Annotated in this window: 57 protein-coding genes and 1 pseudogene (1 of these 58 running past the window's edge); 50 read left to right on the top strand and 8 right to left on the bottom strand. The window is 49.9% G+C overall.

Going from position 1 to position 57,671, the window contains the following annotated elements:
- The 6 genes from BLT35_RS12965 to BLT35_RS12940 all read left to right on the top strand — a co-directional run.
- A protein-coding gene (locus BLT35_RS12965) for a Rieske 2Fe-2S domain-containing protein (RefSeq protein ID WP_074728294.1) crosses the window boundary here: on the top strand, positions 1–124 show its end. The gene continues 1,151 nt to the left of window position 1, outside the view; the window shows 124 of its 1,275 coding nt (coding positions 1,152–1,275); the start codon falls outside the window, past its left edge; it ends in the stop codon at positions 122–124.
- 30 nt (positions 125–154) lie between these two features.
- A complete protein-coding gene (locus BLT35_RS12960) occupies positions 155–844 on the top strand; it encodes a class II aldolase/adducin family protein (protein ID WP_074728292.1) in 690 nt (229 codons plus the stop codon).
- Positions 845–883: 39 nt separating this feature from the next.
- A complete protein-coding gene (locus BLT35_RS12955) occupies positions 884–1,096 on the top strand; it encodes a Rossmann-fold NAD(P)-binding domain-containing protein (protein ID WP_171005866.1) in 213 nt (70 codons plus the stop codon).
- A 22-nt stretch (positions 1,097–1,118) separates the two neighbouring features.
- Positions 1,119–2,378: an MFS transporter gene (locus BLT35_RS12950; protein WP_217634715.1), complete on the top strand. Its 1,260-nt coding sequence runs from the start codon at positions 1,119–1,121 to the stop codon at positions 2,376–2,378.
- A gap of 11 nt (positions 2,379–2,389) precedes the next feature.
- On the top strand, positions 2,390–3,382 hold the full coding sequence (locus BLT35_RS12945) for a PhnD/SsuA/transferrin family substrate-binding protein (RefSeq protein ID WP_074728288.1): 993 nt from the start codon (positions 2,390–2,392) through the stop codon (positions 3,380–3,382).
- Positions 3,383–3,476: 94 nt separating this feature from the next.
- Entirely contained in the window at positions 3,477–4,577 is a 1,101-nt protein-coding gene (locus BLT35_RS12940; RefSeq protein WP_074728286.1) for a zinc-dependent alcohol dehydrogenase, read from the top strand.
- 90 nt (positions 4,578–4,667) lie between these two features.
- Here BLT35_RS12940 and BLT35_RS12935 read toward each other — a convergent pair whose 3' ends face one another.
- Positions 4,668–5,423 (bottom strand): IclR family transcriptional regulator, encoded by a 756-nt coding sequence (locus BLT35_RS12935; protein WP_054817200.1) that lies wholly within the window; start codon positions 5,421–5,423, stop codon positions 4,668–4,670.
- Between the two features lie 195 nt (positions 5,424–5,618).
- On the bottom strand, positions 5,619–6,224 hold the full coding sequence (locus tag BLT35_RS12930; RefSeq protein ID WP_062408162.1) for a TetR/AcrR family transcriptional regulator: 606 nt from the start codon (positions 6,222–6,224) through the stop codon (positions 5,619–5,621).
- A 145-nt stretch (positions 6,225–6,369) separates the two neighbouring features.
- Between BLT35_RS12930 and cyoE the strand changes: the two genes are divergently transcribed.
- From cyoE to BLT35_RS12905, 5 genes are all read left to right on the top strand, one after another.
- Complete coding sequence (gene cyoE / locus BLT35_RS12925; protein ID WP_062408164.1) at positions 6,370–7,287, top strand: heme o synthase; 918 nt, start codon at positions 6,370–6,372, stop codon at positions 7,285–7,287.
- Between the two features lie 175 nt (positions 7,288–7,462).
- On the top strand, positions 7,463–7,555 hold the full coding sequence (locus tag BLT35_RS27910; protein ID WP_074728284.1) for a LacI family DNA-binding transcriptional regulator: 93 nt from the start codon (positions 7,463–7,465) through the stop codon (positions 7,553–7,555).
- A 131-nt stretch (positions 7,556–7,686) separates the two neighbouring features.
- Positions 7,687–8,697: a 2-hydroxyacid dehydrogenase gene (locus tag BLT35_RS12915; protein ID WP_074728281.1), complete on the top strand. Its 1,011-nt coding sequence runs from the start codon at positions 7,687–7,689 to the stop codon at positions 8,695–8,697.
- A gap of 172 nt (positions 8,698–8,869) precedes the next feature.
- Complete coding sequence (locus BLT35_RS12910; RefSeq protein ID WP_062410896.1) at positions 8,870–10,144, top strand: nickel pincer cofactor-dependent isomerase, group 22; 1,275 nt, start codon at positions 8,870–8,872, stop codon at positions 10,142–10,144.
- Between the two features lie 39 nt (positions 10,145–10,183).
- On the top strand, positions 10,184–11,143 hold the full coding sequence (locus BLT35_RS12905; RefSeq protein ID WP_054817201.1) for a D-2-hydroxyacid dehydrogenase family protein: 960 nt from the start codon (positions 10,184–10,186) through the stop codon (positions 11,141–11,143).
- A 208-nt stretch (positions 11,144–11,351) separates the two neighbouring features.
- Here the strand turns inward: BLT35_RS12905 and BLT35_RS26965 are convergent, their stop codons facing one another.
- Positions 11,352–11,552, bottom strand: a complete 201-nt coding sequence (locus tag BLT35_RS26965) for a hypothetical protein (protein WP_054817202.1) — start codon at positions 11,550–11,552, stop codon at positions 11,352–11,354.
- On the bottom strand, positions 11,545–12,021 hold the full coding sequence (gene ybaK / locus BLT35_RS12895) for a Cys-tRNA(Pro) deacylase (protein ID WP_062408169.1): 477 nt from the start codon (positions 12,019–12,021) through the stop codon (positions 11,545–11,547). Before ybaK ends, BLT35_RS26965 begins: the two co-directional genes overlap by 8 nt.
- Positions 12,022–12,530: 509 nt before the next feature.
- Between ybaK and BLT35_RS12890 the strand changes: the two genes are divergently transcribed.
- From BLT35_RS12890 to BLT35_RS12785, 22 genes are all read left to right on the top strand, one after another.
- Positions 12,531–14,756 carry a helix-turn-helix domain-containing protein gene (locus BLT35_RS12890; RefSeq protein WP_074728279.1) on the top strand — a complete coding sequence of 742 codons (2,226 nt, stop codon included), beginning with the start codon at positions 12,531–12,533 and terminating at the stop codon, positions 14,754–14,756.
- A 111-nt stretch (positions 14,757–14,867) separates the two neighbouring features.
- Positions 14,868–15,725 (top strand): 3-hydroxyacyl-CoA dehydrogenase family protein, encoded by an 858-nt coding sequence (locus BLT35_RS12885; protein ID WP_074728276.1) that lies wholly within the window; start codon positions 14,868–14,870, stop codon positions 15,723–15,725.
- A 19-nt stretch (positions 15,726–15,744) separates the two neighbouring features.
- Positions 15,745–16,524, top strand: coding sequence for an enoyl-CoA hydratase/isomerase family protein (locus BLT35_RS12880; protein WP_074728393.1), 780 nt, complete (start codon positions 15,745–15,747; stop codon positions 16,522–16,524).
- Positions 16,525–16,535: 11 nt separating this feature from the next.
- Complete coding sequence (locus BLT35_RS12875; RefSeq protein ID WP_062408173.1) at positions 16,536–17,717, top strand: acetyl-CoA C-acetyltransferase; 1,182 nt, start codon at positions 16,536–16,538, stop codon at positions 17,715–17,717.
- A gap of 49 nt (positions 17,718–17,766) precedes the next feature.
- The gene (locus BLT35_RS12870; protein ID WP_074728274.1) at positions 17,767–19,350 is read left to right on the top strand and encodes a long-chain-fatty-acid--CoA ligase; all 1,584 of its coding nucleotides are present in this window, start codon (positions 17,767–17,769) and stop codon (positions 19,348–19,350) included.
- Positions 19,347–20,540 (top strand): ABC transporter substrate-binding protein, encoded by a 1,194-nt coding sequence (locus BLT35_RS12865; protein ID WP_062408178.1) that lies wholly within the window; start codon positions 19,347–19,349, stop codon positions 20,538–20,540. The genes BLT35_RS12870 and BLT35_RS12865 overlap by 4 nt, the downstream gene beginning before the upstream one ends.
- Positions 20,541–20,633: 93 nt before the next feature.
- Positions 20,634–21,515 (top strand): branched-chain amino acid ABC transporter permease, encoded by an 882-nt coding sequence (locus BLT35_RS12860; protein WP_062408179.1) that lies wholly within the window; start codon positions 20,634–20,636, stop codon positions 21,513–21,515.
- 16 nt (positions 21,516–21,531) lie between these two features.
- The gene (locus tag BLT35_RS12855) at positions 21,532–22,560 is read left to right on the top strand and encodes a branched-chain amino acid ABC transporter permease (RefSeq protein ID WP_074728272.1); all 1,029 of its coding nucleotides are present in this window, start codon (positions 21,532–21,534) and stop codon (positions 22,558–22,560) included.
- Positions 22,535–23,305 (top strand): ABC transporter ATP-binding protein, encoded by a 771-nt coding sequence (locus tag BLT35_RS12850; RefSeq protein ID WP_074728270.1) that lies wholly within the window; start codon positions 22,535–22,537, stop codon positions 23,303–23,305. The genes BLT35_RS12855 and BLT35_RS12850 overlap by 26 nt, the downstream gene beginning before the upstream one ends.
- The gene (locus BLT35_RS12845; RefSeq protein WP_306274216.1) at positions 23,302–24,048 is read left to right on the top strand and encodes an ABC transporter ATP-binding protein; all 747 of its coding nucleotides are present in this window, start codon (positions 23,302–23,304) and stop codon (positions 24,046–24,048) included. Before BLT35_RS12850 ends, BLT35_RS12845 begins: the two co-directional genes overlap by 4 nt.
- Positions 24,045–25,208, top strand: coding sequence for an acyl-CoA dehydrogenase family protein (locus tag BLT35_RS12840; protein WP_269465278.1), 1,164 nt, complete (start codon positions 24,045–24,047; stop codon positions 25,206–25,208). Before BLT35_RS12845 ends, BLT35_RS12840 begins: the two co-directional genes overlap by 4 nt.
- A 38-nt stretch (positions 25,209–25,246) precedes the next feature.
- Positions 25,247–26,014, top strand: a complete 768-nt coding sequence (locus tag BLT35_RS12835; protein ID WP_054817211.1) for an electron transfer flavoprotein subunit beta/FixA family protein — start codon at positions 25,247–25,249, stop codon at positions 26,012–26,014.
- Between the two features lie 14 nt (positions 26,015–26,028).
- Positions 26,029–27,006: an electron transfer flavoprotein subunit alpha/FixB family protein gene (locus tag BLT35_RS12830; protein ID WP_074728268.1), complete on the top strand. Its 978-nt coding sequence runs from the start codon at positions 26,029–26,031 to the stop codon at positions 27,004–27,006.
- A 14-nt stretch (positions 27,007–27,020) separates the two neighbouring features.
- Positions 27,021–29,060, top strand: a complete 2,040-nt coding sequence (locus BLT35_RS12825; RefSeq protein WP_074728266.1) for a heterodisulfide reductase-related iron-sulfur binding cluster — start codon at positions 27,021–27,023, stop codon at positions 29,058–29,060.
- 134 nt (positions 29,061–29,194) lie between these two features.
- On the top strand, positions 29,195–29,644 hold the full coding sequence (locus BLT35_RS12820) for an acyl-CoA thioesterase (RefSeq protein WP_062408187.1): 450 nt from the start codon (positions 29,195–29,197) through the stop codon (positions 29,642–29,644).
- A gap of 10 nt (positions 29,645–29,654) precedes the next feature.
- Positions 29,655–30,839 carry a M24 family metallopeptidase gene (locus BLT35_RS12815; protein WP_367888792.1) on the top strand — a complete coding sequence of 395 codons (1,185 nt, stop codon included), beginning with the start codon at positions 29,655–29,657 and terminating at the stop codon, positions 30,837–30,839.
- A 204-nt stretch (positions 30,840–31,043) separates the two neighbouring features.
- The gene (locus BLT35_RS12810) at positions 31,044–31,940 is read left to right on the top strand and encodes a DMT family transporter (RefSeq protein ID WP_074728262.1); all 897 of its coding nucleotides are present in this window, start codon (positions 31,044–31,046) and stop codon (positions 31,938–31,940) included.
- Positions 31,941–32,153: 213 nt separating this feature from the next.
- Positions 32,154–33,368 carry a betaine/proline/choline family ABC transporter ATP-binding protein gene (locus BLT35_RS12805; RefSeq protein WP_074728260.1) on the top strand — a complete coding sequence of 405 codons (1,215 nt, stop codon included), beginning with the start codon at positions 32,154–32,156 and terminating at the stop codon, positions 33,366–33,368.
- Positions 33,365–34,030: an ABC transporter permease gene (locus BLT35_RS12800; RefSeq protein WP_062408195.1), complete on the top strand. Its 666-nt coding sequence runs from the start codon at positions 33,365–33,367 to the stop codon at positions 34,028–34,030. The genes BLT35_RS12805 and BLT35_RS12800 overlap by 4 nt, the downstream gene beginning before the upstream one ends.
- Complete coding sequence (locus BLT35_RS12795) at positions 34,027–34,929, top strand: glycine betaine ABC transporter substrate-binding protein (protein ID WP_074728258.1); 903 nt, start codon at positions 34,027–34,029, stop codon at positions 34,927–34,929. Before BLT35_RS12800 ends, BLT35_RS12795 begins: the two co-directional genes overlap by 4 nt.
- A 17-nt stretch (positions 34,930–34,946) precedes the next feature.
- Positions 34,947–35,600, top strand: a complete 654-nt coding sequence (locus BLT35_RS12790; RefSeq protein WP_062408199.1) for an ABC transporter permease — start codon at positions 34,947–34,949, stop codon at positions 35,598–35,600.
- A 162-nt stretch (positions 35,601–35,762) separates the two neighbouring features.
- Positions 35,763–37,085, top strand: a complete 1,323-nt coding sequence (locus tag BLT35_RS12785; RefSeq protein ID WP_074728256.1) for a glycosyltransferase family 2 protein — start codon at positions 35,763–35,765, stop codon at positions 37,083–37,085.
- 135 nt (positions 37,086–37,220) lie between these two features.
- On the opposite strand, the gene BLT35_RS12780 is transcribed toward BLT35_RS12785, so the two are convergent.
- The 3 genes from BLT35_RS12780 to BLT35_RS12770 form a co-directional block, all read right to left on the bottom strand.
- Entirely contained in the window at positions 37,221–37,862 is a 642-nt protein-coding gene (locus BLT35_RS12780) for a cell wall hydrolase (protein WP_074728254.1), read from the bottom strand.
- A gap of 194 nt (positions 37,863–38,056) precedes the next feature.
- Positions 38,057–39,070, bottom strand: coding sequence for a ParB/RepB/Spo0J family partition protein (locus tag BLT35_RS12775; protein WP_074728251.1), 1,014 nt, complete (start codon positions 39,068–39,070; stop codon positions 38,057–38,059).
- Between the two features lie 147 nt (positions 39,071–39,217).
- On the bottom strand, positions 39,218–40,093 hold the full coding sequence (locus BLT35_RS12770; protein ID WP_074728249.1) for a LysR family transcriptional regulator: 876 nt from the start codon (positions 40,091–40,093) through the stop codon (positions 39,218–39,220).
- A 210-nt stretch (positions 40,094–40,303) separates the two neighbouring features.
- Here BLT35_RS12770 and BLT35_RS12765 point away from each other — a divergent pair, with 210 nt between their 5' ends.
- The 11 genes and pseudogenes from BLT35_RS12765 (at position 40,304) to BLT35_RS12710 (ending at position 51,949) form a co-directional block, all read left to right on the top strand.
- Entirely contained in the window at positions 40,304–41,362 is a 1,059-nt protein-coding gene (locus tag BLT35_RS12765) for a Bug family tripartite tricarboxylate transporter substrate binding protein (protein WP_074728247.1), read from the top strand.
- 150 nt (positions 41,363–41,512) lie between these two features.
- Positions 41,513–43,027, top strand: coding sequence for an FAD-dependent tricarballylate dehydrogenase TcuA (gene tcuA, locus BLT35_RS12760; protein ID WP_074728245.1), 1,515 nt, complete (start codon positions 41,513–41,515; stop codon positions 43,025–43,027).
- Positions 43,028–43,261: 234 nt separating this feature from the next.
- Positions 43,262–44,035 (top strand): SDR family NAD(P)-dependent oxidoreductase, encoded by a 774-nt coding sequence (locus tag BLT35_RS12755; RefSeq protein WP_074728243.1) that lies wholly within the window; start codon positions 43,262–43,264, stop codon positions 44,033–44,035.
- Positions 44,036–44,061: 26 nt separating this feature from the next.
- Positions 44,062–44,865 carry an inositol monophosphatase family protein gene (locus BLT35_RS12750; protein WP_062408215.1) on the top strand — a complete coding sequence of 268 codons (804 nt, stop codon included), beginning with the start codon at positions 44,062–44,064 and terminating at the stop codon, positions 44,863–44,865.
- A gap of 313 nt (positions 44,866–45,178) precedes the next feature.
- Positions 45,179–46,474 (top strand): FAD-binding oxidoreductase, encoded by a 1,296-nt coding sequence (locus BLT35_RS12745; protein WP_074728241.1) that lies wholly within the window; start codon positions 45,179–45,181, stop codon positions 46,472–46,474.
- Entirely contained in the window at positions 46,458–47,780 is a 1,323-nt protein-coding gene (locus BLT35_RS12740) for a (Fe-S)-binding protein (RefSeq protein ID WP_074728239.1), read from the top strand. Before BLT35_RS12745 ends, BLT35_RS12740 begins: the two co-directional genes overlap by 17 nt.
- Complete coding sequence (locus tag BLT35_RS12735; protein ID WP_054817218.1) at positions 47,777–49,201, top strand: FAD-binding oxidoreductase; 1,425 nt, start codon at positions 47,777–47,779, stop codon at positions 49,199–49,201. The genes BLT35_RS12740 and BLT35_RS12735 overlap by 4 nt, the downstream gene beginning before the upstream one ends.
- Positions 49,202–49,447: 246 nt before the next feature.
- Complete coding sequence (locus tag BLT35_RS12730; protein ID WP_062408222.1) at positions 49,448–50,683, top strand: MFS transporter; 1,236 nt, start codon at positions 49,448–49,450, stop codon at positions 50,681–50,683.
- A 204-nt stretch (positions 50,684–50,887) separates the two neighbouring features.
- A complete protein-coding gene (locus BLT35_RS12725) occupies positions 50,888–51,115 on the top strand; it encodes a group-specific protein (protein WP_074728237.1) in 228 nt (75 codons plus the stop codon).
- 174 nt (positions 51,116–51,289) lie between these two features.
- A pseudogene (locus tag BLT35_RS26245) lies at positions 51,290–51,589 on the top strand (MerR family transcriptional regulator); the annotation flags it as partial.
- Positions 51,590–51,661: 72 nt separating this feature from the next.
- Entirely contained in the window at positions 51,662–51,949 is a 288-nt protein-coding gene (locus BLT35_RS12710; RefSeq protein WP_062408226.1) for a hypothetical protein, read from the top strand.
- A 79-nt stretch (positions 51,950–52,028) separates the two neighbouring features.
- Here the strand turns inward: BLT35_RS12710 and BLT35_RS12705 are convergent, their stop codons facing one another.
- Entirely contained in the window at positions 52,029–52,391 is a 363-nt protein-coding gene (locus BLT35_RS12705) for a DUF423 domain-containing protein (protein WP_054817221.1), read from the bottom strand.
- Between the two features lie 125 nt (positions 52,392–52,516).
- Between BLT35_RS12705 and BLT35_RS12700 the strand changes: the two genes are divergently transcribed.
- The 6 genes from BLT35_RS12700 (at position 52,517) to BLT35_RS12675 (ending at position 57,593) form a co-directional block, all read left to right on the top strand.
- Entirely contained in the window at positions 52,517–53,074 is a 558-nt protein-coding gene (locus BLT35_RS12700; RefSeq protein ID WP_062408228.1) for a nitroreductase family protein, read from the top strand.
- A 296-nt stretch (positions 53,075–53,370) separates the two neighbouring features.
- The gene (locus BLT35_RS12695) at positions 53,371–54,090 is read left to right on the top strand and encodes a glycosyltransferase family 2 protein (protein WP_062408230.1); all 720 of its coding nucleotides are present in this window, start codon (positions 53,371–53,373) and stop codon (positions 54,088–54,090) included.
- 18 nt (positions 54,091–54,108) lie between these two features.
- Positions 54,109–54,879, top strand: coding sequence for a polysaccharide pyruvyl transferase family protein (locus tag BLT35_RS12690; RefSeq protein ID WP_062408232.1), 771 nt, complete (start codon positions 54,109–54,111; stop codon positions 54,877–54,879).
- A gap of 45 nt (positions 54,880–54,924) precedes the next feature.
- A complete protein-coding gene (locus tag BLT35_RS12685; RefSeq protein ID WP_074728235.1) occupies positions 54,925–55,932 on the top strand; it encodes a glycosyltransferase family 4 protein in 1,008 nt (335 codons plus the stop codon).
- Positions 55,933–55,973: 41 nt separating this feature from the next.
- Positions 55,974–56,972 carry a glycosyltransferase family 2 protein gene (locus tag BLT35_RS12680; protein WP_083351286.1) on the top strand — a complete coding sequence of 333 codons (999 nt, stop codon included), beginning with the start codon at positions 55,974–55,976 and terminating at the stop codon, positions 56,970–56,972.
- A 30-nt stretch (positions 56,973–57,002) separates the two neighbouring features.
- Complete coding sequence (locus BLT35_RS12675; protein ID WP_074728231.1) at positions 57,003–57,593, top strand: glycosyltransferase family 2 protein; 591 nt, start codon at positions 57,003–57,005, stop codon at positions 57,591–57,593.
- Positions 57,594–57,671 lie beyond the last annotated feature (78 nt).

Here is a 57,671-nt window from a genome sequence, read left to right as displayed (position 1 = left end):
GGGTAAAACGCCGCGCGGGGCGGATCCGGAAACACACAGCAGGGTTAGAGGCTGCGATCAATTTCTGCCCAAGGGTGTGGATTGGAAAGAGGCGCTGTTCGAAGAAATGACAGCCAAATTCTAGGCGGCCCATTAGCAAAGGGGAGGAACGAATATGGTACTCGCTGCCGGTTTGGAATCATTAAAAATGAGCTTGGTACAATGCATTCTGATGCTGGAACGGGCAGAGATCATCGACTTTAACGGCCACTGCAGCGTGCGTATTCCCGGTACGGAGCATATCCTGATCAATTCGGGACCAAGTGCCCGGAACGATTTGAGCGCCGGGGATATCGTCATTATGGATGTACACGGCACGCCGTTGGAAGGGAGCGAAGTCCCGCCGATGGAATATCACATCCACACGGAAATCTATAAAAAACGGCCCGACGTACAGGCTGTGATCCATGCCCATCCCCGCTGGTCGACCTTGTTCAGTCTAACGGGAACACCGCTTAAGCCTGTTTTTCCTCAAGCAGCTCTTTTGGGGGAGATTTCGACGTTTGACCGCGTGGATTCCATAAACACTTCGGAGCTGGGCGGCCGGTTGGCCGAGGCGCTCGGGGGCAGCCGCACGATGCTGTTAAAATCTCACGGAAGCGTCATCACCGGCTCCACGCTCGAGGAGGCGTTCGCCTTGTGCATTTACTTGGAAGAGAACGCTCAGCGCCAGTACAGGGCTCAAGCTTTGGGCATGCCCTATGAGCTGAACGATCAGGAAATCGAGGCCTGTGCCCGTCATTTAGGGAAGCCAGCCCTCTACCGCAAGGTATGGGATTATTATGAAGTAAAACTACGGCAATAACTTCCGATTGGCTTGGCAGAGAGGGGAGACGCCATGGCGATGCCTAAAAAATTTGCAGGAAAAACAATTGCCGTACTTGGCTACAGCGAGGACGGGGCCGAATATGCAAAGCGGCTGCGCGAGCAAGGCTATGAGGTCGTGATCGGCTTGCGTGAAAGGGATGTTATGTGGCCTCGTGCCGAGCAGGACGGCTTTAAGGTGATGAACCTGTGGAATGCGGTCGGAGCTTCCGACATCATACAAGTGTGGTAAACCAAAGGAGGGATTTCATCGTTTGAGCGAATCGACTGAACCCGTCGCAGCATCGCCGTCGCCTTCCTTGAAGGACATGTGGCTGATCACGATCGGTCACGGATTAACCCATTGGTATCCGGCCACCTTTTATATGCTGCTTCCGGTGATTGGCCAAGAGCTGGGACTCAGCTATACCGAAACCGGCATGCTCATTACGTTTCAATATATGGCGAGCACGATTTCCAATGTGCCGGGAGGCATGCTGGTCGATACGGTCGGCAAAAAAGGTCTTCTGATGGCACTATCGCTCTTCTGGGTCGGATTTCCCTACTTGTTCATGAATTTCACGAGTACCTACTGGATGCTGCTTCTTTGCATCTCGCTGGTCGGCATAGGCAACAACCTGTGGCATCCGACGGCGATCCCTGCATTATCGCAGCGCTATCCGGAGCGGAGAGGCTTTGTCCTCTCGGTTCACGGCATGGGAGCCCATGCAGGCGATGCGCTCGCCCCGCTTGCGATAGGTGCGATGCTGGCTCTATTTACATGGAGGCAAATCGTTGTGCTCAATATCGTTCCCGGCGTGATCATCGCGCTGCTTATTGTGATCATGCTGCGGAATTCATCATTGGACCTCAAAAAACAAAAGGCGAGGGCTGGCGAGGAGAAGCAGGGACAAACCGTAAAGGAATATTTCAACGGACTGAAGGGACTGGTACAAAACCGCAGCCTGGTGCTCATTTCAACGAGCTCCGCCTTCCGTTCCATGACGCAAAACGCGCTGCTTACCTTTCTTCCGTTGTATTTGGCGCATGAGCTGGATTTTTCCCCTTTGTGGGTCGGATCAGGCATATTCCTGCTCCAGATGGGAGGCTTTATCGCCGCTCCGATATCCGGTCATTTGTCCGATAAATGGGGACGCAAAAAGGTATTGACGACAAGCATGACGGTATCCGCCGTTATTTTGATTGCTATGGCGGCTTTTGGCAAATCGCCGTTGTTCATCGTATTTATCGCGGTTCTCGGATTTTTTCTCTATGCGGTCCGTCCCGTGATGCAGGCTTGGCTAATGGAATCGTCTCCCCAAAAAATGGCCGGGACCAGCATAGGCATCCTGTTCGGCATGCAGTCCCTGGGCCAATCGGTATCCCCCTTGCTTGGAGGCATCATTTCCGACAAGTTCGGTTTATTTGCGGCATTTTATTTTGTGGCCGGTACGATTATCATTGCGAACCTGCTCATTTGGTTTGCGCCACAAGAGGAGTCATCAACCGGTAATCACCATTCCATATCTACATAAGGAGGATTTCCATGGCTAAACTGAATTTAAGCTTCGCCTGCTGGGACTACGATCGTGTTCAAGCGTTAATGGACGGCTCCGTCCGTCCCAAGGGCATTGAACTGAACTTTCTCAGCATGCCGGTGGAAGAAACGTTTTTCCGCATGATGCGCCACCAGGAATTCGATGTTGCCGAGCTGTCTGCTTCTTCCTATCTTCTTGCGAGGGACCGCGGATTTCCCCATTTTACGGCCATTCCGGTATTTCCGTCGCGGTTTTTCCGTCATTCGGGGGTTTATGTGAATGTTGAAGCGGGAATCCGTCGACCGGAGGAGTTAAAAGGCAAGCGCATCGGTATTCCCGAGTATCAGTTGACCGCTTGCGTCTGGATTCGCGGATTTTTGCAGCATGAATACGGTGTTCATCCGACCGAGGTGGAGTGGTTCTATGGAGGGCAGGAGACGCCCGGTCGTGTCGAAAAGTTCAAGCTGGAGCTGCCCGCGGACATTCGCCTGCAGCCGATCGGTCCGGAGCAGACACTAAACCAAATGCTGGAGAACGGCGATCTGGACGCGTTTATTGCTCCTCGGGCGCCGTCCTGCTTCTTGAAGGGGTCGCCGCGCGTAAAACGTCTGTTCGAAGATTACGTATCCGTTGAAAAAGATTATTTCCGCAAAACCGGCATTTTCCCGATTATGCATGTTGTGGCTATTCGCAACGAAATTCTGGAACGGTACCCGTGGGCTGCGCAAAACCTGTATCAGGCGTTCGTCGAAGCCAAGAACAAGGTGTACGAGGGCTTCAATCAAACCGCGGCCTTAAAAGTGACGCTGCCTTGGCTGGTGCCGGAAGTCGAACGGACGAAGCAACTGATGGGCGATGATTTCTGGCCTTACGGATTAGAGAGAAACCGCGCTGCCTTGGAAGCGTTGGTCCACTATTCTCATGAACAGGGGCTTATCAAAACCAAGCTTTCAGTGGAAGATTTATTTGTGAAGTCGACCTTGGAGCAGTACACCATCTAATGGTACAAGGTCCAAAGAAAACGCCGACCATTTCCGAGCAGCACTTATCTAAGGCGGGGTAAACCATGAGGATGAAGGAAAGGAGGCTGATTTCATGAAGCGAACCTCATTGGCCGCAGTTGCGGCCGGAGTTCAAAGGACGGAGCTGCGGGAATTTGACCTGCCGGAGGCAACGGAGGATTCCGGACTGCTTCGCATCGAAACCGTAGGCGTGTGCGGAACGGATGTGTCCTACTATAAGAAATCGCAATCTCCCCGCATACTGGGTCACCATATCGTCGGCTTTATTGAGCGGGTAGGGGAAAAGGCGGCTGCGCGTTGGGGGGTGAAGGAGGGGGATCGGGTGGCACTCGAGGAATATATCCCTTGCGGCCAATGCTCTTTCTGCCGGATAGGCATGTATCGCTCCTGCCCGTCGACGGATCCGAGAACCGGCGGTATCCGATACGGTGCTACGCCTGTGGATCGGCAGCCGTCCTTATGGGGCGGCTTCAGCGAGTTTATGTATCTTCATCCGAACTCGGTGCTGCATGCCATGCCTGAGCATGTTCTTCCGGAAGAAGCCGCCCTCACCTTGCCTCTGGCCAACGGGTTTGAATGGATGCTGCTGCAGGGCGGTGTAGGCCCGGGGAAAACGGTGGTCATTCAGGGGCCCGGCCAGCAAGGGTTGGCTTGTACCCTTGCGGCCAAGACGGCCGGGGCTGAATGCGTGATCGTCACCGGACGATTTACCAGTATGAAGCGGCTTGAATTGTCCAGACGCCTCGGTGCAGATCATATCGTGAATATTCAAGCCGAAAGTTTAGAAGATCGGGTCCATGAAATCACAGGCGGCCGGATGGCCGATGTGGTTATCGATGTAACCTCCGGCGGGTCAGAGCCGGTCATCTCCTCCGTGGCTGCGGCCGGCCGTGGCGGTATGGTCATGTTTGGAGCTTACAAATATACGAAGATCCCCGAATTCGATATCGACTCGGTCATCACGAAAACACTTCAGCTTAAAGGCGTAAGGGGACACAGCTATACATCGGTACAAATGGCCGTCGATTTTATCGCATCGGGCAAATTTCCGCTGCGGATCATGAATTCTCACGATTTCGCTTTGGAGGAAACGGACTTGGCTTTAAAAACGGCGGGGGGAGAAGGCGAACCCGGTCCGCTTCTTGTCACCGTATCGCCCGGGAAGAAAAGATAATGGAAAAAGATAATGGAACAATAAATAACGGGATGGATCGAATCCATCCCGTAAATCGGCAACAATATCACGTATCGGATCAGGCATATCTTAACTTAGCCGCTCGGTGATTAGTCTGCTGCAGGTTTTCAGATCTTTGACATAGTTTTGTACCTGTACGGGATACAAATACGATTTGGTTACGGCAAAGCTAACGGCTGCAATGACCAGACCGGTGCTGCTGTGCACCGGAACGGCTATGGAGCAAATACCGTCCTTATACTCGGACATTCCGGTAGAATAGCCGCTTTTGCGCACTTCGCGCAGTTGTTCAAGGAGCGCTTCGCCGCTAGTAATGGTTTTGTGTGTATGCCGGTCAAGTCCTTGTTCAATGACGCGGCTGATTTCCTGCTCAGCCTGGACGGCAAGAAGCACTTTGCCTGAAGCGGTGCAGTGGCTTGGTATGCGTTTTCCTATTTTCGATACGGTTCCATGATGATCGTCAGGAACCATTTTGCATAAAAATACGACTTCTCCGCGATCATAGACACCTAAATGAACCGCCTCACGGTAGGTTGTCATCAGCTTGTTTAGAAGGGGCGCAGCGATCGAGCGCAGCTCATTGCCATGGTATACGGCAAAACCAAGCTCGAAGGAGCCGATCCCCAAATGATATTTATGCGTGTACTTGTTTTTCTCTACAAGATTGTTGCCGTGGAGTGTGCTGACTAACCGGAAAATGGTACTTTTCGCCAATCCCAAACGCTTGCTCAATTCCGTGATGCCGAGCTCCTTATCCGCTAAAGTAAATTCCCGCAAGATACGGATCGCATTGTTAACGGAAGAAAGAGGTTCTTTTTGCGCCAAAGAAAACACCACCTTGAACAGAATTTTCCGGCCGGCATGTATTCGTTTTCACGATCATTATGACATACCCTTTGGGTCGGTAAAACCTATTTGTGCCGTATAGAGAAACGGAATGCGGCAGCAGCCGCTGCGATCTTCAGAAGTCTCATTGAAAATCTCATACTCCAATTTCGATTAGAGGGTTTTCTTATTTTTCTAACGTGTGGACAGGAGCATATTTTGCAGTGCTTTTCCATATAAATTACGGGGCACACGGTCTTCGCTAATATAGTAAAATATAGCCAACCCATTTTCTAACGAAAGAATCGTCCAAGCCAGTTCATTCGTAGACAGAGTAGACTTATGATTTTCTTTCGACTTCAATTTCTCAATGGCCTTGGAAATTTGCTCCACCGATTCTGTTATCAGGTTAGACCATTTATGACGTACCGATTCTTCACGCATCGCATAAAGAAAAAATTCCATGTTAAGCATGCTCCATGTTCGATTTTCCTGCCTAACTGAAAGGAAATATTCATCCATGGTTTCGATAAAATGTGAAAATGAATGCTGTTGGTCTATTACTTGATGGATGTTGTTCACATGTAATTTCATTTGTTGTTCCAATATGGCTAGAAAGAGCTCTTCTTTGGAATTAAAATGAGCATAAACCGCCCCTTTGCTAAATCCGGCATGTTCTGCAATTTTATCAACAGAAGCTCCGTGAAAGCCTAATTGAGCAAAGGTCTCGACAGCTGATTCTAAAAGTAATTGCCGAGTCTCCTTTTTTCGCTCCTCATGGGTTAATCTTCGTCTGATCATTTCTCTTCCCTCCCTCTTTCTCTTGACAATCATACTATATAACATTAACATACCATATAGTATATAAATACTAAACAGTATGAAAATTATAATAGATCATTATTATTGGAAGTAACCATCAACAATAAAGGGGAAGAGGGGAATCATGCGGAGGGAAGAAAACCTTGCAACGCAGAAACAGACTTTGTCCAAAATTTTGGCACAAACGATGAAAACAGGGATTATTAAATCAAACTTGATTCCGATGTTTGCTGGATTAACATTGGCATTATATACATATCAAATCCGTCTTTTAGAGAAATTCCCGGAAATGATATTTGCTTTGATTGGTTCGATTTTAGTCATGGGGGCAGCCGGAGCTTTTAATAACTTATACGACCGAGATATAGATTCTATTATGGAGAGAACGAAAAACAGGCCGACTGTAACAGGAGAAATAAAGCCCAAAGCAGTATTATGGCTGGGTATCTTCATGTCTGTCTTCGGAATAGTGACTCTTGCATTAACAACTCCCCTTGCAGCATTCCTAGGTTTTCTAGGTTTGTTTTTTTATGTTGTCCCATATACGATGTGGAGCAAGAGAAGAACCATTTATAATACGGAGGTTGGTAGTATTTCCGGGGCGATGCCGCCACTCATAGGATGGGCCGCAATTTATCCGGACATCACACATCCAGCCATTCTTGGTCTTTTTGTGATTACAGTGATTTGGCAAATGCCGCATTTCTATGCTATAGCTATTCGGAAGCACGATGAGTACAAGGCCGCGAAGGTTCCTATGCTTCCCGTAGTCAAAGGCATAAAAAGAACATATATACAAACGAATATTTATTTAATTGTTTTAATTGCAGCAAGTTTTCTTTTTGGGTCTTTAAGCCTCGGTCTTATGTTAGTAGCCCTTCTTTTAAGTGTTCTATGGCTTATTTTAAGTATTTTCGGTTATAAAAAGATGGATTCAGAGAGATGGGCAAAATCAATGTTTGTTTATTCCCTTCTTCATATGACGATCTTATTTTCAACGGTAATCATCTATTCTCTGATGGGAATTCTTTTGAATTTATAAAAATGAAAACAAGGATGAATGGATTAAGTTTTTGCAAGAGAATGAAGACGATTATCGGTTCTTTAGTAGAGACTTTATCCGATTATCCGATTTTAAATACATGTATTTACAAATTCAGACTGGAACATTATGATAAGACTATAATTGAGAAAACGATTACGCCAGAGGGGTGAATATGTCCCATATCACCATGAAAGAAATAGCCGGTTTAGCCGGCGTGTCCGCTGCAACCGTTTCAAGAGGCTTGTGCCATTATATTTTGCCTTGATATCTTGGGACTCGCACACGTCTCTATGTGAACAAGAAATGTCAACAAGAAATAAAACTTAGTTTTATAATATAAAACAAAGAAAGCGATTACCCAACATCTGTTGTGGAAGCCTAGGAGGAATTTTATACATGAGCAGAAGCAGACCAAAAGTATTTGTCCCCAACCAAATCCCGGAACAAGCGCTCCGCTACCTTCAAGAACATTGCGAGGTAGACTACCGGGATGCAGAAGAGAAGCTTTCTGACGCAGAACTCATCGCGGGGCTTCAAGATGCGGAAGGGCTTATGATTTATTCCCGCCAGAAGATTGAAGCCTCCATACTCGAGCATGCGCCTCGCTTAAAGGTGATAAGCAATATTGCCGTCGGGTACGACAATTTGGATCTGGCAGAACTGACCAAACGGGGCATTATGGGGACCAATACCCCCGGGGTGTTGACCGAAACGACGGCCGATCTTACCTTCAGCATCCTTATGGCCGCGGCCAGACGGATTGCAGAAGCGGATCATTTTGTAAAAAGCGGGCAGTGGGAAGGCTGGAAGCCCAGTTTATTGCTAGGGAAAAACGTCTACGGCTCCACGCTCGGCATCATCGGGATGGGTAGGATCGGAGAAGCGGTAGCCCGCCGGGCTAAGGGCTTCGATATGAATATTTTATATTACAACCGTTCCAGGAAGCCTGACGCCGAGGCCGGATTAGGAGTCATTTATACTTCTATGGATGAGCTTCTGCAAAAATCCGATTATGTGGTTGTATTGGTTCCGCTGGGCCCGAGTTCAACCCGCTTGATCGGCGAGCGTGAGTTTCACCTCATGAAGCGCGATGCTATATTTATTAATGTATCAAGAGGAGCAACCGTAGATGAGCAGGCCTTGATCCGCGCACTGCAGGAAGGCCGGATTGCAGGCGCCGCGCTGGATGTTTTTGAAAAAGAACCGGTAGATAAAAACAATCCATTGCTCCAAATGCGAAATGTCGTGACCGTGCCTCACATTGGAAGCGCTACATTGGAAACCCGTTCCAAAATGGCCGAGAAGGCCGCCAGAAACCTTGTAGCCGGTTTGTCAGGACAAATACCGGTTGACTTGATTAATCCGGAGGTTATTCCATCGGCATCAAGTCAGAAGAAGTGGGGATGACAGCCGGGACCATCGTATAGGCGATTACTTCGTGACTCTGCAGGAGGGTATCCCTCTGGGACATGAAATGTTAAGAAAACGCATATTTTCGGGAAAGCTTATGTTAAAATTTGGGTATCCGATGGCGCGGAACCCCAGTCAGCTGAGTGAAGTTACAAAGGAGGACGAAATAGTGCAATCGCTGGATTTGAGCTTATACCCTAAAATTGAACTGCCCCGGTTTGTTAAAGTCAAACAACATTTTGACCGTCAGAAGCTGGACGATATTCCCGGAGAGATTCAAAAAAATATGGCCCCTTATCTGGAGAATCTTTCGGGCAAACGGATCGCTGTAGGTGTAGGAAGCAGGGGAATCCATAACATCGACCTGATTACCAAATGCGTAGTCGATCAGTTGAAGCAGGCGGGTGCGCACCCGTTTATTATCCCGGCCATGGGGAGTCATGGCGGAGCGACGCCGGAGGGACAAGCCGAAATCCTGGAGGCTTATGGCATTTCCGAGGAGACCATGGGCGTGGAGATCGATGCGTCGATGGATGTGGAATCGATTGGCGAGATTGAGCCGGGACTTGAGGTCTATGTCGCCAAAAGCGCGCTGGAAGCCGACGGCATCGTTATCATTCCGAGAATTAAAGCACATACGGCGTTCCGTGGCGAAGTCGAGAGCGGGATTTGCAAAATGCTTGTCATCGGGCTTGGAAAACAAGCGGGCACCGATCTTGTACACCGTCAGGGATTTGGGCGTTTTGCAGAGCTGATTCCATCCATCGGCCGCATGATTGCCGAAAAAACCAGATTTCTTTTTTCCGTATCCATCGTCGAGAATGCGTATGAAGAAACCTATAAAATTGAAGTCATACCCAAGCAGGATGCGATTGCGTTGGAAAGAGAAAAAGCCCTGCTGGAAGAAAGCAAGAATAAAATGGGAAAGATCCTGTTTCCCAAATTTGATGTATTGGTTATTGAGCAGATCGGCAAAAACATCAGCGGCGACGGACAGGACCCGAACGTCACGGGACTTTATATCACCAAGTTTGCCAGCGGTGGTCCCGAGTTTCAGAATTGCGTCATTTTTGATTTAACGGAAGAGACGCATGGCAACGCGAATGGTGTGGGAACGGCAGACGTCATTACCCGCAAGCTGTTTGATAAGATTGACTTCATTTCGATGTATACGAATGCGTTCACCAGTACGGAATCCGCCCCGGTCAAAATTCCGATGGTGGCGTCCACGCCGGAGGACGCTCTGCGCATCGCGGTCAAGATGTGTAATGGCATTGAACCATACCGGCATAAGATTGTATGGATCAAAAACACCCTGGAGCTGGGCGAGATAATTATTAGCGAGCCTTTATTGGAAGAAGCCAGGGCCAACCCGAACATTGAGATTAGTTCGGAGCCGGTGGAGCTTACTTTTGCCAATGGGGAGCCGCTGTTTCATTGCTGAATTCGGCTGGCCCACTGCAACTGGAGGTGTAAAGGAATAATGAAGCTTCGTTGTACAATTCTTGATGATTACCAGCAAGCCGCACTAACGATGGCCGACTGGTCAACCATTTCGGAGTCGGTAGAAGTCCGGTCGATCGTTCGGCATGTGGATCGGGAGGAGGAGCTCGTCAGTCTGCTCGGCGATGAAGACATCGTCGTGATCATGCGCGAACGCACTCCCTTTCCGGCATCGCTGTTTGCACGTTTGCCCAAGCTAAAGCTGCTCATCACCTCCGGCATGCGGAATGCATCCATAGACCTTGCGGCTGCGGCTTCGCACGGTGTGGTCGTTTGCGGGACGGGGAGCAAATCCGAGCCTCCCGTAGAGCTGACTTGGGCATTGATCCTTGGGCTTGCACGTCATATTGTGCAAGAAAACAGCGCCCTTCGGACAAACGGTCCATGGCAGAGCACCATCGGAACGGATCTTCATGGCAAGCAGCTTGGCGTGCTTGGTCTCGGCAAGATCGGAAGCAAGGTGGCTCGCATCGGCAAAGCGTTCGGGATGGAGGTGGCTGCCTGGAGCCAACATTTGACCCGAGAGCAGGCCGATGCTGCAGGAGTACGGTTAGCAGCCTCCAAAGAAGAACTGCTGGAAAGCAGCGACATTGTCTCTATCCATCTTGTGCTCAGCGATCGGACGAGAGGCCTGCTCGGCAGAGAAGAGCTTCGGCGGATGCGTCCTTCCGCATATTTGATCAATACCTCACGGGCGGCGATTGTGGATCAGCAGGCGCTCATCGAGGCCTTGCAGAACCGGTGGATCGCCGGCGCGGGTATCGATGTATTTGACATCGAGCCTTTGCCGGAAGACAGCCTGTTTCGAAAGCTGCCCAATGTTCTGGCGACACCCCATCTCGGATACGTGTCTCAGGGAAATTATCATACCTACTTTCAGGAAGCCGTGGAAGATATCCAGGCCTTTTTATCCGGCTCGCCTATCCGTAAACTCAACTGAACCAAACATCCGCAGAATATTGCGGATGTTTTTCTCTAATCTGCCTGTCCTGATCAAGCTCGGAGGAGGAAAGAAGATGAAAATCAACATCAATGCATTATTCGATCTCACTGGCAAGACCGCAGTGGTGACCGGGGCCAGTCAAGGCATAGGCAGCGAGATAGCTAAACTGCGCTCGATTTATATTTGAAATGCGCATTTTTTGCAGTCAGGCCGCCGAATGGGCATCTGATCGAATTAATGTAAATGCGATCGCACCCACCTTCATTAAAACCCCATTGACCGAACCGATGTTCGAAGATCCGGCATTCAAGGAAGAGGTCTGAATCGTATTCCGCTGGGGCGTCTGGCTAAACCCGAGGATCTGAACTGCCGTCTGCAGCAGGCTATCCTTTTTCAAGTTATCCATTTGTAATGTCTGCCAGAAACGCCCCGGACGCGGCCGCCAAATCTTTCCCGTCCAAAAAGATTTGAAGTCCCCGCTTACCTGCACTAATACTGACAGGATTCACGCCGGTTACGGTTTTATCCAGATATAAAGGGTATTTTTTCTTCATTCCGAGCGGCGAGACGCCGCCGCGGATATACCCTGTAAGCCTTTGAATTTCTTTCACCGGAACCATCTCCACCTTTTTGTTCCCGCTTGCCTTGGCTAATGTTTTTAAGTCCAATTCTTTATCCCCTGGAATGCAGGCCGCGATAATCCCTGTTTTATCCCCGCGGAGTATTAGCGTTTTGTACATTTGACGGGGCATGACACCGACTTTTTCTGCAACAATGAACGCATCGAGTTGATTTTCATCCCATTCGTATTCATGTAAAGTATAAGAAATGTGAAGGGAATCCAAGATTCGGCAAGCATTGGTTTTCGTTGACATTTTCTCCGTCGGACCTCCGGAACTGTATTTCACTTATCATATCATGGGATGGTTGGCCGGTATAGATGCAGGATTACGCAAATGGTTTGATCATTGAAGTGTTTTCATTTATGATTACGTCATAGGATGTAACGCTCAGATTACGCCATGAAAAAAACGCTGAATGAACTGCTGTGCCTATGTTGGCAATAAATACACCCGCCTCGTCATGAACTCATCGATGTTCAGTCACAAAAAACCTCCTGATTTCAATTCATTTCCTTTAGGCCGATACCCATCAAACCAAAACGATTGAGAAGTTCCGAAATGTTAATCGACGGATGAAGCTTTGACAAACCGAGGGATAGCCGGATCCATCCGGGAGAAGCCCGAGCGCAGCGTATTTGTCTTATCAAGCCGCTATATGCCCGGGGTTGGTTGGATGGTTCCGATTTCCGTTAAATTACCGTTAAGGGGGATGTTCCATTACAAAGCCGCCGCTATCGATATCCAACATAAAGGGGGTCTTTATGAACAACATGAACAAGCGTGAACGACTGAAACAGAAAATTGAATCCCATCTTCGGCACACGGCAAGACAGCTGGTGAAGTTCGATACCTTGGAGGAAACGCTGAATTACTTGATGGATTCGTTTTGGATGGAGTTTACATGCGACTTTGTAGCGATTCTCTTGAAATCAGACCACCTTCTTGTGCCGAAAGCCTGGAAAGGGGAGACACGGCAGGTGGAGACGGCGCTTTATTTTCAAGTCCCTTCGGAATCGAAGCTGTTGCAGGAAGCCTTATGGGGGCCCAACGGCAGTATCGGGGAGGGGGAAGAAGAATTTCACATGGCGCTGGAGGCGGAAAATCTCTCCACCTGGTTTACGGTACCGCTGAAAGAGCGGGAAAAAACGTTTGGACTCTGTATCATCGGTTTTCGCAATTTTGTTCCGCTGATTCTGGAAGCTGAAACGTATTTCGTGGAATTCGGCAGGGACGTGGCGGTTGCGATCGATTTGGCTAAAGAGAAAGAACGGCAAAAACGGAAAATCAAAGGGATGGAATGGCTGAGGGAAAATATTTTCCCCGGTTCATCGATTGAGCAAATGGTTGAAAAAATTGTGGACCGCGCCGTAAAGGGGACGATGGCTCAATCCGCCTGCGTTTATTTATATGACGATCAACATTTCCGTTTTACTTATCAGCCTCCAAGCTTTGGTTTGGAAACCTTCCGGGAACATCTCATAATGGACGAAAACAGCACGATCATGACCCTTTTCCCTTATCTCGAACTGGCAGGCGGCACCGAACTGACCGTGCCCCTGGTCGTGAATTTGAAAACGATCGGCGTGCTGCACGTCAGCGGCAAAGAGAATGGATATTTTACGGAAGAAGATTTGGATCTGCTGGAGTTTTTGTCTTTACACGTATCGACCTTGATTGAGAACGCCCGGCTTTATCAAAATGAGATCGAAAGCCGATCCAGACTGCAGCGCATTATGTACCATCAGCAAGAGCTGATGAAAAAAGCGATTGAAGAGGAATCGTTAGGCCAGATGACCAAAACCGTGAACTCCCTGTTCGGCTGCTCCATCCTGCTGCTGGATCGCTTTATCCGCCCGATTTCCCACTGTTTCCTTCACGGGGAAGAAGACATGCTGAATCCCATCCTGCAAGCAGTGAAAGAACATGAAATGAAGATTGCTACACTGCGTTCGAAAGAGCTCTGGCTTGCTCTGCCGGGAAATGAGGAGCCGACTTTGGGAATTTGGCCGGTTACAGGCGTCGGACAATCGCTTGGCTATTTCGTTGTGATTTCCCGGCCGGAATTGTGGGATTCCGTGAATCGGTTGACCATTAACAACGCGATAAGCCTGTTTGCCAATGAATTCATTAAACAAAAGCTGGTCCTGGACGCTAAGGAACAGGTGAAAGAGAGCTTCATCAACCAATTGTTTTCACATCAGGTCGAGGACCTGAATCAGATCGTTCAATATGCAAGTCTCACCCATTGGAATATTATGGATCCCCACAGAGTCGCCGTGCTGTCCATGACTTTGCCGGAGAAGCAGGGGGATCATCTGCACCTGATTGACCGCGAAGAAACCAAATCAAAGCTTTGGGACCAAATCAAATTCAAAATCAGTTCGGAATATACGAATATGATGACGTCTCGCAAAGGGGATGAATTTATCCTCATCAGTCCTCTTACGAACGAAACAAAGGGAACCGAGCCTTATTGGAAGAGGGTATTCGGCAGCCTGAAAAAGATCACCCATTCGGTCAATCCGTCCATTCAAATCTATATCGGCGTCGGAGGCAAAACCAACCGAATTGAAGATTATAACGATTCATACAAACAGGCGGTGCAAACGAATAACTTGGTTCGACATCGCTTTGTCAAGACAGGGGTTGCCCTGTTCGAGGAGCTTGAGTCCTATACCATGCTTCACCAGATCAACGATATGTCATCCATTCGGTTGTTTGTAAAGAAAAAATTGTCACCCTTGCTGCATTTTGACGGAAACGGGGCAGACCTCTTTCATACCCTGCGCGTCTATTTGGAACGTAACGGAAATATCAAAGAAACGTCGGACGCTCTGTTTATCCACCGAAGTACACTGCTCTACAGACTTGATAAAATCCGGGATTTGCTGCAGATCGATTTAAACGATTCGGATCAGCGTTTCAATCTCATGCTGGCCTATAAGCTATTCGACCTTCATCGATTCACTCTTCCGCAAATTCGATGAAAATGACGCCCGGTTTTCCTACAAAATGAAGATACACAATGAGCCTCCATACCCTTATGATTTCAGTAAGCGGTTACATTAGATTTCAAGCAGACGCAGGAGGCTGATAGGATGAACATTCAACGGATCGGTGTAGTGGGATCGGGGACAATGGGAGGCGCCATTGCCCATTTGGCCGCGCTTTCCGGTTTCCAAGTCATTTTATGCGACGTGGCGGACGCGTTCTTGAACAAAGCGAGGCAACGCATGGAGACGCTGATGGATAAATCCGTCGAGAAAGGGAAGATGACAGCAGACCAAAAAGCGGAGGTGCTGTCCCGTATCGTATTTACGACGCGATTGGAAGATTTGAAACCGGTACAAGTCGTTATCGAGGCGATTATTGAAAACCTGGAGGCAAAGAAGGAATTGTTTCACCAACTCGACGAACTGCTGCCGCCAGACGTGCTTATCGCTTCCAACACCTCTTCGATGTCCGTCACGGTCCTGGCCGAAGCGACCAAACGCCAGCACCTTGTGGCGGGGATGCACTTTTTCAATCCCCCTCAGGTGATGAAGCTGGTAGAGGTGGTACGCGGCTTCAAGACGGGCGACGATACCGTTCGGCAATTGAAGGAATTAGCGATTCGATTCGGAAAGGACCCGATCGAGGTCAAGAAAGACAGCCCGGGCTTTATCGTCAACCGGGTCATGATTCCTCAGTTTATCGAGGCCATTCGTCTAGTGGAAGAAGGGGTGGCGTCGCCCGAAGACGTGGATAAAGCGATTGTGCTCGGCTTGAACTATCCCATGGGGCCATTTACGCTCCAGGACTTCGCAGGCGTCGATATCGGCCTGAACGTCATGGATTATTTTTATGAGGAATTTAAGGATGACCGTTTTGCAGCGCCTTTATCCTTACGCCGATTGGTGCGCGCCGGACGGTTAGGAAAGAAGACGGGGGCGGGATGGTATGATTACAACAAATAAGCAGGGACGTGAACCGGACATGACCTATGAAACGATAGAACTGGCTGTAAAAGAAAACATCGCGATCGTTTACTTGAATCGCCCTCCGTACAACCCTCTAAACGGACAATTATTCCGTGAGCTGTCGCATCTGTTCGATCGTCTGGAGCAGGATACGGACATCAAAGCCGTTATTATTACCGGTACAGGAGACAGGGCATTCGCTGCCGGCGCGGACATTAAGGATATGATGGACCTGAACGCCAACGAAGTGCTGCAATTTTGCCAGGTGTCCCGGCTCACATTCTTCAAGATCGAATCTCTGTCCAAACCGGTCATTGCGGCGATCAACGGTCTGGCGCTCGGCGGCGGCTGCGAATTGGCACTCACCTGTGATATAAGACTGGTTTCAGAGCATTCCAAATTCGGATTGCCGGAGATTAATCTTGGCATAATTCCCGGCGGGGGCGGAACACAAAGGCTCCAAAGGCTGATTGGTCAGGCAAAAGCCAAGGAACTGCTCTATTTCGGCGAGATGATCGATGCGGCTAAAGCGTTGGAGATCGGACTGGCGAATCGGGTGGTTCCACTTGCGGAATTGCTCCCGGAAGCCGTGGCGCTTGCGAAAAAGCTTGCGGAAAAGCCTGTGGTGGCGATGCGGATGATGAAAACGGCGGTGAACGCGGGATATCATGCGGACCTCCAGACAGCACTGGATTTGGAAATGGCATGCTTCGGGAACGCATACGCCAGTGAGGACCGCAGGGAAGGCATGCAATCCTTTGTAGAGAAACGCAAAGCTCAATTCTCAGGACGTTAGGAGGAGAAGTGATGGCAAAACGCGAGGTTTATCTCATCGAAGGCGCGCGAACCGCCTTCGGTGAATTCGGGGGTTCCTTCAAGGACGTCACGGCTATTGATCTGGCCGCGGCATGCGCCCGTAAAGCGATGGAAAAATCTAATGTATCGCCGGAGGAAATCGATCAGGTCGTGATCGGCAATGTCATTCAATCCAGCCCGGATGCCGTTTATACGGGAAGACATGTCGGCTTAAAGTCGGGTGTCCCCAAGCATGTTCCGGGGCTTACGGTGAACCGCCTCTGCGGTTCCGGCCTGCAGGCGATCATCAGTGCGGCCCAATCGATTCTGTTGGGAGAGGCCGATTTGGCGCTTGCCGGCGGCGCGGAAAATATGAGCCAGGTGCCGCATGTGATTCGGGGCGCCAGATGGGGTATTCCGCTTGGCAAAGCTCCCATGGAGGATTATTTGTGGGAGACGCTTTACGATCCTTATGGAGATTGCACGATGGCGACCACTGCAGAAAACCTGGCCGTTAAATACGGGATTACCAGAGAGCAAGCGGACGCTTACTCCGTCCGGAGTCAGCAGCGAGCGCTGAAGGCTATAGAAACAGGCATTTTTTCGGAAGAAATCGTTCCTTATACGGTAAAAGGGAGAAAAGGCGATATCCTTGTTGACCGGGATGAGCATCCTCGATCGACAACGATGGAAGCCCTCTCCAGGCTTCCCTCCCGATTTACGATAGACGGCGTCGTCACGGCCGGCAACGCAAGCGGCATGAATGATGGCGCGGCCGTAACGGTCATCGCTTCGGAGGAGTCGGTGATCCGGCGCGGCTTAAAACCTCTCGCGCGATTGGTGGCGTGGGGCATTGTAGGCGTGGAGCCGGCCATGATGGGCATCGGACCCGCCGACGCCATTCGCCAGGCATTGCAAAGAGCGGGAATGACCCTTCAGCAGTTGGATTTGATTGAAATTAACGAAGCGTTCGCAGCTCAATATCTCGCCTGCCGGCAGGAGCTCGATTTTGATCCCGAGAAAGGCAACGTGAATGGCGGCGCCGTTGCGTTAGGCCATCCGCTCGGAGCCAGCGGTGCCCGAATCACGCTGTCCTTACTTTACGAACTGCGCCGCAGAAACCAAAGATTCGGCGTTTCCTCCTTATGCATCGGCGGCGGCCAAGGGATCGCAGCGATCTGGGAGCGAGTCTGAACCGGATGCAGGGATGGGATCATAAAAAGTCTCAAGGGGTGAATCATCAATGTATCAAGACTGCTATGGACTTACCGTTACAGAGTTATTTGAAAGGGCTTACAAGATAAATCCTTCCAAAGAAGTGATTTATGATCGCAGCCGAAGGCTGACCTATCAAGAGCTTCGTGAAGAATCGATACAGCTGGCTGCTTCGCTGCAGGATCTTCAAGTGGAGAAGGGGGACCGGGTGGCGGTTTGTTTGCCGAACTGGCACGAGTTTGTCGTGATCTACCTGGCTCTTTCACATCTTGGTGCGATCCTGATTCCATTCAATACACGGTATCGGCAGGAAGAAGTGGAATATATCTTGTCCAATAGCGGCGCGAAGCTGGTTTTCTGTACCGAAGAGTTCGGCGGCGTCCCTCATTATGAGCAATTCTCCACCTTGTTGAAGTCATCGAAGACGCTTCAGCAGATGATATCGGTCAGGTTCGAACGGCCTGGAATGCTTTCTTATCATCAGCTGCTGGAACGAGGAAAGCATCTGCCTCTTACTTTTGCAGCGATCGACCGGCGGGAGGATGTCTTCGGGATTCTATATACCTCCGGAACCACCGGCAGGCCGAAGGGTGTCATGCTTACTCATGCGAACGTTGTGCATACGGCCGCCATCACCGCGGAATCGATGCGCTGTACACCGGATGACGTTATGCTGGTGGCGGTTCCCGTCTTTCATGTGTTCGGTATTACGCCAAGCATTCTTACCAATTTCGCCTGCGGCGGAAAGATGGTGCTTGTGGACGTATTCAAGCCGAAAGATGTGCTGGAATTGATACAAAACGAGGGAATTACCATACACCACGGCGTTCCGACGATGTTTATCCTCGAACTGAACCATCCGGCGTTTTCCGTTTATGACCTTTCCTCCCTGCGCACAGGCATTATTGCCGCAGCCCCATGCCCGGTAGAAGTCGTCAAACGGATTCGATCGGACATGGGATGCGATATCGTGGTGGCATACGGGCTGACGGAAACCTCGCCGACGCTGACCATCACGGATTTCAACGATGATGATCGGATCAGGTCCGAGACGGTCGGAAAAGTGCTGCCGGGAGCGGAGGTGAAAATCGTCAATGGACAAAGGGAACCGGTTGCCTTCGGAGAGGTCGGTGAATTAGCCTGCCGTGGATTCGGGGTGATGAAAGGGTATTATCAAATGCCTCAGGAAACCAAGGCGGTGATTGACGATGAGGGGTGGTTATACACGGGAGATTTGGCCACGATCGATAAGGACGGGTACATCCGCATTGTAGGACGAAGCAAGGAAATGATCATTCGAGGAGGATACAACATTTATCCAAGGGAGATCGAGGAGGTGCTATACAAGCACCCGGAGGTTCTGGAAGCGGCGGTCGTCGGACTTCCCGATTCGGTCCTGGGGGAGATCACCTGCTCCGCAGTCCGGTTGAAAAGCGGCGCGAAGGTAGAAGCCGAAGAATTGAAGCAATTTATTCGTGAGCGGCTGGCGGATTATAAAACGCCCGACAAAATCGTTTTTATGCATGATTTTCCCATGACGCCAAGCGGAAAAATCAAAAAAATGGATTTGCAACAGCAATTGAAAATCGAATTGGAGGGTCAGTTGAGATGAAGAAGATGAAAAGACGGCTGTGGACTTCACTCATGGCTTTGACTCTATGGATTGCAACGGTCGGCTGCTCCTCTGCATCTTCGATTCCGGAGAATACGGCTGCTCCAGCAACCCCATCGGAGGGATCGGCGCAAACCATCAAAATCGGTGTCATCGTTTCCGAGACGGGACCTGCTTCCTCTTTGGGCAAACCTGAAGCTGAAACGGCAAGACTGCTTAAGAAACAGATCGAAGGGCAGTTGTTCAACGGTAAAAAAGTGGAATTGATCATCAGCGATAATGAAACGAACGATACCAACGCGGTCGTTATCGCAAAAAAAATGGTATCGCAGGATAAAGTCATCGCCATCGTCGGAGGGACGCAAACCAGCACGAGCGTAGCCATCAGCGAAGTGGCGAAGGAAAACAAATTGCCGCTGATTGCCTTGGCGCCTTTATCCAAGGAGGTGCTTGGCGAGTATGTATTCCAGGTCACGCAAAGCAACGCTACCGTGCTGCAAACGATCATTGATTATCTAAAATCCAACAACATCACTAGCGTTGCTTGGACGAATGCACGCGATGCCTTCGGCCAAAGCGGTCTGCCGATTTTCAAGGAGCTGGCGAAGGCGAATCACATCGAGATTGTCGCGGTGGAGGATTTCGACGGGGCAGCCACCGATATGACCGTACAGCTGACCAAAATTAAACCGAAAAAACCCGGCGCCGTCATCGTATGGTCTCGTCCACCGGGGGCGGGCATCATCGCCAAAAATTTCAACCAGCTCGGGTTTGACGTGCCGATGATTCAAAGCCACGCGGTAAGCAATGAAGGCTTCCTGAAGCAGATCGGAGCCGAGGGGGAAGGGGTGTTGGCGATCGGAAGCAAAATGAATATTCTGGATGCCCTTCCGGATTCGGAACAAAAACAACTGTTAATGAAGTTTAATGATGAATTCCAAAAAGAATACGGTACCTCCCCGGGGCCGTTCGGAGGGTATATGTACGATGGAATCCATCTGGTGCTCAAGGCCATCTCCAATGGCCATGAAAGTCCGCAGGCCATTCGCGATTACATTGAGAGCGGTCTTGGAAAGCACCTAGGTGTCACGGGAACGTTCGAATTCAGCGCGGATGTTCATGACGCGGCGGCAGGCGACGGGCTGGCGCTGCTGCGGGTAGCGAAGCAGGGCTGGGAACCGGCCAGATAATGTTGCGGTTTACCCGGAGGGATAAAGGCACATAGGATATCGTTTCCGGTCAGTGCGATGTGTCTATATCTCATATAGAAGAGAGGGGACAAAATGGATACGATCAGCCAAGTTATGCAATATCTCATTACGGGCCTCACGACGGGGAGCATCTATGCGCTTATCGCCGTCGGTTACGTTACCATCTATAATGTAACCGGCGTGATTAACTTTGCGCAAGGAGAGTTTACGATGCTTGGAGCTCTTCTATGCGTATCCTTCGTTCAATCGGGGGTTCCGCTGGTTTTCAGTATCATACTGGCCATTGTTCTTACGGCCTGTTTCGGTTTCTTCATGGAGAGAACGACGGTCTATCCGGTCAGAAATGCGAATTTTGTAACGTTGATCATTATTACGATTGGCGTATCGATCGTGCTCAGGGGGGCAGGTCTGCTGATTTGGGGAAACACGCCGTTAAGCCTCCCGCCGTTTTCCGACAGCTCGCCGGTTATGATCCTGGGCGCCGTCCTGATTCCGCAAAGCATCTGGGTGTTTGCGACACTGGTGCTGCTGCTGGGTATGCTGTATTTATTTTTTGAAAAAACGGTGCTCGGCACGGCGTTGAAGGCATGCGTCATCAACCCCAAGGCCGCGCAGCTAATGGGAATCAATACCCGATCGATGTCAGCTTTTGCGTTTACGGCCAGCGCTGCGGTCGGCGCTGTGGCCGGCATCGTGGTGACTCCGATCACAGGAGCCATTTACGATATGGGCCTCTTGCTCGGCCTAAAGGGCTTTATGGCCATGGTCATCGGCGGGATGAACAACATATCCGGCGCCGTCTTTGCCGGTTTTTTGATTGGCGTGATCGAGGCGTTCAGCGGAGGGTACATTTCTACTTCCTACAGCGATGCGATCAGCTTTGCTTTCCTGCTGCTGGTCTTGTTCATTTCACCGAACGGCATGATGAGTAAAGCAACCGGAAAACGGGTCTAAAGAAAGGGGGAGTCTTGTGAAGAAGCAAACGCTGTATGCCAGCCGGCTCAAGCCGCTTTTCATCCTGATGGCGCTCATCGTGCTTGCGCCGGTCCTTTTTCATTCTCCTTATTATTTGACGGTATTGGTGCTGATCGGGATTTACAGCATCATTACGCTGGGATTAAGTCTGCTGATGGGATATGCGGGTCAAATCTCGCTTGGGCATGCGGCCTTCTTTGGAATCGGAGCGTATACCTCGGGCATCCTGACCGTTAAGTACGGGGTTGCGCCGCTTGCGGCGATGTTGGCCGGGATTCTGTTGACGGGTTTGATTGCTTTTGCAGTCGGCATTCCAACGCTGAAGCTGAAGGAGCATTTTCTGGCGCTGGCGACCATCGGTTTTAACATTATCGTATACATCGTCATTTTAGGCATGTACGACCTGACCGGCGGGGCATCGGGTTTAACCGGGATTCCGAAATTTTCGGTATTCGGCTTCGACATTCGCGGGGAATGGAATTATTACTTTCTCGTATGGGGGATTGTGCTTCTCCTGGCATCGTTTTGCATTAATCTAGTGCAATCCCATATCGGCAGGGTGCTTCGGGGGATTCACGACAGCGAGATCGCGACGCTCACGCAGGGAATAGATGTATTGAAATATAAGCTGCAAATTTTTGTGTTAAGCGCGGTTTTTGCTTCTGCAGCCGGAAGCTTGTACGCCCATTTTATGAATTTTCTCGCACCGGGAACATTTTACGTGCTGGCATCGATCCAACTGCTGATCATGGTCGTTGTCGGAGGGGCTCAACCGATTTGGGGCGCGATCCTTGGCGCTTTCGTGATGACGGTGCTGGCGGAAGGCGTGCGCCATTATGTCCCGATGGTAATGGATGTCGGCGGAGAAATTGAAATTATCACTTACGGTCTTCTGTTGGTTCTCGTCATGATGTTTATGCCCAAAGGCTTGCTGCCGATGATCGGCGCAATACAGGAACGCTTCCGCCGCAGGAAGCTCCCGGAAGGAGGCGGACCGCATGGACAGCGCACTGTTGGAAGTTAAGCAATTAACCAAACGTTTCGGCGGCATTGTAGCGGTGGACGGTGTTTCTTTCAAAGTTCGAAAAGGGGAGATCGTAGCGGTTATCGGTCCGAACGGAGCGGGCAAAACGACGCTGTTTAACATGATTTCCTCTATTCTGGAGCCAAGCGAGGGTGAGGTCTGGTTCAAGGGAGAGAAATTAACCGGAACGCAGGTTCACCGGCTGACTGCGAAGGGGATCACGAGGACCTTCCAAAATCTTCAAATTTTCGAGTCCATGACGGTGCTGGAAAATGTCATGCTCGGTACGCATACAAAGCTCAAAACGACGATCTTCAATGCCGGCTTTCGGCTGCCGGTGGTGAAAGAAGACGACGAAACCGCGGCTTCTTTAGCGCTTCAGGCATTGGAATCGGTTGGCTTACAGGACAAACAGGCGGAGATTGCCGGCAACCTGCCTTACGGTTTGCGCAAGCTGCTGGAGTTGGCCAGGGCGATTGTGCTGAAGGCGGATCTGATCCTGCTCGACGAACCGATGGCGGGCTTAAATGACGGGGAAAGCCACCGGCTCGCTTCGTTCCTGCTGGAGATGAAAAATAAGGGGCACTCTTTTCTTTTTGTCGAGCACGACATGGCCGCCGTCATGAAAATTGCGGATCGCATCGTCGTTATCGATTTCGGGGTCAAGATTGCCGAGGGGTCCCCCGAGCAAATAAGAAACCATCCTAAGGTGATCGACGCCTACTTAGGGAAGGAGTTGGAATGATGCTGCAGGCCAACGGCATTACCGCTTACCACGGCCGCATCCGCGCGCTGCATCAGGTCAGCCTGTCCGTCCATCCGGGCGAGATGGTATCCATCATCGGAGCGAATGGCGCAGGGAAGAGCACGCTGCTTGGGGTTCTTGCGGGCTTATATAAGCCGGCGCAAGGAGAGATTCTCCTGGGGAAAGATCGGATCGAGCATCTGCCGGCGCATCAGGTCGTCCGCAAAGGGATCAGCCTTGTGCCCGAAGGAAGGCAGGTGTTTACGAGCTTGAGCGTCAGAGAAAATCTGATTCTTGGCATGTATCACAAATATAAGCGAGAGAAGCACACGGTGGAGTCGAAGCTGGAAGCGATGCTGGAGATGTTCCCCGGTTTGAAGAAGCACTATAAGTCAGCGGCCGGCAATATGAGCGGCGGGGAGCAGCAAATGCTGGCCATCGCCCGAGGGCTGATGGCGGATCCGAAAATTATTTTGCTCGATGAGCCTTCTATGGGACTTGCACCTTTCATTGTGAAGGAGATCCTTGTCATTTTGCAGCGCATCAGGGACGACCTCGGGACGATGGTCATTTTGGTGGAGCAGAATGTAAAAGCCGCCTTGAAGGTGGCGGACCGGGTGTATGTGATGGATCGGGGAACCTTCGTACTGGAAGGCAAACCGTCTGATCTGTTGTACGATCCGATGGTTCAAAAGACATATCTTGGTACAGTTCACGAAACCAAAGGAGCGGTAAATGCATGAGTGATGTACAGACGAAGGTGAAAGGGATGTTCTTCCTATCCGATGAACAGGAAGCGATTCAATCGCTTGCGCGAGAGTTCGCCTCGCAGGAGATTGCGCCTCGCGCAAGACACTATGATGAAACGGAAAGCTTCCCTGCGGAAATCATGAAGAAGCTTTACGAGACCGGCCTGTCTAATCTGGCGATCCCCGAAGCGTATGGCGGTGCGGGGATCGATAAGATATCCCATGCGTTAATCATGGAGGAAATCGCGAAAGCATGTGCCGGTGTTGCGACCAGCCTGGATGCGAATTCGTTGGCCTCCTATCCGATTCTGGTGGGAGGAACGGAGGAGCAAAAGCGCGTTTATTTGCGTCGTCTGACGGAAGAAGGACAGTATGCGGCTTTCGCGCTGACGGAGCCTGCCGCCGGCAGCGATGTAAGCTCGCTGCGAACGACAACAGAACGAATCGGCGACGATTACGTGTTGAATGGGGAAAAGTGCTTTATCACCAACGCCAGCGTAGCGAATTTTTATGTCGTGCTCGCCAAGCTGAAAGGCGAAACTGGATCAAGAGCGTTTACCGCGTTTATCGTCGAACGGGACGCTGAAGGTGTTTCTGTGGGAGAGAAAGAGAAAAAGCTTGGACTTCGTGCATCCGATACGGCATCCGTTCTATTCGAAGACGTGAAGATTCCGTCGGCCCAACGTCTGGGCGCTGAAGGGGAGGGCTTTAAAATATTCATGAAGGCTCTGATGTATGCCAGACCGATGGTCGGCTCGCAGGCGGTCGGAATCGCCCAAGGCGCTTATGAAGCCGCTGTGCAATATGCAAAAGAGCGAAAGCAGTTCGGGAAGCCGATCACCGATCTGCAAGCCATTCAATTTATGCTGGCTGACATGGCGATGAATATTGAAGCGTCCCGCTTGCTGGTACAAAAAGCGGTGTTTCTGCTGCAGGAAGGCCGTCCTTCCGTCAGGCACGCCTCATTCGCCAAGTGCTTCGCTGCGGATACGGCCATGAAGGTAGCAACGGACGCCGTACAAATCTATGGTGGTTATGGCTTTATCCGCGAGTACCCGGTCGAGAAATATTTTCGGGATGCGAAGATTATGCAAATTTATGAAGGGACGAACCAAATTCAGCGTGTCGTTATCGCCAAAGAAATTTTATCCTGACAAGTGGAGAACGTTTGTCATTTCGGAGGGAGAAGTCCATGGACATAATTGTGATCATGAAGCAAACGATGGATACGGAAGAAAATGTGGTGCTGGTCGAAGGACGCATTCAGGAAGATGGAGTGCGTTTTATTATGAATCCCTACGACGAATATGCCGTGGAGGAAGCCGTACGATTGCGGGAGGCATTCGGAGGTACGGTTACCATCGTCTCTATCGGGCCGGATCGTGTGGAAGCTTCGATGAGAACGGCATTGGCGATGGGTGCGGATCAAGGTGTCCTTGTCGATGACGAGTCGCTGTTCGGCGACGAATGGACAACCTCGAAAGTCCTGGCGTCGGTGATCCGCAGCTGCCCGTTCGATCTCATTCTGACCGGGAATATGTCTGTCGACAACGGATCCGGTCAGACGGGACCCAGGGTCGCAGAAGAGCTCGATATCCCGCATGTCTCGTCTGTTACGAAGCTGACGGTGGAAGGCAGCCGGCTCACGGTGGAGCGGGATGCGGAAGGGGATACGGAGACCGTCGAGCTCTGCCTTCCGGCGCTTGTCACCGCGCAGCAGGGGCTGAATGAGCCGCGCTATCCTTCCTTGCCGGGGATTATGAAGGCGAAGAAGAAACCGATCAATCGGATCGGTGCGGCGGAACTTGGAGTGAACGTCGGGGAAGTCCAACCGAAAACAAGGGTAATCCATCAATACGTCCCCCCGAAGAGGGGCGCCTGTCAACTGCTAGCCGGCGATGCGCAGACCCAGGCGTCAGACTTGGTGCAGCTGCTTCGAAACGCTGCCAAAGTGATATAAGAGGAGGAAACGCGATGAGCAGAAACGTACTTGTTTTGGCGGAAATTCGGGACGGCGGCATTCGCAGCGTGACCTTCGAGGCGCTGGGCGCAGCAAGGCTGGCCGCGGAGGGCGGAACGGTAAACGTTGCTTTATTGGGAGCAGGAGTATCCGTGCACGAATCTGCATTGAGAGAACAGGGCGCTGACCGTATATATAAGGTGGAGCACGAGGCATTGCGGCATTATACTCCGGATGCGTACACCCAGGCGTTCGCGGCGTTATTAAAAGAGACGGCACCGGATTGCGTCTTTATGGGGCATACGGCGACCGGCAAAGATTTGGCTCCCCGTGTTGCCGCTAAATTTGAATGGGGATTGATCTCCGACGTCACAGATATTGCGCTCGTGGACGGCGAATTGGTCTTTACCCGTCCGATCTACGCAGGTAAAGCGTTCCAGAAGAAAAAAACGACGGAGGCCGTCGTCTTCGCCACCATTCGTCCAAACAACATTCAGGTCGGCAAACCGGATGCATCCCGTATTTCGGAAACGGTGGATTTCAAGGTGGAATTCACGGATCTTCGCTCTACCGTGCGGCATGTGGTTCGTCAATCGCTCGGGAGGGTGGATCTGGCCGAGGCCAAAATTATCGTCTCCGGAGGAAGAGGAGTGAAGAGTGTCGACGGATTCAAGCCGCTGGAGGAATTGGCCGACGTGCTCGGCGCTGCCGTAGGGGCCTCGCGCGGGGCGTGCGATGCGGGTTATTGCGATTATGCTTTGCAAATCGGGCAAACGGGTAAAGTGGTTACGCCGGATTTATATATCGCTTGCGGCATATCGGGTGCGATCCAGCATGTTGCCGGTATGTCCAACGCCAAGATCATTGTCGCCATTAATAAGGATCCGGAAGCGCCGATTTTTAAAATTGCCGATTACGGCATCGTCGGAGATCTTTTCGAGATCGTACCTTTATTGTCGAACGAATTTAGAAGCGCATTGATAACGTCGTAACAGGAGGTTTCCACATGTGGCCGCTGCTGAATTTCGCTGCTTTTATCGCCGTTTCGGGGTTTGCGGTCTATTGGTTCGCAGCCGTGGTGTACAGCCGCATAACTTATATTCGACTGGGCAAGCCCCACGAATTAAAGCAGGACCTGGACGTACGCATTCGTGAATTTTTAATCCAAGTATTCGGTCAGAAGAAATTGCTGAAAGACAAAAAGAGCGGCATGATGCATATGGTGATGTTTTACGGGTTCATTATTTTGCAGTTCGGCGCAGTTGAGCTGATCGTAAAAGGGTTTATCAAAGGGTTCGAGCTGCCGCTTGGAGCGGCACACCCTTATTTCAGTTTAACTCAAGAGGTGACAACCTTCTTGGTTTTATTGGCCGTGGCATATGCCTTCTACCGGAGATATGTCGAGAAGCTTTCCCGGCTTAAACGAGGGCTGAAGTCGGGGGTCGTCATTTTATTCCTTGCCGTGCTGATGAGCTCGATCTTGCTGTCGCTGGCGTTTGAGCGGCTTTGGTTAGGGGCAGACAGCAGCTTGTATGCGCCTTTCTCTTCTTTATTGGCCGCTTTGTTTACAGGACTGTCGGAAAGTCAGGCTGGCGCAGCTTTTTATATATTCTGGTGGGTTCATTTGCTTACGCTGCTGGCCTTCTTGGTCTATGTGCCGCAATCGAAGCACGCACATCTTTTGTTTGCGCCCGTAAACATTGCGCTACGTGAAACGAAACCTTACGGGAAACTGAGCTCGCTCCATTTGGAGGACGAGACCCAGGAATCCTTCGGTGCAGGCAAAGTGGAAGATTTCCGGCGCAATCAATTGATCGATTTGTATGCGTGCGTTGAATGCGGTCGCTGCACCCAGATGTGTCCGGCTTCGAACACGGGCAAGACGCTGTCTCCCATGGATCTCATTGTCAAGCTGCGCGATCACTTAACGGAGAAAGGGGCCGTAACCTCCCGTACTCCCTGGATGCCTTCGTTATCCTTTGCATCCGGCGCTGCGGCCGGGACCAGGCAAGCTGCGGATCAGCGTCCCGAAGAGAAAAGGTTAATCGGCGACGTGATTACGGAGGAGGAGCTGTGGGCGTGCACCACATGCCGCAATTGCGAGGACCAATGTCCTGTTTCTAACGAGCATGTGGAGAAAATCATCGACATGCGCCGTTATCTGGTATTGACTCAGGGAGACATGCCTCACGAAGCGGCACGGTACTTTCAACATATCGAGAGGCAAAGCAATCCGTGGGGGATCAGCCGCAAGGACCGGATCAAATGGCGTGAAGGGCGCGAGGATCTCGTGATCCCGACAGTGGAGGAAACAGACGATTTCGAGTACTTGTTCTTTGTCGGTTCGATGGGCTCGTTTGATATCCGCAGCCAAAACATCGCCCGATCCTTCGCCAAAATCTTGAACACGGCGGGCGTGAAGTTTGCGATACTCGGCAATGAAGAGAAAAATTCGGGCGATTCCGCGCGAAGAATGGGTAACGAAATGCTGTTCCAACAGCTTTGTCAAGAAAACATCGCAGCGTTTCAAGCCTATGGAGTAAAGAAAATCGTAACGATATGTCCGCATACGTACAACACGTTTAAAAACGAATATCCGGAGTTTGGTTTGGAGGCGGAGGTTTTCCATCATACGGAGCTGATCTGGAAACTCATCCAAGAAGGCCGCATAAGACCGGAGAAGGAAATGGAAGAGGCGGTGGCTTATCACGATTCATGCTACTTGGGCCGTTACAATGGAATCTTCGACATCCCGCGCCATATTCTCCAGGCGGTTCCCGGCGTGAAGCTTCTGGAGCTGGAACGGAACCGGGAAGACGCGATGTGCTGCGGCGCAGGGGGAGGAATGATGTGGCTGGAGGAATCGCAGGGCAAGCGCGTAAACGTCGAACGAACGGAGCAAGCGCTTCAGGCGCGTCCGACCGTCATAGGGAGCAATTGCCCCTATTGTTTAACCATGATGAGTGACGGCGTGAAAAGTAAAGGGTTGGAAATCCAGGTTCAAACCTTGGATATCGCAGAAATTGTAGAACGAGCGTTATTGTGAGTCTGTGATCGTCTGGTTATGCACGATTTTTATATTATGTTTTTAAGACGAACAGAAAAATAAAATGGAATCATTCGAAGTTTTGCATTACAATAGGAAATAGGGGTGGCAGAAAACCCAAAGGTGGTGGTAGAATGAGACGAAACCAGTTTCGTTTGCGTGTGAACTGGGGAGATACCGACAAGGCGGGCATTGTATATTATCCGAATTATTTTAAGTGGTTTGATATTGCAGCACACGAGTTTTTCCGGAGTATCGGTCTTTCTCCTTCGACTTTATCGGAGCGGGATGGCGTCATCCTGCCTCTGCTGGATGTCCGCTGCTCGTTTGAGAAACCGCTTTATTACGACGATATCATCACGGTGATGACCGAAGCAGCGGAGGTCCAACCCAAAACCATAAAGCTGACGCATCAAGTGTTTGCCCGCGGCGTTCGCACAGGTCATGGGTATGAATTGCGAGGATGGGTAAAGGAAGCAAATGGCAGCATCAAAGCAGTGGAAATTCCCGCAGCCTACCGTGCGGTTCTGGAAGAGGACCGGCCTTTTCCGCCGCTGAATGCGGATCCGTGGTTGTGCTCTTGAGGTGACAAGGATGATGGATGAATTGCTAAACAGGCATCAGCGCTTGCAGCAGCTCATGAAGCAGCGCGGAGTGGATGCCTTTGTGATTACCCATAATGTAGGACTCTATTATTTCGCAGGCTCCATGCAAACGGGATATTTGCTGATCCCTTCCGAGGGGGAAGCCACATTCTTTGTACGGAAAAGCGTATCCCGCGCCCGCAGCGAATATGCGGGAAGGGTGGAGCCGCTGGAGTCGTTGACCGAACTTCAATCCCGGTTGGAACAGGAGTGGCCCGACCTGTATCGCGGCAAGGAGCTTGTGTTTGCGACGGAGTTTGATGTGCTTCCCGTATCGTATTATCAGCGTTTGCAAAAAGCGCTGCCCGGCGTCAGATGGGTGGACGGCACAATGCTGACCCGCGAGACCAGAATGATCAAGACGCCTTACGAAATCCGCAAAATCAAGGAGTCTGCCATGGTGCTCCACACTGCGCTTGAGCGCTCCTTATCGTACATTCATGTCGGTATGTCGGAGCTTGAGATGATCAGCCGCATAGAGCATGATATGAGACAGCTGGGGCATATCGGCCTTATGCGGATGAGAGCGTATAATCAGCAGAATTCCTCCGGAATTATCGTGTCGGGAGCTTCTGCGGCATTTCCTACATCCTTTGACGGGCCTGCGGGAGGAGAAGGGCTAAGTGCAGCCTTTCCCTTCGGAGCAAGCCGCAGAACATTTGAAAAGAATGTTCCCATATTGATCGATGTTGGCTGCTGTATAGACGGGTATCATATTGACCAATCGAGAACCATAGTGTTCGGGGAATTGCCTGACGATTTGCAGTATGCTTATGATGCCGCCGAGCGAATCGCCAAACAGACTGAAACCAATATGCGGGCCGGAACCGTCTGCGAGCGGCTTTACCTGGATGCGGTAACGATGGCTGAAGCGGAAGGGCTGGTCGATCACTTCATGGGATTCAAGGCGGACAGGGCTAAATTTTTGGGACATGGCATCGGGCTTGAGCTTGATGAATTTCCCGTGCTGGCCGAGAAATTCACGTACCCGCTTCAACCCGGAATGGTGATTGCCGTTGAACCGAAATTTACTTTTCCCGGCCGTGGAGTCGTCGGCACCGAAGATACCTATCTGATTACGGAAACGGGATGCGAGCGAATCTCAATGACACCTCCCGGATTGATTAGAATGTAAACATTTCATATGTCAAAAGCAAAGTATAACGAAAAACGATGAGATCATGAGGATAATACCAGGGACTTGCTTGAAAACCACGATCATCGTCCAATTCTTGGAATATCCCGTTTTGTCAAAAGAGATCGAAGGGGTATAATTAAAGCTGGATTTCATATCAACCTTCTGTACGTAGACGGGTTAAATCATGAGGAGACAATGATCATGGGGAAACTTTCCCGGACGCAAACCGTTTTATTCATTATTTTTTTAGTTACTGTCTGGGGAGTGAATTGGCCGTTATCCAAATTTGCGTTGTTGTACACACCGCCGGTATTGTTCTCGGGACTCAGAACGTTGTTAGCGGGTCTTGTTCTGCTGCTGATTGCTTTGCCAAGATATAAAAAACTCCATTTCAAAGAAACCTGGCCGGTCTATTTGCTGTCCGCTTTGTTTAATGTCGTTTTGTATTACGGGCTGCAAACGATCGGGCTGAATTATCTGCCTGCCGGCCTGTTCTCTGCGCTTGTGTTCCTTCAACCTGTCCTTGTGGGCCTATTCTCATGGATGTGGTTGGGGGAAGCGATGTACGGCCTGAAAATGGCGGGCCTTGTTCTCGGTTTTTCCGGAGTGGGACTCATCAGTACGGGCGGTATATCCGGCCATATCTCCTTCACGGGCATTATGTTTGCCATGGGTTCTGCGCTCAGCTGGGCGATAGGGACCGTTTATGTGAAGAAAAAAGCTTCGGCCGTGGACCCGATCTGGCTGGTGACGCTCCAATTCATCACAGGCGGGCTCTTCATGACGGCTGCGGGCTTAAGTGTAGAGCGTTGGACCGATATTGTCTGGACACCTGCTTTTATTCTGACGCTTCTGTTTATTTCACTTTTTGTCATCGCGATAGGCTGGCTCGTATTCTTTAGACTCATTGACTCCGGTGAGGCAAGCAAAGTGTCTTCGTACACGTTTATGATACCTATCGTGGCCATTCTGGCCGGAAGCCTGTTTCTTCACGAGCCGATAACCTTGTCTCTTTTGGGCGGGGTTGTGCTGATTCTCGTCAGCATCTATTTTGTGAACAAGACACCGGGCAGGGTCAGGTTAAAGACCAAAAGCTGATAACCGTATCCGGAAGGGGCTGTCCCCAAGCATTGGCATGGCATGGAACATCCCGAATAGGAAAACGAAAGGACCTCAAATCCCGCTGAAGGCGGGGATGAGGTCCTTTTTTATATAACGTTAAGCAGGGCATAGGTGTGAGATGCTCCAATGTGCCTCGAATGTTTCAATTCGTTGAAAGATGGGTAAAAAATTAGAAAGGGGGGAATAGGGATGATTCGTTTTGAGAAAGTGAGAAAGGTCTATGAAGACGGATTTGTGGCTCTGAAAAACATTAATCTTGAATTCAAAGAGGGCGAATTAACCGTACTGATCGGTCCAAGCGGCTGCGGAAAGACCACATTGATGAAGCTGATCAACAGGCTGAATCATCCGAGTCAGGGAAAAGTATTGATCCGCAACAAGGACATTTCCGGCATTGACCCGATCCAATTGAGGCGAAGTATAGGCTATGTCATCCAAAGTATCGGTTTATTTCCACATATGACGATTGCGGCTAATGTGGGCGTCGTTCCCCGATTGCTTCATTGGGATAAAGACCGCATTGATCAGCGGGTGGATGAGCTTTTGCGCCTTGTTCATCTTGACCCTGATACCTACCGTAACCGATATCCTGCAGAGCTTAGCGGCGGACAGCAGCAGCGCATCGGAATCATTCGGGCGCTCGCCGCAAACCCCGAAATTATATTGCTCGATGAACCGTTCAGCGCGCTGGACCCGATCAGCCGTGAGCAGCTTCAGGATGAGCTCATCAGACTTCAGCAGGACTTCAAACATACCATCGTCTTTGTGACTCATGATATGGATGAAGCGCTTAAAATAGCCGACACCATTGTTCTGATGAAAGAGGGCGAGGTTGTGCAGACGGGACGGCCCGAACAAATTCTGCGGCATCCGGCCGATGATTTTGTCAGAAATTTCATCGGCAAGAAAAGGCTGCAAACCGGAACGGCCGATCAATTGCTTAAAGTAGACGATGTCATGACGGAGAATGCCGTAACCGCATATCCGACGCGCGGCTTGGCCGAAGCCATCAAGCTGATGGAAAAGCGGAAAGTCGATTCTTTGATTGTGGTAGACCGGAACAACGATTTACTCGGTTATGCTTCGATCTTCAGTGTGCTGGACATGTACCGGGAAGAATTCGCCACGTTGGCCGACGTCATGAGCCCTTTTGAGCATGTGGTGGAATCGGGTATGCCGGTAACAGCCGCCATTTCTCTTATGAACGAACACAGGCTGCCCTATGTGCCGGTGATCCGCAACGGACGTTTTGCCGGTCTTATTACCAAGGGAAGCCTTGTCCGGCATCTGGCCGAAGTGTACGCGCCGGCTGAATCAACGGAATCGGAGCTGCCTGAGGCTGCGATATCCGATATGCATTGGGAGCAATCCACTCAGGAGATGAGGGGCGGCGAGACGCTATGATCGCTCAATATTTTGAATTTGTCCTTAACCGTCAGGAAGATATTTTGCGGGCACTGCAGGAACACCTGGTGATCTCGGCTGTATCGGTGGCGCTCGGGGCTGCGGTGGCGATTCCCATTGGAATTTGGCTGGCCGCAAACAAGATTTCCTGGATAAACGGGATCATCTTCTCCATAGCCAATATATTGCAAACGATACCCAGTCTGGCCCTGCTGGCCATACTTATTCCACTGTTGGGAGTTGGCCGCACACCCGCCGTTTTTGCGCTGTTCCTGTATTCACTCATGCCGATTCTGCGTAATACCTATTCCGGTTTTCAATCTGTCGATCCGAATCTTCTGGAGGCTGCCAAAGGAATGGGTTACAACCGAAGGCAGATGTTAATCCAGATTCAACTGCCGCTTGCTTTTCCTTATATTATGTCAGGGATTCGGGTAACGACGGTCTACATTATCAGTTGGGCTACATTGGCGACACTGATCGGCGCCGGAGGGCTGGGGCAATTAATATTTGCCGGCATGGGGACCAACAAGAAAGAGCTTATTTTTACAGGTGCTGTTCTGGCGGTTATTTTGGCGTTGGTTGCGGACTTTTTCCTGAGCCTTGCAGAAAAGCGGGTTACTGCCAACACCCATACGGCAGCCCAGGGGGAAAACCAATGATCCGGCAGAAATTTGCTTCTTCGTTATGCCTAACCATCCTTGCCGTCTTCCTCATTTTTCCGCTTTCGGGATGCGGGAACGAAGACAGGATTATCATCGGCACTCAGACCTATTCGGAGCCCAAGATATTAGCGCAAATGCATAAGCTTATGATCGAGGACAGGGCTGGCCTCAAGGTCGATGTATTACCCGATCTGGCATCCAGCGGCGTTGTCACCCAGGCGTTAATAAACAACGATATCCAAATGGCCGTGCTGTATACGGGCATGATCTTTGATCGTTATTTTCCGGTTGAGCCCGACAAGGACCGCGAACGCGTGTTCCGGCAGGCCAAAGAAGGCTTTGACAAGTATTACGGCTTACATTGGTTTGATCCGTACGGCTTTGAGAACACGTATGCCTTTACCGTAAGGGAGGACGTAGCGGAACAAAACCGACTCGACACGATTTCCGACGTAGCGCCTATAGCCGCCAATATGTCCCTTGGTGTAGATACGACCTGGCTGGAGCGGGAAAGCGACGGTTATCCCGCATTTCGCAAGCATTACGGGATCACCTTCGGCAGAACGATTCCTATGGAAGTGGCGCTGGTTTACAAGGCGGTGGCGAATAAGAATGTGGATATCGTGCTGGCATATTCCACCGATCCCCGCATCAAGGAATACCATCTGAAATCACTTCAAGACGACAAGCAGTTTTTCCCTCCTTACGATGCGGCGCCGGTGATCCGTAACGATGTTCTCGCCAGGCATCCGGAGTTGAATGAAATCATGAGTCTGCTGGCGGGTAAGATAGATGTGCAAACGATGATCGAGTTGAATTATGAAGTCGACATCAATAAAAGAAACGAAAGAAAAGTAGCCGAAGAATATCTGAAAAAAGTTGGACTGCTGGACTAAAGACAAGAGGTGGTTGTATGGAGTTGTTTTTTCGCTATGTGGGGGAAAACTGGCTTTACCTCGTTGAACTCACTTATCAGCATATTCTGATGGTTGTATCGGGCTTGCTGTTAGCTTTGATGGTAGGAGTTCCTCTCGGTATACTTGCTGCAAGAGTCCCCAAGCTGGCCGGTGTCATTTTAGCCTCGGCTAATGTCGTGCAGGTTTTTCCAAGCCTGGCTATGCTGGTGCTGCTGATGATTGTATTCGGGCTCGGATTCAATACCGTGGTCATCGGATTGTTCCTGTACTCGCTGCTGCCGGTAATCCGCAATACGTATGTTGGACTGACCCAGGTGGACCCGGCGATTACCGAAGCCGGGCGGGGGGTAGGCATGAATCCCTTGCAGCTGCTGGTTCTTGTGCAGTTTCCCCTTGCTCTGCCATTTGTGTTTACGGGCATAAGGGTGGCAGCCGTCATCGCGATCGGCGTCGCAACGATCGCCCCGTTGATCGGGGGAGAAGGTCTTGGACGTGAAATTTATTCCGGCATCAATATGGATAATTCAGCCCGTCTCTACGCAGGAGCTATTCCGGCGGCCGCGCTTGCCCTGTTGGCCGATTTTCTTCTGGGTTACCTGCAGCGGCGGGTGGGCTGGCAAAGGAAGGCTGCTTCAAAGACGACCGCTTAAAAGACACGGAAAAGTCGTAGAAATACGGCTTTTTTTATTGCCTTTTTCAAGAAATTACGATACATTAATAGTTAATTAGATTAAAAGTTAATCTTATAAATCATATCTTTCGCATGGCTCGTCATGATTCACAGTCATACAGTCACAGGATTGGATAACTAGATGAATAAGAGGCTGAAGAATCGAAACCTATATATTTCTGTTTTAGCAAAGTTCATACTTAGTCATCTCTTTTCATTGGGGTGGTTGTTCTTCTCCATTTGGATTTCTCAACGATGGATTATGGAATTAGGACAGATCGTGAGTATCCCGGCGGCGATCCTGATCATTGCCGGCATTGCCTATATTCCCGGCTATATGAACAGTTTCTTGGTTTCAAGTCTTCTTTTGGATAGACAACCGCCTTTTAAACATCAGTATCCGGCAAACGATATTACGGTTCTGATTACAGCTCACAATGAAGAGAAAGGAATACGAGATACGTTAAGGCAGATCAGTTGCCAGGATTATGAGGGAAGCATCCACGTTCTTCTTGTCGATAATCATTCCACGGACCGTACGGTGCAAGCAGCCCAAGATGCCGCAAAGGAATTCGGCCTTTCGCTGCAAATCATCCCTGAATGGAATAAGGGCAAACACCATGCTCTAAATAAAGGGCTAAAGTATGTTAAAACTCCATATATGGTTACGCTGGATGCGGATACCTTGCTGCATAAAACGGCTCTCCGGTTTATTGTGAGCCGAATGCTTTCTGCCCCAAAAGAGGTTTGTGCCGTCGCGGGAACGGTATTGGTTCGGAACAGCAGAGACAATATGCTGTCAAAGCTGCAGGAATGGGATTACTTTTTGGCCATTTCTTCTGTAAAAAGGCTTCAAGGTCTCTATCAACAGACGCTGGTAGCACAAGGGGCGTTTAGCTTGTATAAAACCGAAGTAGTCAAGGAAATCGGAGGATGGCCGGACGTGATCGGAGAGGATATCGTGCTGACCTGGAAATGCCTGAAGGCCGGCTATAAGGTATACTTTGAACCTTTAGCGGTAGCATTTACAACGGTTCCCGTCTCGTTGGACCATTTTGCCAAACAACGCAGCAGGTGGGCCCGCGGAATGATCGAAGGGCTTAAAACGGTAAAGCCTTGGCAGCAGCCCAACGTGTTTGCGAAATTTTTAACGGGGATCAATTTTGTCATGCCCTTTATTGATGTATCTTACACTTTCTTTTGGATTCCCGGACTCATTTTGTGCTTTTTCGGCGTGTTTTGGATCGTCGGGCCTCTGACGCTTCTCGTCCTTCCGATCACGCTTTTGAGTTATTTCGTTCTGTATCAATTTCAGAAAAATGTCTTTAAGTCGTTGGGTCTTCGGATCCGGAAAAACAAGTTGGGCTTTGTTCTATTTGTGTTGGGATATCAAATGCTGACAAGTCCCATTGCAGTCTGGGGGTATTTGCAAGAAGCCTTTCAGCTGAAACGGGTTTGGAAATAAGAAGCTCATGCGGGATGCAAGAGCTTCTTTCTTTATCACAAAATAAAACCTGCTTTGTCGGTTATCCATGAATAGCCTCGTTAGAGGGTTTCTTATTGAGCGTGCAGGAGATATGCAGGAGTGCCGGGGGGATACTTAAAGAGTAAACACGTGCTGGTCGATACGGACTTTTATCGGACGGCTCTTGCTCCAGGCCGATGTTGCAATCTTGGGATTGTAGTAAAAGAGAGCTCCGTTCGTCGGATCCGATCCGTTTAAAGCGGCCCTGGCCGCCTGGTAGGCGGAAGGTCCCGGCGTCAGGTTGTACTGTCCGTCCAGAATGGCGGAGAATTGAACCGGTTGAAAAATGACCTCCGTAATGGAATCGGGAAATGCATTGGACTGCACCCGATTGAGGACGACCGCGCCTACGGCAATTTGGCCCTGAAGCGATTCGCCTCTGGCCTCGGCATGGATCAATCGTGCCAATTGCTCCAATACATTTTGCTTTGGAGCGGCCGATTGTTTCAATAGCGATAAGGTCTTGGAATCGGCCGTACCGCTAACAGGCAAGCCGGACTGTTTTTGAAATTTTTTTACCGCTTCGTATGTAATCGATCCATAGTAGCCGGTTGCGCCGGCCTGAAAGTAGCCAAGCGTACTAAGCCGCAGCTGCAAGTCGAGGACATGCTCGCTTTGCGTGCCCTTCTCCAGCGCTGCTGCACCGGCCGGCATCGCCATGGCCGTAAGGCCAAGGAAACCACCGATTAATGCGGCAATGACGGAACTTTTCTTCATCGTATTCAAACAACCTCCTATTCCTTTTTGGGATCGCCTGCTGTGACGGCATGGCGTGTTCAGGGATGTTCATCCGACCGGGGAAGTCACCGTACACGCTCAAAACAATAAGGCCGGAACAGCTCCCGACGGTCCTCAAAGGGTTCGAAGCCGTTGTCTGATTTTAGCCCGGGTTCTATGTTTTTTAATAATTATTAGAAAATTTGGATCGATTTTTTAACCCGGTCCCTGATGTTTTTCCATTCTGCCAGATGCTTCTCAAGGTTGTCGATCAGCTGATCGACGTCCTTCAAAAAAACGTCCTTATGGTTTGTATTGATGTCCATGTTGTCTGCGGGCACCGGAGTATGGGCTAGAAGGGAGGCGAGTAATCGCTGCAGCTGATCCTCTATCGGTGCTGCCGACCGCTGTTCTTGTTGTTCATTCTTATCCGGCTTCGTATCCTTTTTCCGGGTTGCGTTCTTCGTCGCCTTCGGTACGGCGCTCTTTTCCCTTTCCGCTTTATTTTGTTCATATATGGACCAGGTTTCAAGCAATGCGGGCCCTGTTTTGTACAATAGCTTGTCTTTCGTTGCTGAAGAGATACTTTTATCCTTAAATAATCGGGCGATCTTTTTGACATCACTCACAGGCATCTCGTCTCTGGCGATAATCAAGGCGAGCGGATCCCGGTACTCGATCGGCAAATCTTTAATGGGCAGCAGCTGATCTTCCGTCAGTTTGTCTTTTCGGATTTCCGTTCCGCTCACGATGAGCTTTTTTACGGCCATGCCGAACTTCAGCAGATCACACTTGTTTTTGATGTAGGCTTCCGGCTTGCCAAGCTTGCTGGACAGATATTTGATCGAGCTGCTGAACTTAGGATCGTGAAGAAGCTTGTTGAACGCCTCGGCTTCTTCAATGGGGGAGAAACCTTCTCTCGTCAAATTTTCCGCAATTTGTTCCAGATAAATTTCCGTTTCATCCGTTACGGTAGAGACAAGACAAGGGATCGTAGGGCGCCCCAGCATTTTGCAGGCTTTGTATCTACGGTTCCCGTATATGATTTTATAGCGGCCGTTACCCGTGGCTCTGACTTTAATGGGTGACAGCAGGCCAAGCTCTTCAATGCTTTTCATTAATTCCTGCAGTGCTTCCTCGTCAAATTGATATCTGGGCTGATCGGTATCCTCATCAATCAGGTCGGTTAAAATGTCGGTTATTTCCATTAGGCATTCGATCTCCTATCGTTCGATTTCATCCCGGAGAGAAGTCCCGGGCGGGGGACATGCGCATATCAATATTATATAACATGGTCCCTTCGGAGGAAATGCGTGCTATGTATACTATATCTTTCATCTACAAAGGCGAGGGCGTTACCTGGGTGCCTCCTGGTTATATTGACTTTTCATAAAATCAACAAAAGCCTTCACCACGGACAGCTCCAAAGCCGCATGACGATGGGTCATCCAGGTTTTCCGGGAGATGGGCTGGTTCTCTTCGGAGTATAGGTCAATGGTATGCAAGGAATCGATTTCGCTGAGACTGATGCTGGGAATGATAGCATAACCCAATCCATTCTTGACGAGCTCGACACAGGTATCGATTCGGTCGACATCCATGGTGATCAGAGGGGGGTGATGAAAGGTTTTGTGCCACCAATGATCGATGGTTTGCTTGAGATGGCTGTCCGTTTTGTAGTTGATTCTTGCTAAAGTCGGCAGGTCCTCCAGATGGATAGGCTCTTTTGAAGCTATGGTAACGGGTTCTTCGTATAAAAAATAATGGTGCTCATGCCAATGATGATCCCCGCGCACAATGCCGATGTGGACTTCATCCTTATACAAATAATTCATGACTTCCGTGCTCCATCCGGTTTTTACTATAATTTCAACATCCGGGTAAAGCCTTACAAATCGTTTGAGCAAAGCGGGCAGGCGATATCGTGCGAAATTGCTTGAAACACCCAGCCTCAGCGTACCTTGAACCTGATGGCCCATGTTTTGTATTTTCTCTTTTGTTTTTCGGATTTCATGCAAAATTTGATCGGCCAGCTTGACAAGACATTCCCCCTCGGCAGTAAATTCAACACCTTTCTTTCCTCTGGAGATGATGGGGGTATTAAAATATTTTTCCAGATTTTGAATCCGATACGTAATGGCCGGCTGGGAAATATACAGGATTTCAGCGGTTCTGCTGATATTTTTTTCCGTATACAGCGTTTTTAGCAGTAAAAAGTCTTTTTCATCCATTTGAGGGCTCCTTTTTAAATAAAACTTATGGATAATGATAAGAATTAAATATTTTTGTTATCAATGGGATTATATTACAATACCCTTACGCGGAAAAGCAACCAGCTGCATGGGGGAGGTAACATTTCCTGATGATTGAAACGGGCGCAGGTTGCGTTCGGCCGCAGTTTCACAAGCACAAAAAAATGATGTAAGGAGGGTATTCTTACAATGTTATTGAAAGCGCTGTCAAACAAGGTTTGGAAGATCATGCTGTCGGGATTGCTTACTCTTGGTTTAGCCGCATGCGGCAATTCATCGGAACCGAAAGTGCAGATTGTACATTCGGGGCCGGTACAGGCGAGCAAAGCATCCAGCTATCCCGATAAGCCGATAACCATGATTGCTCCTTCCGGACCGGGAGGCGGTTGGGACAGAACGGCAAGGGTGACGGCCAAAGTATTAACCGAAACCAAATTAATCAGCAAGTCCATGACGGTGGAGAACAAGCCGGGCGGCGGCGGAGCGGTGTTTTTGGCAGACTATGCGACGAAGGATAAAAAGAACAATTACAAGCTTTTTATCAGCTCGCCTCCAATCCTGCTCAATCATCTGAAGAAAGAAGGAAACAGTCCTTTCGGTTACAGGGATACGACGCCTCTGGCACAGTTGATTAAAGACTACGGGGCGATCGTGGTGAACGCCGATTCCAAATTCAAGGATTTGAAATCGCTGATCGATGCGTTAAAGGCTGATCCATCCCAAGTCACGTTTGCAGGAGGTTCCGCTCCGGGGTCCATGTACCATATGGTGTCTGTGCTTCCCGCATTGAAAAGCGGCATCGATGCGAAGAAAATCAAGTACGTTTCTTACGATGGCACGGGTGAATCGATGACGGCTCTATTGGGCGGCCATGCGGATGTGCTTAGTACGGACGCTTCCAGTCTGGGGGATTACCTGAAAGCGGGTAAAATCCGGGTGTTGGCGGTAGCCTCGCCGTCCCGTTTAGGCGGAGAGTTAAAGGACGCACCGACAATGAAGGAGCAGGGGGTAGATGCTGAATTTAACATATGGAGAGGCGTGTTCGGTCCCAAGGAGATGGGTAAGGATGCCTTTGACTATTGGGAAGCGAAGCTCAAAGAGATGGTCCAATCGGAAGCTTGGCAAAGAGAGCTTAAAGCCAACAATTGGGAGGGCGATTATAAGAACCCGGCTGATTTTAAAGCATTCCTGAAAAAACAGGAAGCGCAAATTAAGGAGTTATTAACAGCGATAGGTATGGAAAAATAATGCCTATTCGCCATAAAAGTATAAACAAAACTTATTACATTTCATAAAATATGAATATTATATTTATGATGACGATTGATATAGACTATTAACAAGGTGATTATCACCTTGCACATCTTTACCCCAAAAAAGTCCCCGGAGGTAGGAATCATGTCGAATGAATATCCTTTACAGTATGATGTGGTTGTTGTAGGCGCAGGCAATGCGGCACTCTGTGCCGGGATATCCGCTAAAGAGGAAGGCGCCAATGTCTTAATCCTGGAAAGAGGGCCGCAGCATAAGCGCGGCGGAAATTCCTTTTTTACGGACGGCGCTATAAGGACTGCCTTTCAAAATCTGGATGATATCCGGGAAATTATCCCGGAAATGACGGATGAAGAAGCCGCTAGAATTCAGATCCCTATCTATCATGCAGAAGATTTTTACAATGATCTGATGAGGGTAACCGGCGGCAAAAGCGATCCTCAATTAGCGAAATACATGACGGGACAATCCACTCAGGTGGTCAAATGGATGCAGCGCAATGGAGTGATCTTTGAGCTCAATGAGAACCAATCCTTTGAGAAGGATGGGATACTGACCTTCTGGGGCAACCTTCCTCTTAAAACGCAAAATAAAGGGGTCGGGCTCATTGAACAATTGAATAAACGTGCAGAAGAACTGGGAATTGATATCTGGTATCAGTCTCGAGCCGTCAAGCTGGTGGAGGAAAACAATCAAATTACGGCGATTCAAATTGAACAGCCGGACGGGGTCGTGACCGTACGTACGGGAAGCGTTATTTTGGCTTGCGGCGGTTTTGAGGCGAATAAAACAATGCGCGCCAGGCATCTTGGTTCCGAATGGAACGCTGCGATTGTAAGAGGTACCGAGTATAACACCGGGGATGGGCTTATGATGGCGTTGGATATCGGAGCGCAGCCTTACGGCGATTGGGCTGGATGCCATTCCATCGGGACAGACTGCAAAGCACCGGAGGTAGGCGATTTTTCCAAGCCGGGGGACATTTACAAAAAGTCCTCTTTTCCGCTTGGCCTCCTGATCAACAAAGAGGGAAAGAGATTTGTCGACGAGGGTGCCGATTTCCGGAATTATACGTACGCCAAATATGGACGGGAAGTTTTAAAGCAGCCGGGCGGCATGGCTTATCAAATTTTCGATGCCCAGGTGTATCCTCTGCTCCGCAAGGAGTATCTGATCGGGGAAGCCACGTTTGTAAAAGCGGACACGATCGAAGAATTAGCGGACATGCTTGAGGTAGATAAGACGCAATTCTTACAAACGATCCGGGAGTTCAATCAAGCTGTGCAGGAAGGCGCCTACAATCCTACCGTGAAAGATGGGAAAGGTACGGCCGGAATTACACCGCCTAAATCGAACTGGGCGCTGCGGCTGGAAGAAGGACCCTTCTATGCTTATCCGGTTACTTGCGGGATTACGTTTACCTTTGGCGGTATCCATGTGAATACGCATGGAGAAGTTCTCGGCAAAGAGGGTACGCCTATTCCGGGTCTCTATGCCGCAGGTGAAATGGTGGGCGGATTATTCTATGAAAATTATCCCGGAGGATCAGGATTAATGTCAGGCGCCGTTTTTGGTAAAGCAGCCGGAGCCTCCGCTAGCCGCTATGTAAGAGAGAAAACGCAATCAGCGGCAAGTCAATAAAAACAATCGTTTGAACAACAGCTTGTCACTTTCGTTATCAGCCCTTGAATCTCCCAAGCAGGAGAGTTCTAGGGCTTTATTCATATGTGGACGAAAGTGCCAAATAGTGCTAAAATTCTACGGATATAGGGGACTTGGATGTGAGATCACGCTTCCGGTTTCATTGGTAGTCCGGCGTACATGCGGCGGAAAGCCGAAGGATCAATAAATGGATGATTTAGGGGGGAATCATCGGTGACATCACTCCATGGAAAAACAGCCTTCGTCACTGGAGCTGCTTCAGGTATCGGTCGTGCATCGGCTATCCAATTAGCCCGTCATGGAGCTAACGTTTGTCTGGTTGATATTCAGGAAGAGGGATTGAACCAGGTAAAAGAAGAGCTGGAAAGGTTAAAATGCAATGTGATCGCCGTAACGGCTGATGTTACAGACTATGTCAGCATGAAGTCGGCGTTCCATCAATTTCAGCGGTGGGGAAAACAACTTGACATTTTGTTTTCCAATGCCGGCGTTGTAGGTCTGCTTACTCCGATAGAAGATATGCCCGAGGAAGAATGGGATCGAATTATGACGGTCAATGTAAAGGGAGCTTTTTTGACAGTGAAATACGCGATCCCCTTCATGAAAGACAATGGGGGATGCATTATTGTAACGAGCTCCATACACGGCAACCGTATTTTTAACAGCTACGGGATGTCGGTCTATTCCACTTCCAAGGCCGCATTGACGGCTTTCGCCAAAACGGCCGCTTTGGAATTGGCACGCTACAAAATTCGTGTGAATGTCATTAGCCCGGGTGCTGTTGAGACCGGTTTGAATGATCATTTGGTTCGATCAGACGAGCTTTCGAAAGTCATTATCCCCGTGGAGTACCCTGAGGGTAAATACCCTTTTGGCATAGGCCATGCCGGTCAAATTGCTGATCTGGTTACCTTTCTGGCTTCGGAGCAAGCGGCTTATATCTCCGGTACAGAAATTTATATTGATGGAGCAAGATCTCTAATATAAACAATCAGAATGGGAGAGAAGCAGACATGAGTTATTTAGAAATCGCTTGCAAGGCGGCAAAAGAAGCAGGCAGAATGATTCGTTCCCGAGCGGGAGGTGAACTGGCCGCAGAAGAGAAAAGCTCAAGCTTTGATGTGGTGACCGAATTTGATAAAAAAGCGGAGCAGCTGATCCGTGCTTCTATATTGGAGGCCTATCCCGATCACGCTTTTCTTGGCGAAGAAGAGACCTACCATTCCTCCCGTCCTCTGCACGAAGTTCTTGAAGCGGCGGTTGACGTTCCATTCTTATGGATTGTAGATCCGATCGACGGAACGACAAATTTTGTACATGGGATTCCGGGGTTTACAGTTTCCATTGGGCTGGCTTGCAAAGGGGAGCTTGTACTCGGTGTCGTATATGATCCAAGTCGGGATGAATTGTTCTGGGCAGAACAAGGCAAAGGGGCCTATCTTAACGGTAATCCGATAAAGGTATCGGCAGCGGAACATGCCGCTGAATGCGTAATCGCCACCGGGTTTATGCCGGCGTACAGGGAGCTGAATATTCCTAGCTTAGCCTCCTTCGGCAAGCAATTCCGGGGAATTCGGGTGCTTGGCTCGGCCGCTTTACATATGGCTTATGTGGCCTGCGGCAGACTCGGGGCATTCTGGCAGTACGGCTTAAATGCCTGGGATTTGGCTGGAGGTGTCGTGCTTGTGAGGGAGGCCGGCGGCATGGTGACCGACATCGGAGGAGGCGAGTTTGGCCTGTCTGTTCAACATATCATCTGCAGCAACGGGAAGGTGCATCCTGCCATGATCAGCTGCTTAAAGCAGAACGTACAATAAGGGTCGAATCAAAACTTAAAAAGACAAATGGACAGTCGGTATTTGACTGTCTTTTTGTTTGTATTTTTTTCACAAACCGGTATCGCTTACCCCCATTTACAAAGTAAGGCTCATCGGCATGGCTATGATCCGATCGCTTCAAGGACGCCTGTTATGGGTCTTTTTTGCTCTTGTGAACCATAGAATATAGTAAACATGATTGTTGTGATTCATGGTCAATAGAAAAGGGCCGAGGCTGCTTTGGTTTGTCCCGGCCGCTTTACTTTGACTTATCCAAGCAAAAGAACCAGTTTATGCAAAGGTGAGGGATCGGATGACGAATTTCGATGTACAGCAGTTGATAGAATCGTGCAGGTTGACCAAGTGTACGGATCAAATGATCAAGAGTCTGGGACAGCCGGAGAATGCGGACATCCCGGTTGCCGAGCCCTGTAGTGAAGACGAGGCAGCCGGGATTTTGCGCCACGCCAGCGGCAGGGGGCTTGCCGTGATTCCCATGGGCAGCGGGAACCAGCTGCACATGGGAGAGAATCCGCGGAGAGTGGATTTTTTGCTATCCTCCAGGCAGCTTACAGGGATTGTGGAGCATTCGGCGGGGGATCTTACGATCACCGTACGGGCAGGGACTCCTTATTCCGAAATTCAGACTTATCTTAGAGAGCACAGCCAATTCATTCCCATCCAGCCGCCTGCCGCAGATGATTCAACGGTTGGAGGGCTCGTGGCGACGGCCGCGAGCGGTCCGGAAAGAATATTATACGGATCCTGGCGGGACAATGTGCTTGGTCTCCGAGTAGTATACCCGAACGGAAACGTGATTCGCACGGGGGGCAAGGTGGTGAAGAATGTCGCGGGTTATGACATGAACAAATTGTTTGTCGGCTCATATGGATCTTTAGGCTTCATCAGTGAAGTCACCTTGAGGGTACGCCCCTATCCGAAGCACAAGGAGATACTCATAGCACAAAGTGATCGTCTGAAAGAGCTGACTGAACTTGCCGCTTTAGTGCTCGCCTCGGAATGTATTCCAAGCCGTCTGGAGCTGTCATCCAATCCTGCGGCAGGAGGGTATGAGCTCGCGATCGGCTGTGATGAAGTGGGGAGCGCTGCCAGTTATCAGGCGGAGCGGATTCGCGCTCTTGCCGGCACCCTGGGAGCTGCCGTTGAATTTACCCGTCTCATGAATGAACCGGTAGAGCCATATGAGCTTCAATACCGGACCCGATGGAAGGGGCTGGAGCCCGATTCTTTGCTGTTAAGAGCGGCTTGTCCGATCCCGGACATGACGGACCGGCTCTCTTTGTTCGAGAAGGAGGCGTCTGCACGGAACGTTTCAATGGAATTTGCCGCAAGTCTGGGTGTCGGAACGCTCCGCATTCGCCTTCGTTCAACGGTTCCTTCTGCGTTGGTTGAGACAGCGCTGCGGTTAAGAGAGCTGTCGGAAGAGCGAGGGGGCTACCTGGTCGTGGAATACGGGGAGGCCCCGCTTAAAAAGGAAATTGGAGTATGGGGTACGATCCAAAACGGACTTTCGATCATGAAAGGCATCAAACAAACCGTCGATCCGGCTTGCATTCTAAGTCCGGGACGTTATGCAGGAGGGCTGTAGCGTGAACAACCATTTCAAGTGGCCGGATCCGCCCGGTGCAGATAAATATTCCGTGTGTGTGCATTGCGGGTTGTGCTTGCAGGCATGCCCCACTTATCTGGAAACAGGCAATGAGGCGCAATCTCCCAGAGGACGCGTGGATTTAATTAAAGCGGTCTCCGAGGGGCGCATGGCGATCAATGAATCTTTTATCGATCCTGTATTTCGCTGTCTGGATTGCCGGGCTTGCGAAACGGCGTGTCCATCGGGGGTGCAGGTGGGGATCTTGATCGAGGAGGCACGGGGCCAAATCCGCCAGGCTGAGCCTCTGACAGGCTTGAAAGGGATGGTGAGCGGCGTTTTTCTGAAGGGCATATTCCCGAAACCCGGCCGATTGAAAGCCTTGGGCAAACTGACCCGATTTTATCAAAAATCCGGAATGCGGAAGCTGGTCCGCGGTACCGGAGCCATCAAGCTGTTCCCCAAGCATTTGCAGGACATGGAAAGGGTCATGCCGGAGGTGTCCGCCCGCACTTCACGGGAAGCGCTTCCTGCGCTTCTTCCGGCCGTCGGAGTCAAACGGGGCACCGTCGGGCTGATCCTCGGCTGTGTAATGGATGTCCTTTATTCCGATATTAATCTGGCCACGGCTCGTGTGCTGGCGCGCAACGGATTTGATGTCATGGTCCCCCAGGACCAGACCTGCTGCGGAGCCCTTCAGGTACACGCGGGGGAACGGCCTACGGCCAAGATGATGGCTAAGCAGAACATCGACGCTTTCCTGAAAGCCGGAGTGGATTATATCATTATTAATGCGGCCGGCTGCGGCGCGACGTTGAAAGAGTATGAAGAATTGATGCACAGCGATCAGGAGTATGCCAGCAAAGCCGGGCAGTTTGTAAGCAAAGTCCGGGACATCGCCGAATTTCTGGTAGAGGTCGGTTTTGAACCACCAAAGGGTAAAATAGACGCAAAGGTTACCTATCATGACGCATGCCATCTTGCCCATGCCCAAAAGGTTCGAACCCAACCGCGCCAGCTGCTGCGTTCCATTCCGGGAGTGGAGCTGATCGAAATGCGGGATTCCGATGTGTGCTGCGGGTCTGCGGGGATTTACAACCTGACCCATCCAGACATGGCTGAACCTATCCTGGAGAAAAAAATGGCCAATGTCCCTCCGGAGGCCGCGTGCCTTGTCATGGGCAACCCGGGCTGTATGATGCAGATGTCCGTAGGTGTTCACCGGAAGGCCATGGATCAGGAAGTTGTGCATACGATTACCCTTATGGATCGGGCATACGAGGCGGAAAAGAGGACGGGAACATGAACCAGGAACAATTGGTTGCCGAACTGCAGAGAATCGTAGGTCCCAAGGAAGTGATCCATAAACCGGATGATCTTATTGCTTATGAATGTGACGGATTTACGATTGTTCGCGCCCGTCCGCGGGCCGTCGTTTTTCCTAATAATACCCAACAGGTTGCTGCCGTAGTGAAATTGCTTCACGATAACGGGATTCCGTTTATTCCCCGCGGTGCCGGAACAGGGCTCTCCGGAGGGGCTACGCCCATAAACGGCGAGGTATTGATCAGCCTCGTTAAGATGAACCGGCTGTTGAGCGTGGATTTCAAGAACCGGACGGCGGTGGTGGAGCCGGGACATGTCAATTTGAAGCTAACGAATGCCATAGCGCATGAAGGCTATTATTATGCTCCGGATCCCTCAAGCGGCATGTCCTGTACGATTGGCGGAAACGTAGGGGAGAATGCCGGCGGGCCGCATTGTCTGAAATACGGGGTCACCAGCAACCATGTCCTCGGTGTTGAAATGGTCATGCCCGACGGTGAAATTGTAACGTTAGGCGGCGCAGTACCCGACATGCCCGGCTATGATCTCACGGGCTTAATCGTAGGCTCGGAAGGCACAATGGGCATCGTCACCAAGATCGTCGTCCGGATTCTCAAGAAGCCGCAGGGCGTCAAAACCGTGGTTGCCCTGTATGATTCGGTGGACGATGCGAGCCAGACGGTCTCCGCTGTCATTGCAAGCGGTATCATCCCCGGAGCGCTCGAAATGATGGACCGTGTCGCCATTGAAGGGGTGGAAGCGGGAAATTACCCTGTCGGCTACCCGAAGGATCTGGCGGCCGTGCTCCTGATTGAATTGGATGGCCTTACCGCCGGTATGGAAGCGATGGCGGAGCAGATTGTCGACATTTGCAGGCAATATCACGTCCGTGAAGTGCGGGTGGCGCAATCGGACAAGGAAAGAACGCTTTGGTGGGCCAACCGCAAAACGGCATTTGGAGCGATGGGGAAAATCTCCCCGGATTACATGGTGCAGGACGGGGTCATTCCCCGCAGCCGGCTGCCGGAAGTGCTGCGGCGGATTTCGGATATCAGCAGGAGATCCGGGCTGCGTATCGCCAATGTATTCCACGCCGGAGATGGAAACCTGCACCCGCTTATTTTGTTTAATTCAGCCAACCCGGGAGAAACGGAGCTGGCCGTGAAGGTTGGCTCGGAAGTGCTGCAAGTGTGCGCCGACGTGGGAGGCACCATAACAGGCGAGCATGGGGTAGGAATCGAGAAGCAGCATGACATGCCCAAAATCTTCACGCAAGAAGAGATCGATGCCCAAGTGGAGATCATGCGGGTGTTCAATCCCCATAATCTGTGCAATCCGGATAAGCTGTTCCCCAAGCCTTCGCGCTGCGTAGAAGTGAAGAGAGCGGCGCATACGCATTGAAGCTGAGCGAGGCGTCCGACGCTTCTGGTTGACGAGTTTACTCTATTTAAAGCGGGTGCTGAGGCAAGCGCCCGCTTTAAACATGAGTACGGCTTTTTTTATATGAAGGGTGATTGACGTTTTGGCTTCCATCGGTTTAAAGTGATTCTGAAAGGCGTCTGCGTTTGAAGTCCTAATCTATGGAAATAATAAAAGAATTGGAAGATGCCGATGCACGATTAAACCAAGGGAAAAGGAAGCTTGAACATGAAAAACACAGCCTTACTTCGAGATCCGAAACAACGCAAATTGCTGTTCAGCGCCGGTCTAAGCTGGCTGTTCGATGCGATGGACGTGGGAATCATCTCGTTTATCGTGGCTGCCTTGGCTGTCGAATGGAATCTGGCCGCACAGCAGATTGGACTGCTAACGGCCCTGAATTCGATCGGAATGGCTGTAGGAGCGGCCGTTGCGGGTTCTCTTGCGGACCGTTATGGACGCCGGTCCATTTTGATTTGGACGCTTCTTATTTTCTCTGCAGCCAGCGGGTTGTCCGCTCTGGCCACCAGCTTTGCCGTTTTATGTGTCCTGCGTTTTGTGACCGGATTCGGTCTTGGGGGCGAGCTTCCGGTTGCCTCGACGCTCGTTTCCGAGTCCGTACCAGCTCATGAGAGAGGCCGTGCGGTTGTGCTTCTCGAAAGCTTCTGGGCGGGCGGTTGGATCGTCGCGGCGCTGATTGCCTATTTTGTCATTCCGCATTACGGCTGGAGGACGGCCTTTATTATCGGTGCATTACCGGCTTTGTATGCTTTGTACCTCAGACGGGCTATTCAGGATTCTCCCCGCTATATCGGGCAGCGGAGCCGGAAGCTCTCGTTTATGGAACGGGCGGCATCCGTATGGTCGCCCAAACACCGCAGGTCAACCGTCACACTCTGGATTGTGTGGTTCACCGTGGTATTTTCCTATTACGGCATGTTTCTGTGGCTTCCGACGGTTATGGTCATGAAGGGCTTCGAGCTGGTGAAGAGCTTTCAATACGTCTTGATCATGACCCTCGCACAGCTGCCGGGATACTTTACCGCCGCTTACTTTATTGAAACTTTAGGCCGCAAGTTTGTGCTTGTTGCCTATTTGCTGCTGACGGCAGCAAGCGCCGCATGGTTCGGCAGTGCCGAAACGGAAGGCATGCTGATGGCGGCCGGAATTTGTCTTTCCTTCTTTAATCTTGGCGCATGGGGAGGACTCTATGCCTACACGCCGGAATTGTACCCGACGTCGGTTCGCTCTACCGGTGTCGGACTTGCCTCCTCCTTCGGCCGGATCGGAGGCATCATCGGGCCATTCCTTGTAGGTATCCTATTGGCGCGAGGGCTTCCGATGACCTTTATATTTATGGTGTTTTTTGTTTCGATTGTCATCGGAGCATTAGTCGTACTGTTCTTAGGTAAAGAAACCAAAGGAACAGATCCGGATCAAGACACCGATGTTCGCATGGCCTAATGAAACGGTTGTCGCTATAAGCTTACATAACATTGGGGGCTCTTTATGCTTCATTGTGAAGAGGTCGCGATCCCCGCACATGACGGCTCTTGGAAATAGGGATTGTGCTCTTGACAGGATCGCTGTAGTATTACTTATCAGAAGGACTTTTTCCATATGCCGTAAATTTATGCCGTAAATTAATGATGACGAGAGGTGATTTCAATGGGAAAATGCAGTATTGATCATTCTCATGAAGATGTGGCACAAAAGCTCGAAAGCCAAAAAGAGTTTTTACCCGAATCCTTAACTGCGGATCTGCAGCAGTTTTTGCTGAGAGAACATTCGCAGCAAACCTTAAACGAACTATTTCACCTGCTGAAAAAATATGATCTTGCGTCTAAAGAAGAGCGGGAAGAGAGAAACGTAAAATTAAAACAGCTTACGGGCTAAGAAAAGAACGAGAGCGCAGCATAGGCTCTCGTTTTTTATTCATGCTGCAGGTTTATTTAGAACATTAATGCAATGCTATGCTAAAGTGTGATCGGGTCCGCCTGTGATCTAAAAAAAGGGTTGACTTTGACGCTGCGTAAAGGTTTACCGTTATTTATGTCAGGGGGTGAACAGATGGAATATACCGTGCAAAAGCTTGGACAATTGGCAGGGATCAGCACCAGAGCGCTTCGCTATTATGATGAAATCGGCATCCTTAAGCCGGCAAGAATCAACTCATCAGGGTACCGGATCTATGGTCAGGCGGAAGTTGACAGATTGCAGCAAACAATCGATGATCGATGAGAATGAAAAAAGTACGGTAAAGAAATTCGTGAAAAATATGGAGAAGATTCCGTAAACCAATCCAATGAAATGCTTAAAAATATGACACAAGAAGAGTATGAAGAAGCAATGCGTCTGGCCAATGAAGTGACTGCATACCACATTCGACTGCGGTATGGTAAACTTTAGATTCCGAATACAATCTGTCGAAGGGGGGAAATGATGAACTGGATTGCCAAACAGCTCTATTATAAGGTTCAAAGGCAGATGACAGGCATCTCACAAATAACGGAAGCGCAAGAGCGGTGGATGTATTTGTATGAAGACAAAGTTGTGACACACTATCGGGAATTTCCCATTCATGAAGTATTTGATATATCTTATCGAAAGTTGGGCGGTACGGAAGGGATTTTGTATTTGCATACTAAGCAGGGCGTTTATTCCTACATGGTCAAAGCAGATCCTTCTGAATTTGTCGAGGCTTTCAAGCAGCTGGAGTCCAGTTCCTGAAGCCCTCCGGAAAATGCAAAAATCCCCCGGGTTCTCCGGGGATTTGCGCTTTCCGCTTCGCAGCATATGCTTATGCTACTTATGCTACGGCAATCATTAGAATGATCCAACCCGCCAAGAAGGCAAGCCCTCCAAGCGGTGTTATCGCACCCAGCTTTCTAACGCCGGATAAACTTAAAGCATACAGGCTGCCGGAGAACAGAAATATCCCGGCGAACAGGACATAACCGGCCATGATGACGAGAGAAGAATTCTCTACGCTTTCCGAGATCGGTCCGAGCAAAAGCAGACCGAGCGCATGGGCGATATGGTATTGGATTCCCGTCTGGTACACCTTCATCATGTCTTCGGACAACCTTTTCTTTAAGGCATGCGCCCCAAAAGCGCCTAAAGCAACCGCGATGAACATATTCAAGCTTCCGAGCATAATTAACGTCTTCATGAACAACGCCTCCATACAAGATAGTACCGAACCGGAGGCTATTTCGTCAAATCCGCCCGTCCGCTAGAGGAGTCCGGATTTGCCGGTTAAACCCTATGAACCCTAGTAAAAAGGAGAAATGAAACATGTCTGTAATGAACATATTAAAAAGCCGCAGAGCAGTAAGAAACTATGAGCCGAAAGAAGTCGAAACCGAGAAAATCACCAGGCTGCTGGAAGCGGCTGTTTGGGCGCCCAATGATCGTTTGCGCGAGCCGTGGCATTTTTATGTGATCCGTGGGGAAGCCAAGACGCGATATGAGCAAATTGCCCGCGAATTTCTGGAAGAACGATTCCCGACAAAGCCTCATTTGGTCAAGGAATCGATCGCCGTGCTGGAATCAACGCCGCTTGTCATTGTAGTCACCTCGGATATCATTCCTGGTGATGAGGCGTCCTCGGAGGATAACGAATACGCCGTTGCATGTGCCATTCATTCCATGTGGCTTGCTGCACAGGAGCTTGGGCTGGGACTGGTGTGGCGGACAAGAGGAATCGGCCTTGCCAGAGACGAACGATTACATAAGCTGATCGGATCACCCGAGAATCGCAAAATTGTCGGCTCCGTCTTTGTGGGCTATCCGGCCGCAGACAGTCCGGAAACCAAACGGACGGCAATCGAAGACAAAACTACCTGGTTGTAAGACGGTCAGGCAACCCCGGTTCGGCACTCTTCCGAATTTATCCCAAATTTTCACTCCGGCCCGCGTGTTAACGCGGGTTCGACTGTTGAGCAGGGCTCAACAGTCTTTTTTTTTCAATATGAGTTTCTCGACTCCGCGGCAACTATCATTACTGGAAATATATGGAAAGTCTGAAGGAAGGGGGGATTTATTTGCGAGAGTTCATTTTTATAGATTACTAATTGATCTGTCTATACATATCAAAACTGAAGTGAATATAGTAATAGTCAATAGCTATTATTGAAAGGAGGGTCGGGATGTTATTTCAAAGAATCAAGGGACTGGTGAGCATCATTATTCCATGTTATAACGCATCCCCTTATCTATTGGATTGTTTAAACAGCATCGTGTCACAAAGTTATCGTGATCTTGAAATCGTCATCGTGAATGACGGTTCAACCGATAATACAAAGTCCGTGATTCAAACATGGTTAAATACGACTGAAGTTAAGGAACGGTTTGCAACGAAACATCGAATCCAAATCCTGAATTTACCTTATAATACCGGATATGCCGGGGCGAATTCGATAGGTTTGTTTTTAGCCAGGGGAGAGTATATTGCAATTCAAGACGCCGATGATTTGTCGCATCCGGATCGTATTTGTAAACAAATGGAGTTCCTCAGACAACATCCACAGGTAAATCTAGTAGGAACCAGCATCGCGGAATTTCGATCTGGCAACCCGAAAACGAAATTTCAGGTGAAATGGATTAAATACGGATTTGATCAAATTAGACAAAGCTATGAAAACGGAAGTTCAGGCGCTTGCTACGGCACTTTGTTATTTCAAGGAGAGGTTTTTGATCGGGTAGGCGGTCTATTCCGTTCACTTCGGGGCAAGCGCAAGGTTACCGGGCATGATTACTTTTTTATTTTTCGTTGCTTGAAAGAGGGCTATAGGATTGAGAATATTCCGGAAGTACTTTACTATTACCGCTTGCACCCAGACCAAATGTCCGGCAGAGGAAACAAATAAGAGAGGAAGGTGGAATCATTGAATAAACATCGAGGAGATTTTTCGAATTTTGAAAAAGGACTTGAGACCAGCAGAGCAAAGCTTACTCAGGCTCTTGCCGATTCGCAGGATATCACATTTATTACTTGCGGCGGAAATATAGGGGATTATTTAATTTGGGCCGGCACGAGACAGCTCTTGACACAAGTAAGTTACAAGGAAATAACAAAAGAAGGTCTTATAAAAGCCGAGGGGCATACGGCACTTATGACGGGAAGCGGCGGATGGTGCAAATCGCATGGTTCGATGCCAAAGCTTCTGCCCGAAATTGAGAAAAGATTCGAGAAAGTCATCGTTCTTCCTTCCTCTTTTGATCGTGATTTATATACAGTTCAGCGTGTGCTTTCGAATACTCGCGCACTGGTTTTTGCCAGAGAGGAAGAATCGTATCGTCAGATTAAAGACTTATGTCATGCCGATATTGCGTATGACTGTGCCTTATTTTTTGATTTTGCTCCATACCGGGCACCTGGCAAAGGGGAGCTTGTCGCTTATCGCACCGATGGGGAATCTGCTCGTTCAGCAGTTCCGAACAATAATTATGATATATCCAGAAGATCTATTTGTAAAAATCATGAAGATTGGCTTCGAATCATCGCCCGATACGAATCTGTAAGAACAGACAGGGCACATGTTATGATCGCGGCGGCAATGCTTGGAAAAAAAGTACTATATTCATCTTCCAGCTATCATAAAGTTCCCGAAATTGCTAAATTTTCGCTCAAAGATTTTCCGGTTTATCCTGAATAAAAAATAACCTTCGCAGGCAGTCAGCGCTTGAAAGGAGGCCGTATTTTGTTTAGATTTCGGTTTATTTTAGACTATTTTCAACTGCCGTTTGCTACAGGACCTACACTTGCATCAAATATGAGAGCAAAATGGTTATCGCAATTGTGCCCGGAGGATTTGGAAATCGGATTTTCCCCATTCGCCGGACAAAAACCGCTGTATCATTCAGACAAATTCCGGATCGTTCCCAAAAATGAGTCCGGCTGGTGGAACCATTATTATTTTAATTCTTGGCAAATGGAGCAGGAGACCCGCAACTGGAGCCTGGGACCCAACATCAATCCCCAAAAAACAGCAACGCAGCACGTTCCGATTATCGTTAATTCGCAATATCAGAAAAATCAGCTTTTGAAAAGCTGGACAGATTATCCGGATGACTTGATCAAGGTCATCCCCACCATGGTCGATCACGAGCTTTTTAAGCCGGGGCAGAAAAACAGGCAATTCACTGTTGGCTGGATCGGTTATGACCACCCGAGCCGGTCTACCAAAGGAGCGGAAGTCATTCCCTATCTTGCCCGGAGATTCCCGGATATTCAATTTCAGATGATTCATGCCAAACCCCCGGCGTATCGCCATCTTTGGCTGCCGGTCCCGCTCAAAAACCTCACCATCTACGAGCAGGTTCCTCACCACCAGATGAGGGATATGATCAGTCAATGGCATCTGCTTATATGCGGCAGTAAATGGGAGACCGGCGCAACGCACGTCAAGGAGGCGATGGCTTGCGGAGTACCCGTTATCGGGTGCGATGTAGGTGCGCTGCCGGAGGTGGCCGGAAGCCAAATTTTATTGAAACATATGAAATGGGAACCGGTCGAACCGGAGTGGGTTGTGTGGACGCAGGAGTCGCTGGAGCGCTTTGCGGCCGCTTTGGAAGAGGTATTGCACGACTCCCGCCGCTATAAAAAGCTGGTTAAAGACGCTATTGCGGAAAGCCGGAAGTCCAATCCCAAAATTATAGCTTCGCACTGGTTTGATTTTATGTACAAATGCAGAGACTTTCAGCAATAAGCGGTTCATTTTAAGCTATAACATTTAAGGAGGTCCGATTCATGAGTAAAGTTACGGTATTGATTCCATTCTACAATCCGGGAAAATATTTGAAGGAAGCTGTCGAAAGCGTATTGATGCAGACGTATGAGAACTGGAAGCTCATTTTGATAGACGATGGTTCGACGCAGGAATATTTCTCCCAAATTCAATCCTATGTAACAGATAAGCGCATAACCTTAATACGCAACCCCAGAAATCTCGGTCAATCCAAAAGCCTGAATGAAGGCCTGAAATTAGTGGATACACCGTATACCGTCCAATTGGACAGTGACGATTGGTTCTATCCGCATACGCTCGAAGTGCTGGTGAGAGAAGCGGAAAAACAACCTGCTGATGTGGCCGTCGTAAGCGGCAATATCAACATCGTATTTGAGGATGCGTACGGAAATCGCATAGCCAATGACGTAATGAAGGGCAGGTCGTTTCAGGACCGATATGATTTTTTGCTGGCCAACCTTTCTTTATGGCCGCGGTTTTATCGCACCTCGTGCTTGCGGCATATCGGCGGCTGGCCGACGGATGATCCTTATGAAGGCAGACATTTGGAGGACAAGCGTGTATTGTACCGGCTGATTGAGCATTTCCGTTTTCACTGGGTCGATCACATGCTGTACAATTGCCGCCGGCACAACAATAACCAGACGAATCAGACTGCGGTCTATTCGGAAATGACAAAATGGGCCGTAAATGATGCTTTACGCAGGTGGGGAAGCCGGTATAAACCCGTTTTTTTAACTTACGGGGCAGGATGGACAAAGTTGGATCGACTCATTGAACAAGAAACAATTCCTAAGAAAACAAAATCACCTGTGAAAAAAACTGCAGCCAACGTACTCCCCAGTCCGGTTCTCCAGGTCCAAAATCAATCAACTCATCCCACATCCGCCACCGCCAGTACAAAACCAAATACCGGTTTCGGCACAGGCCCCAACACCGGTCCAGGGACAGCCCCCAACACGGGACCGGGAACGGGTCCGGGAACCGGTCCGGGGACGTGATGACCTATTAACGATCTGGTAACGATCATCGTGCCGACATTCAATAAAGCCAGCTTTATTCAACAAACGCTTCTTTCCATTTATCAGCAATCGTATACCCAATGGCGCTTGCTCGTCATCGACGATGCTTCGACGGACCGGACGCCCGAATTGGTAAAATCCCTTTTGACCACACCCCGGGCCAAACTTGTTCAATACAAAGTAAATCGGGGAATAGGCCACATTTTGAACCAGGCGTTGTCTATGGTGAATACGAAATATTTCATTCAGGTTGACGGAGACGACTGGATCGCTCCCGATACGCTCGAACGCCTTATTCACCGGATGGAGAAGGAGCCGGACTCGGTAGCCTTGGCCTATGCCAATACCATCCATTGGCATCAAATCGGCGGTGTGGACTATTACCATAAACTGGTTCGCCACCGTCCGTTTCGGGACCGCTATGATTTTGCCGCTTACGATCCGATGGTGCAGCCGCGATTTTATCGCACGGCATGCGTGCGACAGGTTGGAGGGTGGGAGGTGGATGATCCTACCCAAGGCCGGATGATGGAGGATCGAAGAATGCTCTTGCGGTTGCTTGACCGGTTTACATTCGCTTATGTAGGGCTTGCTGAATAAACCAAAAATTCTTAATCAACAAGGATTTCTCACCATTACTGTCGAATTTATCTGCAAGGGAAATATGGAAAATCGGTA

The sequence above is a fragment of the Paenibacillus naphthalenovorans genome, from assembly GCF_900099895.1.
Classification (GTDB): Bacteria; Bacillota; Bacilli; order Paenibacillales; family NBRC-103111; genus Paenibacillus_G; species Paenibacillus_G naphthalenovorans.
The sequence above is the reverse complement of the archived record's forward strand: the minus strand, read 5'-3'. Positions and strand labels throughout refer to the sequence as shown.

What these genes read in the sequence shown, in the direction of transcription:
- BLT35_RS12960 (WP_074728292.1), top strand. Translation starts at nt 155, where the DNA reads ATGGTACTCGCTGCCGGTTTGGAATCATTAAAAATGAGCTTGGTACAA.
- BLT35_RS12955 (WP_171005866.1), top strand. Translation starts at nt 884, where the DNA reads ATGCCTAAAAAATTTGCAGGAAAAACAATTGCCGTACTTGGCTACAGC.
- BLT35_RS12945 (WP_074728288.1), top strand. Translation starts at nt 2,390, where the DNA reads ATGGCTAAACTGAATTTAAGCTTCGCCTGCTGGGACTACGATCGTGTT.
- BLT35_RS12940 (WP_074728286.1), top strand. Translation starts at nt 3,477, where the DNA reads ATGAAGCGAACCTCATTGGCCGCAGTTGCGGCCGGAGTTCAAAGGACG.
- BLT35_RS12930 (WP_062408162.1), bottom strand. Translation starts at nt 6,224, where the DNA reads ATGATCAGACGAAGATTAACCCATGAGGAGCGAAAAAAGGAGACTCGG.
- cyoE (WP_062408164.1), top strand. Translation starts at nt 6,370, where the DNA reads ATGCGGAGGGAAGAAAACCTTGCAACGCAGAAACAGACTTTGTCCAAA.
- BLT35_RS27910 (WP_074728284.1), top strand. Translation starts at nt 7,463, where the DNA reads ATGTCCCATATCACCATGAAAGAAATAGCCGGTTTAGCCGGCGTGTCC.
- BLT35_RS12915 (WP_074728281.1), top strand. Translation starts at nt 7,687, where the DNA reads ATGAGCAGAAGCAGACCAAAAGTATTTGTCCCCAACCAAATCCCGGAA.
- BLT35_RS12905 (WP_054817201.1), top strand. Translation starts at nt 10,184, where the DNA reads ATGAAGCTTCGTTGTACAATTCTTGATGATTACCAGCAAGCCGCACTA.
- BLT35_RS26965 (WP_054817202.1), bottom strand. Translation starts at nt 11,552, where the DNA reads ATGGATAACTTGAAAAAGGATAGCCTGCTGCAGACGGCAGTTCAGATC.
- ybaK (WP_062408169.1), bottom strand. Translation starts at nt 12,021, where the DNA reads ATGTCAACGAAAACCAATGCTTGCCGAATCTTGGATTCCCTTCACATT.
- BLT35_RS12890 (WP_074728279.1), top strand. Translation starts at nt 12,531, where the DNA reads ATGAACAACATGAACAAGCGTGAACGACTGAAACAGAAAATTGAATCC.
- BLT35_RS12885 (WP_074728276.1), top strand. Translation starts at nt 14,868, where the DNA reads ATGAACATTCAACGGATCGGTGTAGTGGGATCGGGGACAATGGGAGGC.
- BLT35_RS12880 (WP_074728393.1), top strand. Translation starts at nt 15,745, where the DNA reads ATGACCTATGAAACGATAGAACTGGCTGTAAAAGAAAACATCGCGATC.
- BLT35_RS12875 (WP_062408173.1), top strand. Translation starts at nt 16,536, where the DNA reads ATGGCAAAACGCGAGGTTTATCTCATCGAAGGCGCGCGAACCGCCTTC.
- BLT35_RS12870 (WP_074728274.1), top strand. Translation starts at nt 17,767, where the DNA reads ATGTATCAAGACTGCTATGGACTTACCGTTACAGAGTTATTTGAAAGG.
- BLT35_RS12865 (WP_062408178.1), top strand. Translation starts at nt 19,347, where the DNA reads ATGAAGAAGATGAAAAGACGGCTGTGGACTTCACTCATGGCTTTGACT.
- BLT35_RS12860 (WP_062408179.1), top strand. Translation starts at nt 20,634, where the DNA reads ATGGATACGATCAGCCAAGTTATGCAATATCTCATTACGGGCCTCACG.
- BLT35_RS12850 (WP_074728270.1), top strand. Translation starts at nt 22,535, where the DNA reads ATGGACAGCGCACTGTTGGAAGTTAAGCAATTAACCAAACGTTTCGGC.
- BLT35_RS12845 (WP_306274216.1), top strand. Translation starts at nt 23,302, where the DNA reads ATGATGCTGCAGGCCAACGGCATTACCGCTTACCACGGCCGCATCCGC.
- BLT35_RS12840 (WP_269465278.1), top strand. Translation starts at nt 24,045, where the DNA reads ATGAGTGATGTACAGACGAAGGTGAAAGGGATGTTCTTCCTATCCGAT.
- BLT35_RS12835 (WP_054817211.1), top strand. Translation starts at nt 25,247, where the DNA reads ATGGACATAATTGTGATCATGAAGCAAACGATGGATACGGAAGAAAAT.
- BLT35_RS12830 (WP_074728268.1), top strand. Translation starts at nt 26,029, where the DNA reads ATGAGCAGAAACGTACTTGTTTTGGCGGAAATTCGGGACGGCGGCATT.
- BLT35_RS12825 (WP_074728266.1), top strand. Translation starts at nt 27,021, where the DNA reads ATGTGGCCGCTGCTGAATTTCGCTGCTTTTATCGCCGTTTCGGGGTTT.
- BLT35_RS12820 (WP_062408187.1), top strand. Translation starts at nt 29,195, where the DNA reads ATGAGACGAAACCAGTTTCGTTTGCGTGTGAACTGGGGAGATACCGAC.
- BLT35_RS12815 (WP_367888792.1), top strand. Translation starts at nt 29,655, where the DNA reads ATGATGGATGAATTGCTAAACAGGCATCAGCGCTTGCAGCAGCTCATG.
- BLT35_RS12810 (WP_074728262.1), top strand. Translation starts at nt 31,044, where the DNA reads ATGGGGAAACTTTCCCGGACGCAAACCGTTTTATTCATTATTTTTTTA.
- BLT35_RS12805 (WP_074728260.1), top strand. Translation starts at nt 32,154, where the DNA reads ATGATTCGTTTTGAGAAAGTGAGAAAGGTCTATGAAGACGGATTTGTG.
- BLT35_RS12800 (WP_062408195.1), top strand. Translation starts at nt 33,365, where the DNA reads ATGATCGCTCAATATTTTGAATTTGTCCTTAACCGTCAGGAAGATATT.
- BLT35_RS12795 (WP_074728258.1), top strand. Translation starts at nt 34,027, where the DNA reads ATGATCCGGCAGAAATTTGCTTCTTCGTTATGCCTAACCATCCTTGCC.
- BLT35_RS12790 (WP_062408199.1), top strand. Translation starts at nt 34,947, where the DNA reads ATGGAGTTGTTTTTTCGCTATGTGGGGGAAAACTGGCTTTACCTCGTT.
- BLT35_RS12785 (WP_074728256.1), top strand. Translation starts at nt 35,763, where the DNA reads ATGAATAAGAGGCTGAAGAATCGAAACCTATATATTTCTGTTTTAGCA.
- BLT35_RS12780 (WP_074728254.1), bottom strand. Translation starts at nt 37,862, where the DNA reads ATGAAGAAAAGTTCCGTCATTGCCGCATTAATCGGTGGTTTCCTTGGC.
- BLT35_RS12775 (WP_074728251.1), bottom strand. Translation starts at nt 39,070, where the DNA reads ATGGAAATAACCGACATTTTAACCGACCTGATTGATGAGGATACCGAT.
- BLT35_RS12770 (WP_074728249.1), bottom strand. Translation starts at nt 40,093, where the DNA reads ATGGATGAAAAAGACTTTTTACTGCTAAAAACGCTGTATACGGAAAAA.
- BLT35_RS12765 (WP_074728247.1), top strand. Translation starts at nt 40,304, where the DNA reads ATGTTATTGAAAGCGCTGTCAAACAAGGTTTGGAAGATCATGCTGTCG.
- tcuA (WP_074728245.1), top strand. Translation starts at nt 41,513, where the DNA reads ATGTCGAATGAATATCCTTTACAGTATGATGTGGTTGTTGTAGGCGCA.
- BLT35_RS12750 (WP_062408215.1), top strand. Translation starts at nt 44,062, where the DNA reads ATGAGTTATTTAGAAATCGCTTGCAAGGCGGCAAAAGAAGCAGGCAGA.
- BLT35_RS12745 (WP_074728241.1), top strand. Translation starts at nt 45,179, where the DNA reads ATGACGAATTTCGATGTACAGCAGTTGATAGAATCGTGCAGGTTGACC.
- BLT35_RS12740 (WP_074728239.1), top strand. Translation starts at nt 46,458, where the DNA reads ATGCAGGAGGGCTGTAGCGTGAACAACCATTTCAAGTGGCCGGATCCG.
- BLT35_RS12735 (WP_054817218.1), top strand. Translation starts at nt 47,777, where the DNA reads ATGAACCAGGAACAATTGGTTGCCGAACTGCAGAGAATCGTAGGTCCC.
- BLT35_RS12730 (WP_062408222.1), top strand. Translation starts at nt 49,448, where the DNA reads ATGAAAAACACAGCCTTACTTCGAGATCCGAAACAACGCAAATTGCTG.
- BLT35_RS12725 (WP_074728237.1), top strand. Translation starts at nt 50,888, where the DNA reads ATGGGAAAATGCAGTATTGATCATTCTCATGAAGATGTGGCACAAAAG.
- BLT35_RS12710 (WP_062408226.1), top strand. Translation starts at nt 51,662, where the DNA reads ATGAACTGGATTGCCAAACAGCTCTATTATAAGGTTCAAAGGCAGATG.
- BLT35_RS12705 (WP_054817221.1), bottom strand. Translation starts at nt 52,391, where the DNA reads ATGAAGACGTTAATTATGCTCGGAAGCTTGAATATGTTCATCGCGGTT.
- BLT35_RS12700 (WP_062408228.1), top strand. Translation starts at nt 52,517, where the DNA reads ATGTCTGTAATGAACATATTAAAAAGCCGCAGAGCAGTAAGAAACTAT.
- BLT35_RS12695 (WP_062408230.1), top strand. Translation starts at nt 53,371, where the DNA reads ATGTTATTTCAAAGAATCAAGGGACTGGTGAGCATCATTATTCCATGT.
- BLT35_RS12680 (WP_083351286.1), top strand. Translation starts at nt 55,974, where the DNA reads ATGAGTAAAGTTACGGTATTGATTCCATTCTACAATCCGGGAAAATAT.